We start from the raw sequence: 57,671 nt of genomic DNA on the forward strand, positions 1-57,671 counted from the left end.
GCTTAGCTTCGCCATCCATGGCTCAGATACCCGACTAATTTTCAATGGCCACTGCTGCTTGGTTTGTGGCTGGTTGAGTTTTAGATCGATGAGTATGTGGCTTGGTTCGCATCAGCGGCCACTAAAATTTTGTCGGGCGCGCTAGTACATCCATGTATGCTTAACTTCGCCATCCATGGCTCAGGTACCCGACTAATTTTCAATGGCCACTGCTGCTTGATTGGTAGCTGTTTGAGGTTATGAAGACTAAAAATGATTCTAGCTAGTGCAGATGACTTAAAGGATATTATTGATTTCTTGGCGGTTACTTTGCCGTTTTCGGCTATGCCGGATTCGGTGCTGCTTGATGTTGCTCGTCAGTTAGAAATTGAATATATTCCTAAGCGCGAAGCGAAGGCGGTTCCGATTAATGAGTGTGTTTACCTGATTAGATCAGGTGCTTTCGATATTTTGGACGAGCGTGATAATTTAGTTGATCGATTAGGTGAGGGAGAGTTTTTTGGAGTGACTACGTTGCTTCAAGATAACTCTGAGAATCTTGGCGTATTCTCGATTGAAGATTCACTTGTTTATCGCTTGCCGCATGAGTTTTTTACACGCTTGTTAAAAAGCCAGGCTAAAGTACGTTATTTCTTTGAAAAGCTGGTGAGTTATCGTGCGTCTTCAAGTTTGGAGGTTACTCAATCTGATAGAATTGAAGTTCAGCATACTCAGCCGGTAGAATCACTTCTTCAAAATAAATTAATTGCTTGCAGTGAGTTCGATACCATTCAACAAGCTGCTTCGATCATGCGTGATAACAAAGTCAGTTGCTTGTTGTTGATGGAATCAGATCAGCTTGTGGGTATTGTGACCGATAGAGACTTACGCAATCGTGTTGTTGCTAAAGGAGTTGATATAAGCCTTTCCGTTAACCAAATTGCAACAATGAGCCCGACAACAATTTCTTTCGAATCGGCTGTGCTCGAAGCTCAGTTACTGATGAGTAATACGGGTATTCACCACTTGCCAGTTATGAAAAATGGTCGGCCTATTGGTGTGATTACGGCGTCGGATATTGTTCGGGCGCATAGTGTGAGTATTGTGCATTTTGTTGATCGCATATTCCGTGAAAAAACAGTTGAAGCCGTGGCGAAGCTACAACAGGAAGTTCCGCACTTACTGGGACATTGGATCAAAGCAGATGTTTCACCTCACGAGATTGGTGAGTCTTTAGCGGTGATTGGTGATGGTTTTGTGCGCAAGGCTATTGCGATGGCGTTAATTGATCACGGTGAGGCGCCTATGCAATTTGCTTGGTTGTCGTTTGGCTCGCAGGCGCGCAAGGAGCAGTCTTTCGCTTCTGATCAAGATAATGGTTTGATTCTTGAACGCACGCCAAGCGCTGAGGAAGATGTTTATTTTTCTGCTTTTACCAAAACAGTTTGCGGCTATCTAGATGCATTCGGTTATGTTTTATGCCCGGGTGATATTATGGCGTCTAATCCAAATTGGCGTAAAACGGTAGAGGGCTGGCAACGAAGTTTCCAGCAGTGGATTAGTACCCCGGAGCCGGAAGCGCTGCTGAATGCTAGTATCTTTTTTGATTTACGTGTTATCTATGGGCCTAGCCATTGGTTAGATAATTTGGAAGCTAGGCTTGCCGCCATGCTTAAAAATTCTGATTTGTTTTTCATGCACATGACTAAAAATGCCTTGCGCAGTAAACCGCCTTTAGGATTTTTCCGCGCTTTCATAGTTAAAAGCAGTGGTGAACACGAGAATGAACTTGATATTAAGCATCAAGGTATTGCATTAATTAATGACTTAGCACGTATTGTGGCGCTATCTGAACAAAACTTAATTGCGGGTACGATTGAACGCTTTAATGCTACCGGAGAATCGTTATTGCAGCTGCCATTAAAAACCAGCTTGATTGAAGCCTGGCTCTTACTCAATGACCTTAAGCTTGAGAACCAAGTAACTCAAATTAAGCGAGGTGAGAGTGGCAGCAATTATATTAACCCAGAACAACTGTCGCCGTTAAGGCGTGCACATTTAAAGAATGCCTTTAAATCTATTGAACAAGCGCAAAAAGCGCTGGCGATGCATTACTTAAGGTCTGCGGGTGTTTAGCTTTTTAAAAGGCCAAAAGAAGGCGTTTCTAGATACGCACTATTTAGTTATTGATCTCGAAATGACGGGCTTAAACCCTGAAGAAGATTCAATAATAAGTGCCGGCTATGTGTCTATTAAACAAGGTCGTATTCAGCTTGGTAGCGCCGCGCACCAGTATTTTAAGCCAATGACTTTGATGGCGGATGATGTTCTAAATTCTGCCCATATACACATGATCACCGATGCACAGCGTGAGCAAAATGGTATTGACCTAATTGAGTGGCTGCAGGCGCTTTCTGGGCGGCTAAAGGCCGATGCTTGGGTGTTTCATCATGCTCCGTTAGATTATGCTTTTTTAATAGCCTACAGCGAACGCCTGAAGCAGCCACTACCTAAAGTAGCAGTGGTTGATACGTTAACCGTTGAGCGCGATAAGCACCCTGATAAACACCTTGATAGCCAAGCACAATTAAGTTTAAACGCTTGTCGCAGCCGATACGGATTGCCCATTTATCGGCAGCACCATGCGCTCAGTGATGCAATCGCGACCGCTGAATTGTGGTTGGCGCAAAACAGTGTTCGTTGAACTTGAACGGCGTTATTGAAATAGTTGCATAATTTTCATTCAACTATTTGACAACCGACTATACTTCTTTGCTATGGATGCACGAAACCGTAGGAGAAGGATATGTTGGAACTTGCTCAATTAGATGCTGGTCAGCTTAAAGAGCAGCAGCGCCTCAAAGCAGTTAACTCTCTAAAATTCGGCAACGCTGAGGTACAAGAGCGGCTTGATCGAATTACGCGTATTGCCAAACGAATGTTTGCAGTGGCCATGGCCGATTTTTCATTGATAACAGAAACCGATCAGCAAGTTGTTTCTGTATCAGGCTCCATTCAGACTAAAACCCCCAGAGATATTTCATTTTCGGAATTTGCGCTTTATAAGCATGAAGTATTCTATGTCGCTGATACGCAGAAAGATGATCGGTTTGCTGATTTTCCTCAAGTCATCAGTCAACCTAAGATTCGATTTTTTGCAACCTGTCCTGTCCATACAAAAAATGGTCAACGCGTGGGCGCGCTAACTATTGCAGATAGCTCGCCACGCACCTTTAGTGCGCATGATCAATCGGTACTAAAAGATTTGGCCGAAATGTTTGAAAATGAATTATCTTTTGCAAGTTTAGCAACCATCGATCGCTCAACTAAAATGGTGATGAATCAGGGTTTTTTTGCACTGGCGGAGCAAAGCTTAAAAGTATGTGAACGTAATAAAACCCCAGCTGTGGCGATTGTGTTTGATATTATTAGTAAGCCGATGGGTAGTGAAGCTGACTTTAACCGAGTCAAAGAAAAGAATATAAAAGTGTTTGCTGATCAATTGCGACGTCTGTTCCGAAAGTCTGACGTTGTTGGCCGACTTGGCGGTGATGAATTCACCGCCTTGCTGCTAAATGCGCGTACCGAGCAAGTCTCTGGGATGGTGAGAACCTTGCAAACATCAATAGACTTGTATAATCAAGAAAATGACAGTCAATCGCCAATACAATTTACCCACGCGATAGCGGAGTTTGACCCTGAAAACCCGACTCGGTCCGATGCCCTGGTCGAACGGGCCTATCAATCTAGTAAAAAAGTAGTTGGCTTCTAATGCAAGTATAATTGGCTCTTTGTTGACTAAAAGTTAACATTACTTTGCAATTTCTTTTGAGGTGATTAGAGTTAGCACTCTTTATTACTTCATTAGATTCCTATGACAACTATCGATTCGCTTTTAATTCAGGCTAAACACGGCGCACAGATGAGTGTGCCAAGCACTTGGGGTCAAGGCCGTACTGTATTTGGTGGTTTGAGCGCGGCGCTACTGAACAGTGCTATGGTAAATGAATTAAACGACGCTCGGCTTATGCGTGTTCAAAACATTCAATTTATTGGCCCATTATTGCTTGATGAGCCTTTTGAAATACAGGTGACGCACTTACGTGATGGCAAAAATGTTACTCAAATGCTAGCTCAGCTAATTCAAGACGGCAAGATAGCCGTGCAGGCAATGGCAGCATTCGGCACCGATCGCGAGTCAAAAGCTACCTATCAGCCTGAGCCGGCGGTACTTTCTGCTGAACCCGTTAAGCCTAATTGGATTCCACAAATTCCCAAGGTGACACCCAAATTTCATCGCTATATAGACCTGCGAATTGACGAGGGCGGTTATCCATTTACAGGTAAATCGAACCCCTACTATCGAGGCTGGATGCGCTTCACTGATGCATCCGAGCAAATTACGGACGCACATATTATTGCTTTACTGGACGTATGGCCGCCGACTACGCTGCAACTTTTAAAGTGGCCTGCCCCGGCGAGTACGTTGAGCTGGAATGTCGAGTTTACACACCCACACCCAGAGCTAAGCGCTTCTGATTGGCTCGCTTATGAATGTAAAACACGCCAAGCAGGTAATGGCTATGCGCACACAGAGGCAACTATTCACGCCCCGAATGGCCAATTAATAGCACTCAGTCGACAGACCATCACGGTTTTTGATTAAAGGTAGATACAATATTATGAGCTTTAAGAGTACTGAAAATTATATAGCTTCCAGTGAGCTGAGTTCAGCAGTTAATGCCGCAGTCATACTCGAACGCCCTTTATTGATCAAAGGCGAGCCAGGAACCGGTAAAACACGTTTAGCTGAAGAAGTGGCGAAGTCACTTGGTTTAGAGCTTATTCAATGGCACGTTAAATCGACAACGAAAGCCCAGCAAGGCTTGTATGAATATGATGCAGTCACACGTCTGCGTGACAGCCAGCTCGGCGTTGAAGGCGTTGACGATGTCAGTAATTACATCCGTAAAGGCAAACTGTGGCAGGCGTTTAGTAGCGACAAACGCAGCGTGTTATTGATTGACGAAGTTGATAAAGCAGATATTGAATTTCCGAATGATTTACTAGTTGAATTAGACCGCATGGAGTTTCATGTTTATGAAACCGGAGAGACGATCAAAGCCATTCACCGCCCAATTGTCATTATCACCTCAAACAATGAAAAAGAACTGCCTGATGCTTTTTTGCGTCGCTGTTTTTTCCACTACATTAACTTTCCCGATGCGCAAACCTTAAAATCTATTGTTGATGTACATTACCCAAATGCCCAAGGAATTTTGATTAAACGCGCTTTAGATACATTTTTTGATGTTCGTGAAGTGCCCGGCCTTAAAAAGCGACCTTCAACATCAGAATTAATTGATTGGTTGAAGTTATTAATAAGCGATGAATTGAGCGCCGATCAATTAAAAACGGGTGAATTTAAATCGGCGCTACCGCCACTCTTTGGCGCCTTATTGAAAAACGAACAAGATGTTCAGCTACTAGAACGCCTCGCCTTCATGTCACGAAGAGAAAGCTAATATGCTGGTTCAGTTTTTATTGCATATGAAACATTCTGGGCTAAAAATCAGCACCACAGAATGGCTTGATTTAATTGCGGCGCTGCAAGTTGGCGACAGCGTAACCACGATAGAAGATTTCTATTTATTAGCTCGTACTTGTACGGTGAAAGACGAAAGCCTTTATGATAAATACGATAAAGCATTCAGTTCATTCTTTGATGGGGTTCGGGCTTTACCCGACCCATTCGAATTCAACCTGCCTGAAGATTGGTTAAATAATCCGACACTTAATAATCTAACCGACGCAGAAAAAGCAGCCATTGAAGCCCTTGGTGGCATAGAAAAGTTAATGGAGATGCTTAACGAGCGGCTTCAAGAACAAAAAGAACGCCATCAAGGCGGCTCTAAATGGGTGGGTACTGGCGGCACTAGCCCGTTTGGCCATTCGGGGTACAATCCGGAAGGAGTTAGAATTGGCGGTCCAGGCAGGCATGGTAAAGCCGTCAAAGTTTGGGAGCAGCGGCATTACAAAAACTTAGATAACAGTGTTGAGCTTGGTACACGCAATATTAAAGTAGCGTTGCGCGCGTTAAGAAATTTTGCTCGAACCGGCTCCTCAGAAGAATTAGATTTAGATGACACCATTCGGTCGACGGCAAAAAATGCGGGCTTACTGGATGTCAAAATGCGTCCAGAGCGCCATAACGCGGTAAAAATACTCTTGCTTTTAGATGTCGGTGGTTCAATGGACTATCACGTCAAAGAAAGTGAAGAGCTATTTTCTGCCTGCCAAAGTGAATTTAAACATTTAAAACACTTTTATTTTCATAATTTTACTTATGATCACTTATGGCTCGACAACCGTATGCATCGTCATAATCTTACCGCGCTCAGTGATATCATTCACACCTACGGACGAGACTATAAACTTATTTTTGTCGGCGATGCCGCAATGTCACCTTATGAAATTGTCTCGCCATTTGGCAGCATAGATTTTATGAATGAACGACCCGGTGCGTTTTACTTTAAACAGTTGAGCGAACATTTTGATAAGGCAGTTTGGCTAAACCCAACACCGCAAGATCAATGGGGCTATGTTCAAAGTATCGGCATCATTCAAAAACTGTTGGAGGATAGAATGTATCCACTCACCCTTGAGGGGATATCGCAAAGCATCAAGGCATTAGCTTAATTAGTGCTTATACTCAACTAGCCACCGTATGAGGATTGACCAAAGGGTTTCTTTTGACAAGCCTCAGCGAGAGGGATCTCGCTGTGGAGTGACACATGGATGTGCTTGAACGACTTGTTAAAAGAAACCCTTTGGTTGATCCGTAACCATCCGCAGTCTCAGGAACAGCACTAGCTAACTGCGTCGCAGCCTTCGTGTTTGAGTAGCCACATTTTGCGATCAAGCCCGCCTGCGTAGCCGGTTAACTTGCCGGTGGCGCCTATCACTCGATGACACGGAACAATTATGGATATCGGATTTTTGCCATTAGCTGCTCCAACAGCGCGAACGGCTTTAGGGTTGTGGATTGATTTCGCGAGTTCTAAGTAGCTTGCAGACTTTCCAAATGGAATTTCTCTAAGCTCTTGCCAGACTGATTGTTGAAAAGGGGTGCCAGTTGCAGCCAGTGGTAAGTCGAAAACGTGACGTTGGCCAGAAAAATACTCTGTTAATTGGGCCATAGTATCTTTCAGGATAGGATGCTCATTTGAATAGGTGCCTAGGTCTTCTGCTAGTGTTGTATGCGTTTCGAACCAAACCCCAAACAGGCCTTTTTCGTTTGCCAATAATGTGATTTTACCGATGGGTGATTCCATAAAACAATGAGTTCGTTGCATTTTATTATTCGCTCTGTGATTGCCATAAATGGAATGTTGCATAACTACCCCAAGGGGAAAGCTGAGCACTGTCGACTGCATTAGGCAGTAAAGCCAGTGCTTTTTTTATCACCAGATCTGAGTCTAAAAAACAGTCTGGTTCGTTTATCCCGCGTAATTTTACATAGCCTACTGTCCATGGGCCAACTCCCTTAATGCTTAACCAGCTGTCAACGTCGTCATAGCCATGCTCTGCGACATACTGGCCAAAACTATTTAGCGCCTGTTTGCGGCTAGCAGGCATTTTTAGAAATGACAGGTCAGCATTTGCCAGTGTTGCAGGTGACGGAAACAGTAGGCTAGTTTGTGCGAAAGTTTCATTTACGTCGGCTAGCGGCTGGCCAAGGTTAGCAACAAGTAAGTTCAAATTATTAATGGCCGCCTTAACGGAAACTTGCTGGCCTAAAATCGCACGAACGCCCGCTTCAAACGAAGAGCCAATACCGGGTATTCTGATTCCGGTTTTCTTAATTGGGATGCCACAGGCTTTTAGGTGATGTTCAATAGTGTAGGTATCTGCATCTAAGTCAAATTGTCTGCGTATGTGGCTAATTACCTTTCTTAAATTGCCTAGTTTGCTCAGCTGGAGCTCCAATTTTAATGTTGACAGATTAGAACTCGACTTTGAAATTCTAAAGACGCCGATTTGATCTTCAAAACTAAAACTACGTTGATAACTAGTCTCTGAAATTAGCTCAACATTACTGACGGCTCGTAAACGATAGAAACTTAACAAGTGATCAAAATCTAAATCACCACGTATCGGCAGTTCAAGTTCTAGATGGTGGTCACTAGGTTTTTTACGTTTTAGTTCACTGGGTGTTAATTGTAGGTGCTTTTTAAACGCATCGTTAAAGCGTCTCACGCTGTTAAAGCCGCTGCTAATGGCTATATCTTGTATTGGTAAGTGGCTGCCGTGGAGCAATTGCTTTGCTAACATCAATTGTTGGTACTGACTGTAGGTTTTAGGTGACATTCCTAAATAATTGGCAAAGAGCTTGCGTAAATAACGATCCGTTATCCCCAAGCGCGTGGCTAGGTCTGGCAGGTTGGCCTCTTGTAATGCACCCTCGTCTATTAAAGTTAGGGCGCGCATAAAGGTTGTTTCTACACCTTGCCAGGCCCAAGAGCCTGGTGCGCTTTCTGGGCGGCATCGCAGGCAAGGGCGGTATTTCGCCTTTAGAGCCTGGGTGCTATGGGCAAAGTATTCAACATTACTTTCTTTGGGCAGGTTAGCTGGGCAAATGGGGCGACAAAAGATACCCGTGCTTTTGACTGCAACTACAAACTGCCCGTCATACCTTGAATCACGAGACTTTCGAGCAATTTCGCATTGTGCCGAAGTGAGCATTAATTGTTTTCCAAAGAAGAAGTATTGTGGAGAGTTTATGTGATTTTTTTTGTTAAAGTAGCCATTTTCGGAACTCAATACCACACAAAATAGCATTAGGCATTAGGTAAGTGTTGGTATTAAAGACAAGAAAACGAAGCAATTGGCTAAGCAGTTTATAAAGTGGGCTTGTAGGTTGTCAAAAAGGAACGCTGTTCAGGCCTTTCTTTTTTTTCAGTCAAGTCTACTATCTAATGAAAGAATCTGAATTAGGTCGAACGATGATAGTTGGTTTTAGTCGGCTGTTGTTATTAATGGCATTTATAATGCCAATTGTGTCGTGCGGTGGAGATACTACAAATAGCATTTCCATCCGCATAGCAGTATCTAAAACGCCTCTATCTAGCACTATCTATATAGCTGCGGCTCAAGACTATTTTGCACAGTGCGGTTTGGATGTCACATTAACGGAATACGCGGGTGGGCTTCGTAGCATGAATGCATTGTTAGATGGAGCCGCTGACTTTGCAACGGGGTCAGATACGCTTTTTGCTTTCAATGCACAAAACCATAAAGATTTGGCGATTATTGCAGGCTTAGCTACCTCCGATCACGATACGAAAATTCTAAGTCGAGATCTATCCGCAGCTCGGGGTAGTTTTCGGCTAGGGTATTATCCTGATACCGCTTCAGAGTATCTCATGCGTATGTACTTGGCTTTGGTGCCAACTATTGCCAATCTAGAACTGGTTCCCTTGACGCCCGAAGAAATGGTAGAGGCATGGCAGCGAGGTGAACTTGATAAAGCCGTTATATGGGAGCCTCACGCCTTTGAAATGTATAAAAATAGCCCTAATAGTACCCAAATTGTAGATACCAAAGGCTTATATAAACTCAATTTTCAACTGCTGTCTCGCACATCTATTTTGACGCAAACCCCAGAAGTGACCGAGAGAATGATTCACGCGCTCAACTTGGCTGCCTATTTTATTATTCAAAACCAACAGGAGGCCAAAAATATTGTGAAGCAACAGCTGGGGCTTGATGATGATTTTATTGAATGGGATTGGCCAAACAGTCAATACAAGGTCAATATTGGTAGGCAGTTATTATTAACGGCGCAAGAAGATGCCCGTTGGTTAAAGAAGGTATCAAATCACAAAAAAAGCTTAACTGTGGACGCGAATCAAATAAGTGCCATTACCTTAAACATGGCAAACCCAAGCTTCGAAGCATCAAACCAATTTTGTGATCGACTATGAAGTTAGTGACGCGACTCAAAATTCTCAGTTTATTGTCACTTGTTTCGTTGCTGATGGTGCTTGGCTACCTAGTCGTCACTAACTTTATATTTCTAGAGCTTCAAAATAAGCAACAAACCATGCATCGAGTGAACTTATTACTCAGTGAGTTATCTGTGAATGCAGATTTATATCTTGAAATACGTGATACGAGTTTATTGAAAGCGCAGGATGATCTTAACGATCAAATCAAAATGGAGTTAGCCTCCTTGTCTGAACTGTCACCATATTTTAGTTTAAACTTGCAAAGCATTGTGCACATGCTCGACAGCAACTACAGCTTATTACAGCAACTGAGCCGTAGTTTTAAAGCTATGCCAGATGTAAACAATAGCGCTGACATAGTGAGCCATTTAAAAACGAGATTGTCCGGAACTTATATTTTGGCACAAAACGACGCCAATATATTAAGTGATGAGCTTTGGAACTCTCAGCTGGGCATGATCCAGCGTTGGGGTGGAACGCTTGCATTACTGGTTATGCTCACAATCGCGATCGTAGTATTTAGTCATCTCAACTTTGCAAATAGATTTAGAGCCTCTGTTTCTCTAGTGCTTAATGGTCTATCAGCCATTAAAGATGGTAATTTAAAAACCATAATCTCAATGAACCAAAAAAATGAGTTGTCGGATATCGCGGAAGGTGTGAATGATATGGCGAGAAACTTAAACTCGTTGACCATCTCTAAATCGGAATTAGAAGCGCAAATATCCGCAAGAACTATTGAATTGCAAGTACAAACGCGAACAGATGCCTTAACAGGCATTCATAACCGGCGCTCGCTAAATCGAGTGGGTGAGCGAGAGCTGAACATGGCTAGGCGTTACGATCAAAACCTTAGTGTGTTAATGATCGACTTGGACCACTTCAAAATGGTGAATGATACTTATGGTCATACCTTTGGAGATAGGGTGCTTATTCAGGCAACAGAACTGATATCTACGCAATTAAGAGATTCGGATTTTTTGGCTAGGTACGGTGGAGAGGAGTTTACCGTATTATTGCCGCACACAGATGAAACGGCCGCCCTCGAAATTGCTGAGCGAATAAGACTAGCATTTGAGCAAAAAATGTTTGGCGATGGTGAACAGGAAGTACGACAAACTATCAGTGTAGGCATATCTGATCTCACTGATACTTGCTTTACGCTAGGTGATTTAATTGTACAAGCAGATAAACAATTGTATGAAGCCAAACGCTTAGGGCGAAACCGTTGCTACTCGACCAGTCTATAAATCTGGTCAAAGATTAGCTTGGTTGTTAACCATCAACGCGCCATAATGATACAACTTTAAAACATCTATAGGGTTACCCTTGTTAAGTTATCGACACTCGTTCCACGCAGGCAACTACGCAGACATTTTAAAACATATCGTTTTGATAGAATGCCTCGAACATCTTTTAAAGAAAGATAAGCCATTTGACTACATAGATACGCACTCGGGTGCAGGCTTATTTGACCTTAAATCTGAGCATGCCTTAAAACTAGAGGAGCATGTTGCGGGTATCTCTAAATTAAAACGTAAAAATTATCCTGAGTTGTCCAGCTATTTTTCAGCGATAGACGCGGTAAACCCAAGTGGTGGTATTCAGTATTACCCGGGCTCGCCTGCAATTGCTAAGCACTTTTTACGTAAGATCGACCGTGCTTGGTTATATGAACTTCACCCAGCCGATGTAAAAACGCTGACTCGTAATATGTCTGGGCACCGGAAAACTCGTATTGAGTGTAGCGATGGCCTTAAAGGCCTGATCGCTAACACACCACCGGTCAGTCGTCGTGGTCTGGTGTTAATAGACCCTTCTTATGAACTTAAAAATGAATATGAAAAGGTGTTTTCGGCGCTCAAACAAGCTTACCAAAAATTTCCCAGCGGTACCTACGCACTTTGGTACCCTGTCGTCGAACGTCGAAAGATTGAAACCTTATGTAAGAAGTTCGCGAGTAATGGCATCAAAAATGCGCAAAGATTCGAATTTGGTATCACACCCGATTCAAATGAGCATGGTATGACCTCAGCTGGAATGATTGTGGTAAACCCACCTTGGACGTTGTTTGATAAAATGTCTAAGTTATTACCAAAACTGTCGAAGCAACTTTCTGAAGGGCAAAAAGAACTTTATCGCTGTGATGTACTCACGAAAGAGTGAGGTCACTTTTATCAGGTAGGTAAGCGATTTACAAATCGCCTACCTAATTTCGAAAAGAGTTTTAACTAGTGGCTCATACTCATGCTGGCACCATCCATACCATCTTGAGCTAACAGCTCCAGTGTAATATCTTCAAATTTAACCATTTCACCACCAAACTCAGCCTTAAACTCATGCGCTGAATCCATAGAGCTAAATGAGGCTAATGCGATGCCCATCGCGGCCTTACGATTTGAACCATAAACGTAAAAGGCATTTTCTGCGGCAATAAAATGGTCATTAGTTGGAGATTCCCAAGGTGTTTTACTCATATCATGTACAAAAATAGCTTGTTTACGGTGCTGGTTTTCTGGTTGTAAATAGTAGGTGAATGCATCGCGATTTGAACAGAACTTACGGGTCGTTTCGTCGCCCTTGAGTGCTAACTGACCCTTAGGGCCAGGGAAGTTTTGAATAACCATGCCACAAAGATGGCATTGGTCGCTCGATTCAATAGCGGCTGCTTGAATTGCGCTGTTTGTGGTTTCTTTATTGCCACTGCACGCGGCCAAAAACACACTAAATAAAACGATGAGTGGTAGTAAGGCTGTTCGATTCATAAGACGTCCTATATTTTTTTGTTAATAAAAAGTAATTTTGTCAGAGTTAGGCACAAGCCAATCCACACCAGTAAAAGCGCGTAAAGGACGTAACTGTTTAAGTTCAATTGGGCGACAGATGCCAACGGCCCAGAGCCTTGAGCATCTAAATGAATTAGGTTAATTAGCCTAAATACATCAGTTGGATTAGCCAGTAAGGCGGCTTTTAGTGCGCTTTGGCTCATCCAACCTTCGGTGCTGACCAAAACAGATAGCAAACCTAGGTCATAAAGCAATGTAAAAAAGAACCATATAAACAAAGCTAAACCAGCAGCACGGGTTTTTTCCGAAACACTAAGACTTACCAAGTGTGACATGGCCAAAAAAACGCCGCCCAGTAAGGTGGCAGAAAAAACAAAAACTGCAAAGGCCAGCACCAGTTCAACGCTGAATGCGTTATAAGAAAGCATTAAGGCAGCCACCCCAAAACCCACAGTTGTCGACGCGGCCAAAATAGCTATTTGCCCTAAAAACTTCCCCAGGACCAGCTGCAATTTTGTAATAGGGTAGGCCATGAGTAGCAATAAAGTGCCGGCTTCTTGTTCACCCACATAGGCGTCGTAACCGAGTAGCAAAGCGATAAGCGGAATTACCAATACCGCTAGGCTGACTAAGCTGGCGATGGTGGAATCGAGCGGTGATGGACCAGACTGGCCGTAAGTCACCGAACCAAACCAAGACAACCCCAATGCCATAATGGCGAAAATTAAGGTGATGGCAATGAGCCACCGATTGCGCCAGCCATCTCGCCATTCTTTGGCCGCAACGATCAAAATTTTATTCGACATGGGCGTTTCCTGCTTGAGCAAAGTGTTGATAAATTTCAGGGAGCATCGGGGCATTTACTTGTATGTCCGTAACATTCGGATGGTTCAATAATGTTTTTAGAACCTCTAGTTTTTTGTTAATTGGTACCCTTAATGTATTTTCGGCACTTTGGTAGGGTGCAAGGTCGTCGTTGAATTCTAACGCTCCGCCAGTTGTACTGGCGACTAAGGTAACGGGCAATTCTGCGATGCTTTGCAATTCGGACATTGTGCCGCTGGCTATGGCTTTGCCGTGGTCCAAAATCAAAGCAGTATCTATATACGCTTCGATACCTGGCAGAACATGTGTGCAGATAATAACGCCACAGCCTTTGAGTTGTAAGTTAGCCAATAATTCATAAAATTCTGCTGTTGCAATTGGGTCTAAGCCAACGGTGGGTTCGTCTAATATTAACAGGGACGGATCAACGTAGTTTTTACCATCAGCGGTGGCCGGTAACAGCGCCTGAGCTAAGCCAAGCCGTTGCTTCATTCCTTTTGAATATTGTTTTACGGCTCGGTCTTTTGCATCATCTAAGCGAACGTCGATAAGAAGTTTTTCTGCAATTGTGTTGGCTTCTTTCTTCGATAGACCGTTTAACTGTGCAAAATAAAGTAAAGTCTCTTTGCCCGTTAAGGTTGGGTAAAAATTTACATTTTCGGGGACATAACCAATGGCGTGGTTATGAACGCCGGGTTGGTCGCCCAAAATGAGAGCGTCGCCTGTATCAGCCGGAAACATACCTAAAATTATTTTCATCAAGGTCGTTTTACCAGCGCCATTATGGCCAAGTAAGGCCATCATTTGGCCGGCTTTTAGCTCTAGGCTTACGCCATTGAGGGCTTGAATATTTTGGTAACTCTTTTGAATGTTGTTCAAACGCAATAGTATTGTATCGGTCATTGAACCTGCGCTCCAATTGGGTGAAATACCGGGTAACTGTCTTTAACACCGGGAGATTTTAAAACAGGGAAGCTGCGTTGGACCCAGCGTAAAAGTAAAACCGCAGGACTATCCATTAACACCTTGGCTTCTGGATACTTCCAAATAAGTTTATCGACACCGTCGTTCGGTTCAAAGCTGGTGTCGCCTATGCCATTTTGGTCGAGATCCCAGCCGATGTAGTTGCTCCAATAGTTACCCTGCTGTTCGAAACTCCACTCTTGCTCGCGTGAAGAGACGTACTTGACTTGAATTTCATTATTAATGAAGTTGTTTCGATAAAGTTCATTGCCTTCTGAACCTGCGGTTAAATGAATGCCAAGCTGACTATTTGAAAACTGGTTACCAATTATTTTGTTGTTTGTGGAGTTGTAAACAAACAGAGCTTTACCTTCATCACCCATGGTGTCGGTGCCTGTTGTGGCATTAACTTGATCAATCATATTACTAGTGAAAGTTGAATAGTTTACAAAATTTAGAAGTAAGCCATAGTCTTCACATCGACTGGCCCTATTGCTATTTATGGTTAAGTACTTTGAACTCATAAGCGCATAACCCACATCAACATCTTCAGCAATATTGTTACTGACTTCGTTGTTATATGAGTACATATAGTGAACACCGAAGCGAAGGTCGGTCATTTTATTATTTAGCAATTTACTGTTTTGACTGTTAATAATGTAAAGACCATCACGCGTATAAATAATTTCATTGTGTTCGACTATGGCACTTTGAGCACTGGTTAGATGAATGCCATTACCTCGATCGGAGGAGCGCATGTTTGGGTTGCCCGTTACGCTATTGTGACTTATAAGAGCATTGTTTGTAGTATCAATATAAATACCAAAGCCATCACCGATAAGTTGATTTTTAGTAATCGTAATGTTTTCTGTTTTGGTGACTTTAATGCCCGAATCTGACTCGGTTAAATCATCACCGTAATTTTTGATAATTAGATTTGAAATAGTAACATCGTTACTAGTGACGGTAATGGCATTGCCAGTACCTTGTGCATCTATCGTGGCATCGCCAGCACTGGTCAATGTGATGGGTTTATCAATTAAAATATGAGTTGGATAAATACCAGTGTCTAAAAAGATAGTGTCGTAGTCAGCGCTGCTGGCTAAAACTGATTGAAGCTGATCGACGGTGCTAACCTTAAAGGCTTGGCTAAATACAACGCTCGGCAAGATAGATATCAACAACAGAACTATAGATATCTTAATGTGTTGGATCATTCAATTATCTCTTTAAACAAATAGAATTAACGGGGGGCTAAGCAAGCCTAGCACCCCCTAAACTCACTAGGCTTTTTCTACTAACATACGGCCGCGCATTTCCATGTGTAAAGCGTGGCAGAACCAATGGCAATAGAACCAATGAACACCAGGTTTGTCGGCAGTAAAGGTAATAGACGAGGTTGCCTGTGGTCCAACTTCCATACTGACACCGTGGTTCACAAGTGCAAAGCCATGGGTTACGTCTTCAACCATATCTAGGTTGGTGACTACAACGGTTACTTCGTCACCTTGCTTGACGGTGAATTTCTCCATGCCAAACATTGGCGCGACAGAAGTCATGTAAACACGAACTTTCTTGCCGTCACGTATAACTTTGTTGTCGCCTTCAAGCACAACGCCATCGCGCTTGGCCATTGCAACGGTTTCAGCGAACATAGGATCATCGCGAGTCCAAACTTTCTTCGTCTTGATCTTGTTACGGTGAACAATGATACAGTCATGTGGCTCGGCAAATGTCGGACCATCGTGGATGAGCTTCATTTCATCACCAGAAATATCAATCAATTGATCGTTTTCAGGGTGAAGCGGTCCAACGGGTAGGAATCTATCTTTCGAGAACTTACACAGCGCAACAAGGTACTTACCATCGGCATCACGGGTTTCACCCATGCTGGTGTGGTTGTGACCAGGTTGGTACTGAACATCAAGTTTTTGCGCAATGTAGTTAACTTTCTCACCATTGAAGTGGCGAACTGCGTCTGCAACATTCCATTTAACAATTTGACTATCAATAAATACAGTGGTGTAAGCGTAGCCACGACCATCAAATGCTGTATGCAATGGTCCTAAGCCTAACTCTGGCTCACCAACAACAGCGTCACGTGGCTTGATTTTGTCATCGAACACGGCATCAAGTTTTTCAATGTCGATAATTGAAACGGTTGGAGACAATTTACCATTCGCGACGAAGTATTTGCCATCTGGTGAAGTGTTCAAACCATGAGGGCTCTTAGGCACAGGAACGTAACGAGTTAAAGGCGAGCCTTTACGGCCGTCAACAACTTTTACGCCATTGAAGGTTTGGTATTTGCCTTCTTTAATAGCCGCTTCAATACGTGGAATGTTAAATACCACAACGTGGTCACGTTCTGCGCCAATCATACCACCGAGGTTCATTGACATTTCAGAGTTGTAACAGGTAGACGCTGCATATTTACCCGTAAAATCAGCATCGGTGTTATCTAAGTTACCGTCGACAATAACTTGGAACGCAACTTCCATTGCTTCAGCATCAACTGCGTTAAAGAGTGACGTGTACTGACTTGGATCATCTAGTACAGAACCGTCGTTAGGCATAGGTACTTCGTATTCGCCGTTGCAGAAAACATACTTAGTATAAGGCGCTTTCTGAACACGCAGGCCGTGAATGGCATGTGCGTTTGGAATGGTTAAAATTTTGTCTGTTTTCATGACATCACAACGAATACGCGCAACACGAGTGTTTAGCTTATCGTTAATAAAAACATACTTACCGTCGTAGCGGCCGTCTTGCATACTCATGTGAGGATGGTGAGCGTCGCCGTTGGTGAATTGATTGTCTTCGCCTAGAATACGTTTAGATTCGTTAGTGGTTCCCCAACCTGTTGCGCTTTCATAAGCGAACACAGGAATACGCATAAGTTCACGCATAGATGGAATACCCAAAATACGTACTTCACCAGAGTGACCACCACTCCAGAATCCGTAGTATTCATCTAGCTCGCCAGGTTCAACACTGTGATGCGCCATTTTTTCTGCAGTGGCGGCATTCGCCATTTGTGAAAACATAGCTGCAGTCATTGCTGGTGCTGCTACACCCGCTGCGCCAATCATTGCTGATTTTTTGAAAAAATTACGGCGCGTAGGACTATCGCTTTCGGTCTTCTCGACGTAGTTAGTTTTATTTTCTTCTGTCATTGTCTGTTGCTCCTAACCTTTATTAGTTTTAACTTCGTATTTCGAATTGACTTAAGCGGTCGCATCGATAATTTCAATTTGTTCGCCTGCGGCTATCGCACGCTTACGTTCTTTCTTTGCTTTCAGTACCAGTGGAGGGCACTTCTCTTCATCAAAATAGGTCATCTGGCAATCTAGGCAGTAGTGGCACTCGCGTTGATTAATTACACCGTCGGGCGCGATCGCTTGAATTTCACATTCGTTTGCACACACACGGCAAGGGCTGCCACATTCTGGGCGACGCTTTAGCCAATCGAATAGTTTGATGTTCGTGGGTACAGAAAGTGCGGCACCTAACGGGCACAAGTAACGGCAAAAGGTTTTACGTGAAAATATATTACTAACTAAAATCAACCCAGCCCAAAGAACGTAGCCCCATTCACGTGAAAACTTCAATAAGAATGTGGTCTTAAAGGGTTCAATTTCAGCAAACTGCTCAGCAAGTGCTAGCGATTGCAAAGACAATCCAAATAGAGCCAACAAAATCAAATACTTGATTGCCCACAATCGTTCATGGACCGACCAAGGTAATTCAAATTGAGGGATTTTTACCATGCGAGAGACATGGTTTATTAGTTCTTGAAGCGCACCAAACGGACATAACCAGCCGCAGAACACACCGCGCCCCCACATTAATCCTGTCACGGCGACGGCGATCCACATGATAAAGATGATCGGGTCGAGTAAGAAAATGTCCCAGCTAAAGTCTTTCATCATGGCTTGTAAAAATGTAAAGACGTTAACGATGGATATTTGCCCGGCACAGTACCAGCCAATAAATACCACGGTATAGATTAAGAACCCGTTGCGTATGCTGTGCAGTAGGCGCGGGTAGCGTACTAAAACATCTTGGAAGAATAAGACACCGAGTAAAACCACTAAGCCAAATATCAATACGCCAATTTCGATTTTCTTTTCTAACCATATCTGCTGCCAGAGTTCGAGCTCTGGTTCTGCAACTGGTTGAACCGGACGAATTAGGTAGTCATCGAGTGTGGCATAGTCTGCTTTGAAACTGGTAAATACGCTGTCGATGGCGCCTATTTGACGGCGTACTAAAAATTCGAACTGCCACGGTTGGCCAGGGTCAAAGCCGTGATGTTCACGAATGGTAAACAGTGACATTTCACTAAAGCGCGGCGCGTCAGGTAGGTAAATATCTTGCAGCCGTGTGTGGTCTAAATCTCGGAAGCTAATCGCCAATTCATTTTGTAATAACTGGATGCGGTCAAAAATACCGCCGCGCACATAGCCTGAACCTTTATAAGAATAGCCATTACCGAGCACCATTAAGACATGCTCATCTGGCTCGAGAGAATCCATTAACCATTGATATTCGCTTTCACCTAAGACGTTTTTACCAATTGCCGGTACATCGGCTAGGGCGTAGTAAACATCGGTAAATTGGTCGTCTAACTCAGAATCTGCAACCTGATCGATGCCTTCGCCTTTTGTGCCTTTAAAAGCTTCATCAACTTGGCGGTTGCGCAGCAATAAACGTCTTATAGAGCCTTCGCCGGTTAACTCGGTCCAAGTTTTAGTAGGCGCAACTTCTAAGTTAACAGTGGAAGGTAAAATAATAGTGCTGGTTGTTTCAATAATACCTAAAGCGCGGGCTAATAAAGTAGCGCCTCGAGTAATGCCGACATTCATCACCATGACCGTCACTGTCGCGCCTGAAATTCCGTCTATTTGGGTTTGACCTTCGGCACTGTTGCCACCCACCTTGATGCGCTGTTCGATGGATAAATTTTGGTATTGATCAGTAAAGTCATCAAGTTTGGATTCTGGAATGCCTACGAGTAGTATGGGTTCGTGGTGTTCGAGCGTGTGAGCGTTAATGTACTCACCTTCGGGAGTAATCAAAACCAACATATTAACCGGCTCTCCAGAATAAGCCGGAATTTGATGTACTAAATTTGTTTCAAAAGCGTAAGCGATGGTTTCATCTGCTTCGGTCACGCGCCAATAAGTGAGGGTATCGTCCGCGGCGCTTTGAATCGTTTCAATTACCCAAGAGCCATTTGGAAAGTGTTGTTTTAAAAATACCTCAGGGTCTTTAGCAGCGCTTATAAAAAGTGCCGAGGCAAACGATGCACTGAACATTAGGGCAAAAAGCAACAATAGTTTTTTGGCTAAAGTGGATCTTAAAAACATGATCGGCCTACTTATTGAGTTAGTTACGATTGTAATCACCACGCAAGATAGGGGATTAAACTAAATAATTAAATGACTATACTCATTAATCTACGCTACTCTGACTTGAGTCATCGGGAGTACCCTTAAAGAGGTATTTCTTAGCCATATAGAAGTATAGGTATAGACTTTATAGGTATTTATCTGGCTTACCCTTGATAACGGTCAAATTGGATTCTAAATATTAGCCTGCGATAAAACTTTCTAAATTCAAAAAAGCAAAGTGGCTTTGCATAACATTGAAAGGAACAAGAATTGAAAACAGTGAGTGTCATCGTCGATGTTCAAAATATTTACTACACCACGCGGCAAGCGTTTAAGAAAAATTTTGATTACAACGCATTTTGGGCTGAAGTTACTGCCAACCGCGAGCTGGTCAGCGCAAGCGCCTTCGCCATAGATCGTGGTGATGAAAAACAAAGGCAATTTCAAAATATTTTGCGCGCCATAGGTTTTGATGTTCGACTTAAACCCTATATACAAAGGGCCGACGGCTCATCGAAAGGCGATTGGGATGTTGGCATAGCGGTTGAAGCACTTGAGCAAGCGCCGAAAAGCGATGTAATTATTTTAGCTTCTGGAGATGGTGACTTTGATATTTTGGCGAAAACGATAATTGAAAAGCACGGTTGCGAAGTCATCGTTTATGGTGTGAAGGCTCTGACGGCTAACTCACTGATTGCAGCAGCGTCGCTCTATCGGGAAATTGATAGCGCGCTACTGCTTTAGGTTTTTCTAAATTAGAAACATCTCTTTATTGCCAGCTGGTAATTCATCGAATTCATAATCGGATTCTGACATGCCAGTTTTACCCAAACACTGCTGTACCAAGTGTCGGTGGAACCGGCTACTGGATTCATCGGCAATGAATTTTTCTGGATTGATCCAACAGGCAAATTCAATTTCGTCGGTATCTCGAACATGAATCTCTTCGGTAATAGGATTTAAGCGGCATACAATAAATAAATTCCCTTTTGCGTACTGATGCGGGAACTTAGTCACTAAACCGACGATATCTTTAAAGGTAGCGGTAATGCCTGTTTCTTCCAACACTTCACGTTGTGAAGCGACTAATAGCTTTTCACCGAGATCGATATAGCCACCAGGCAGCTTTAACCCCTTGCCGTTCATGATGCGTTCTCTTACCAAGAGAACATCGCCATTGTCACGCTGAACTAACGCGCCAACGCCAGCAGTATGTGTTGGTGCAAACGGCGCGTAAGCACCTTTTTGTAGGCGACAAATCAACGTCAATTTTTGTTCATTACATAAATGGAAAACAAAGCCCAACTCGGTCAAAATAGGGATTAAATGTGAATGCTGTATCGGGATGGTTACCCAAACTAATGCCTTATTTTGGCTGCGCAGTAAATCGAGCAATTCGGTTAACTTTGATTCTGTGATGTATTCGTTTTCTAAGGTAACTTCAGCACCATTGAATGGGTTGTATTTTATCGTAAAGGTGTCCATGAACCGCTCTCTCCTGCTAGTAAAACCATTGTGCCATGACTAGCTTAGATTAAGAATGCAAAGCAGGGTAAATCCTCTAGAAAGTATATTGAATAAGTGAAAATAGGTTGAAATGAACGGGCTTTAAGCCATCGACCAAATTCAACTGCTGTTCGTCAGCAAAAGTGAAGGTGCCAGAGTTTATCCAAGTGACGGACTCGCCTATTTTCTTGATGGCAAAGAGGTTCGCGCTTACATTCTCATATGTGCCTGAAGGTAAATCTGAAGTTAACCGAAGATCTTGGGCTTTAAACTCTGCGTTGTTAACAGCATAACTAAGTTTGCCAATCACAGTTAAGGCGTATTTTTTGCTGATAAAAACAGGTGCAGCCAAAGAAAGCACCTGCTTTTGCTCGGCTTTGCGGCTCGCTAAACCTTGAAACTGCTCATAACTCATGGGCCCGAGGTTTATGCCACCATTGAGCATAGTGCCGTTGGTAAATTGAGCGGCACCATAAACGCCGTACCTAAACCAGCCTTGTTGCCCGCCAATACGGATATCGCTTCTTGGGAAGCCAAGTGTAAAGGCGCTTTTAAGCTCTGACTCTTGCTTAGACTTCCAGCTAAGGCCGGTGGCTCCGATAGACCATTGATCCCAGTGGTAGGACACATCAGGAATAAACATGGCCTGTTTCGAGTCGATATCAAGCGTTGGGAAAATGGGTTGATCGTCCGTGCTGTTTTGATAAATATCAGAAGTGACCACTCCCAAACCAACAGACCAGCCCGCATCAGCAAGCTCTGAGGCAGTCAAAAGGCAACTAGCCAGTGCGCAGCCGATATATTTAGAGTTCATTTTTTGCCTGTATTAGTGGTAGTGTTTAAGCATAAAGTATACGTTACAAAATTTATACTAGATGACTCTCATCTAATAAAAAGGGTGCCGAGCGATGAAAAAGCTGAAAAATGAGAAAGAGCTCGTAAAAAAAGCCATAGCCGAAGGCGTAAAATACGGAGAAGAACGGGGCGTAGTGGAGTTTGAGCCCACCGATTCAGCCGCAGAGAAAATTGAATACATTTATCGTTTGTTAGTGCATGACAAAGTGATAACGCCGCTAGCAAATGAGCAGGTTTCCCAGCAGTCCATGCGGCATCGATTAGCAATTTGGGCCTCTAAAATGAAATAGGGGCGCGATGTTTCGCTCGACAATGAGAATTACCTAGACTTGACACAGACCAAGAAAACCAACGCCTTTTATTTGCTATGATGGCTGAGTAATTAAAAGGCGTCTTAATGAAACCGAACCGCTTAACGACAAAGCATTTAATCGCAGCCACGCTAATGTGTGTCATTGCGGTTTATAGTGTCGTTTTTGCGCAAACGGCGGTTAAAGCGCCCACAGCTAAGGTTGAATATGGCGCTATAAGTATGGGCCATGAGGCAATGCCTCTCGATCATTGCCAACAGTCAGTGAACCCACAAGATTGCGAAAGCTGTAACGATATTCACTGCCCCTGCGGTCACATTGCGTTGCCCTTGCTCATTGATATCGCGATTTTTAGCGGTAATGAGCACTCCACGGCCGAGCCACCTAAGTTAAAGCCCATTGCCTATTCCATGACCTTAGATCGACCTCCAAGAGTCTAGAGCTTAGCCAAATTTTAAAAAATTTACGCGAACTCTTTACTCATTTGGATATTACTATGAAAAAAATTAATCGTTTACTCGTCATGTTAATTGCGCTCTCATCTTTCGTCTGGGCTGAGTCAATGACAGTCTATAAATCACCCACCTGTGGCTGTTGTACGGAGTGGATAGCCATCATGGAAAAGGCTGGCCATGATGTCACTGTTATTCACCCTTACGATTTACAAAAAGTGAAAGATGAACTCGGCCTTCCTCGTCAATTAGGTTCCTGCCACACCGCGGTCATTCAAGATTACATTTTTGAAGGCCATATACCCGAAGCCGATATTCTGAGCTTTTTAGCCAACCCACCGGAAAACGCCAAAGGCTTAGCGGTACCGGGAATGCCTGGTAAATCACCGGGTATGGCGCGTCCTGGGGAAAAGTATGAGAACTTTAATGTCGTTCAGTTCAGTGATGAAAATAAACTGTCACTGTATAGGCGCTATTAAATGGTTAACTGGTTAATCGTCGTTGCACTGCTGGTAGGGCTTAACCTCGTACAAGCAGATGTGACGGCGGGTGAACAGTTATATAAAACTGCCGGTGGATACGGCTGCGCCGTGTGCCATGGTCAACTCGGAGAAGGCGCGGGTCAAGCCGGTGGTTATATTCGGGGAGCGTCATTGCAAGCCCTAAATGACAGTCTACTGACTAACCCGCCTATGCAGCCGTTAAGTGGCGTATTATCGGATGCCGATAGAGCAACGTTGGCCGAGTTTTTAAAGGACCTCGTACAGAGACCGTTATTGAGTGCTAAATATCAAGACGGTCAGTGGCAAGGTGAGATGGAGCCTTGGGAGAGGGGCGACACCATTGATCTTGTTCTGTACAACACGACCTTCGATACGGTTGAGTTACAGCTGCCTAAGGTCAGTAACAACGCGATTGTCATCGCTCCTTTGGCTACCTTCACCTGGCGCGGTCAAATAACAGATCTGCAACAAGATTTTCCGGGTTTTACCTGGTAAAGGTAAGCCCGCTAAATCGCTGCGCATTTCTGACTTGATTCTCACTCTCTGATCTGGTTAATATATGACCAGTACAAGGATCTTTGCGATGGAGTGATTAAAATGAAAGGATTTCAAATTCGCCTACTTTTAGCTGTCCCAGTGGCGGCTGTTTTTTTATCTGGTTGTGGGCCGCAAGGTAGTGACGGCGGCTCAACAGGCGGCGGTCTTGGCGGCGGTGGTTCATCGAGCAAAGAATATTGTAGCGAAAACTACCCTGATCTTAGTTCTAGCGAAGGCAACGTGTATGTGTTTGATGTTGCGCCGATGTCTTGTTTAGGGCTCGTTGAAAGTCCTGCTCTCAAGAAAGAAGTGCCGTTCACAATTACTGCTGTCGATGATAGTGATCTTGACTCGATAGACCCCAAGTTCCAAATAGACTCGACGATCAAGCTATTACTGCGCAAATCCGGAGTAAATTTCTCAGGTTATGATTTATATGCGTCGATAAAAATGACCAATCAATCAGAGACCGACTATTGTTATGACCCGGAAGATATTGTTTTTAAGGATTCCGCAGGGGCCTTGCTACCCAAAGACACGAGTGATAGCTCCAATGCAGGTGGCGCTTTGTTCCATACTAAAAGCAGAACCACGTTTCGGTGCCTACCCAGTCAACAAACTCACTACTTCATCACCAACGGGTTTTTAGTGACAGAAGACATGTTTAACGATATTCACACGGCTTCCATGGCAAGCTTAGAGCTTGAACGACCAAAGCTTGGTTACTTAGATGCAACTAAAGCCCCAGTCTTAAGCATGCCCGCCATGCAATGGTTAAACCCAGGAAAACGCGGTAGTTCTTATCCGACTTTATCGGTTACTTGGACCAACAATACTGGCAGCGTTGTAAAATTAGATGACAATTCTCACAAGGTTTGGTTAATGGATGATGACGGCTACGCCGTTTCTTGGATGTTTGTATATTTAGAAGATGCGCTAGGTAAAGATAGAGAAGACCTCGTCCCAGAAGACTATTTAATCTTACCTGGCGCGACGGTAACGCTAGAAGATGATGCGGCAGATAATGCAGCGGTAATGCCTTCATCGGCCACGCAAGCGCGGGTTTATTTAGACTGGCTAGCACCTGACTAAGGGTGTAGGCTTTATAAAACCAGCTAGACAATAATAAGAAGGGTTACATGGCGTTAGTTGAGTTTTCAATGTTAAATTTTCCAGTCAAAGATCGCATACAAGCGGCGCAAGAGGTCTATGCGGCCATGGCGAAAATAGAGATTCAAGCACTGAATAAAACAACAAACTACTCAATCACCCACGGCCTTCAGCTTGCCACCATGAACTTGCATTTGCAGTTCATGCGCTAAGCGCCTAATTTCTATCAGCTGTTCGAATAACGCTTGCAGTTGTGACTGCACAAAATAATGACGATCATCATGTTCAGACGTACAGTCTTCGACTTTTTTTTGCCATCGTTCAAGTTCGGCTAAATTGAAAGCCACCTTTTCTTTTTTCTCTAGGCTCTGCGCCACTTCTTGCAAGCTTGTAACAATATAGTTAGCGGCATCAGCCAATACCTGGTTACCAGTTTGCTCGATAAGCTTGCCTCGATGGGCACTAAAGGCGGCGATGTAATTAAACAAGGTATGGTTACGAATCACTAAGCGCTGCCACAGTTCGGTATCGGTTCGATAGTGGCCAGGTTCTTGGCGCATCTCAGCTAGCGTAGAGGTTAACAGCGCATCGGCATTGTAAGCACGGCGACGACTGTGCCGATAGACTTGCAGATCGACATTTTCTTCTTGATAAAAGCGCATCAACTCTTGTAAATATTCAGCACTGCGGCGCATGCCTTCAGCAAAGGTAATCGGTAGCTGTCGATAGGACCAGTCAGGCAAAATAAAGAAAACGGCGAGCCAGGAAATAGTGCCGCCAATTAACGTATCAAAGAGTCGCGGCCAAATAACGTCATAAGCGTCCGATATCTGATTAAAGCAAAACACGACTAAGAGCGTAATAGCCGCCGTCGCCAACATATATCGGTGCGTACGGGTGACAAAGAACACCACACCAGCCACTACGGCTAATGACAGTTGAACTATTTCAATAGGAAATAAAGTGATTAGAGACCATGCCGCTATCAAGCCTACTATAGTGCCTGAAATTCGCTCATAGAGGCGTTTACGAGTGGAGCCAAAGGTAGGTAAGCAAACAAATAAAGTTGTTAGCAACACCCAATAACCAGCTGATAAATTCATAGTTTGGATGATGATATAACCAGACGTCAGTGCAATAGCCATACGTACTGCATGGCGAAAAACCTGAGATTTGGGCGTTAGTTGGTCGGTCATTTGGTTAACAATGGAACGTAAAGTTACCTTAGGTTGAGGAATCTGCGCAGAGGCATCGGCTAAGGATTCATCTTCTAATTGAGGGGTGTTATCGAGTTCTTGTTGCAAGGCAAGCACATTATCGGTCAATTGGCGTAATGACCTATACAAGCGCCATTTTCCCGGTAGCGTATCTGCTTTTAAATAGGCCATTGATTTTATGACACCGGCTACCGCTTCTTCGCTATCGCGTAAATCTATCGCATGCTTTCCGCGTATAGCTTCACCTATTTTTCGACAGCTCGTTCCCGACTCAGAAAGCTGGCGCTGTAAACGAAATAGGATGTCACTGTGGAAAAATGTTTCTGCTAAAGCGGAATAATTATCGTGAGAGGAGCTTGCTCGTTCATGAATACTTTGGGCAGTGAAATATAAGCGGATATAACGCCCTAATTGCGGATTGTTCGGACTGCTACTGATTCGGCTCACTAATATTTCACGCACTACATTTAGGGCAGCAACGACTTGACTGTGTTGCTGTGCCAACTTCAAACGCAAAGTATCAACAGCGGTGCTCGAAGGTGGAGGGAAAAATTTAGACTTAAGCTTTAAGTACAAACCCACTTCTATATAGAGCGATGAAAGCGCCTGACGCAAGGTAATATTGGCAAAAAAAACGGCCCAAATAATGGACAATATTCCATACCATAAAGCGCCGAGTGTTAAAAAAAGTGGCTCATGCCATATTGGGACTTCGTGTGTGGTTTGGCTAACGCCTATCATGGTGTAAACCGCCAACGTTAAAGTCGCTCGAGAAATAGCGCCGTAACGCCGTCCCAAAGCTCCAGTCATTGACAAGGTAAAAGCCATTACCGCTATGCTAATGCCAAAAACCCAAGGGTAAGGCATTAACAACTGAACACCAAAAGCCGTGAGCATAAACAAAACTAGAGTCACAGATAAGGTTTGAATTCGGCCTTGCCAACCCTCTTCGGTTTCGGCGAGCGCACTGGCGATAATGCCCAAGAAAATGGGAATGACCCAATCGATATGATCAATACTCCAACTCAACGCCATGGCACCGCACAAAGCGATAAATACCCGTATGCCGTAAGACAGCTTGCTGATTCCGCCTTCACTGCGCAGTGCTTGTTGAAAAAGCTTAACAGGGTTCAGCGTCAAATCGCGCCTCCTAGCGGATGGTTATTAATCGTATTTATGTTCAAGCATATTAAACCAGCCCGCGCACGTTAGAATGATAACAAATAGCACTCACAGTGTATTAACTAATGTCACGATTGTGCGCGGCTTCAATTCCAATTATCGAGAGGGCGTGTGACCAACAAAAGACTGAGCATTATTTTGTTAGCTCTGCATCCCAATAAGGTGTTTCAAACCGATCAACTAAAAAGTCGATGAACATTCGAGCCCGCGCCGGCAAAAATCGATTTTTAGGGTACAAGCAATAGCCGTTGAGGCTGGGTATTTGATAATTGGGTAGAACCTTCTCAAGCTCACCTTGTTTCAAGGCTTGCCAAGCAATAAAGGTGGGCAGCATGACGATTCCAAGCCCCGATTTCGCCATCTGTAGCAAAAAGTCTCCATTATTGGCGGATATTTTCGACTGGAGCGTTATTTTATGTTCACGGCCTTCACTGTCGGTAAGGGCCCAATGGGCGCTGCTGCCAACACCATAGCGAAGAAAGTCATGATGTTCTAAGTCTCCAATGAGCTTAGGCCGCCCCCTTTTTGTTAAATAAGCTGGGCTAGCGAGCAGAGTATGGTGCGATTGAAAGACTTTCCTAGCTTGTATACTGGAATCTTTGAGATCGGCAATGCGAAAGGCCACATCAAAACCTTCTTCAATAATATCAACTTGGCGATCTGAAAAATCGATATGAATATTCAAATCGGGGTGTATGGAGCTAAACTCTTCAATAGCGGGTCCTAAATGCAATAGACCAAACGAAAGTGGCGCTGCAAAGCGGATAGTGCCTGTTAGGTTGGTGGCACTTGCAGTAATGTCGCCGTTCATTTCGTTGACTTGATCGAGCACTTTTAACGCTTGCTGATAATAAGAGCGGCCAGCATCGGTCAAGCTAGATCGGCGAGTGGTTCGGTTTATTAGCTTAGTGCCTAAGCGTTCTTCCAAATCGCTAAGGCGACGGCTGACGGCCGACTTGGCAATATTGAGCTGATCCGCAGCTCGGCCAATGCCCGCCGCTTCGACAATGCGTACAAAGACTTGAATATCCTCTAATTGTCCCATTTGTTACCTGTTTGATTACGGCAAATCGTTATTTGTCCTCTTTGTGAGAACTATGAGTTGTCATTGTAGCTGTTTGTTCTTTAATAGTCACAGTGTAGTCTATATGTAATTCGATTCAAGATGCGAATCTAAATAGCAGAAAGTACGCTTAAGGCGACTTAGGAGTCAGTGATGAATAACCAAACACAAAGGCAGATTAAACTTATCAGCCAAGGCATGCCGGCAACAGACGGCGACGGGGTTAAGTTGACGCGCATAATCGGCACGCCACAATTAGATATGCTTGACCCATTTTTATTGCTTGATGTTTTTGAATCGGATCAACCACAAGACTATATTGGTGGTTTTCCTAAGCATCCGCACCGAGGTTTCGAAACCGTCAGTTATTTATTAGCCGGTAATATGCGTCACAAAGACAGCGCAGGCAATGAAGGGGTCATTACACCCGGTGGCGTGCAATGGATGACCGCGGGCAAGGGTATTGAGCATTCAGAGATGCCAGAGCAGGTTGAAGGCCTGTTAAAAGGCTTCCAACTATGGGTGAACTTACCGAGCCACGCAAAAATGGTTGAGCCTGGTTATCAAGAGTTTCCACCTGAACAGGTAGCCGTTGAGACTTGGCCGAGCGGTACTTCTATTCGGGTCATTTCCGGCACTACTGCACAAGGTACGGTCGGTCCTGTTAAAAATCATTACGTGAGCCCAACCTATATGGATGTTCAGCTCAAGGCAGGAGATGTTTTTGAGCAATCGCTGCCAAACACAGATAACGCCTTTATTTATGTGATATCGGGCACCGCCGCAATAGACCAAAGTGGTGAGGAAGTAGCAACGGCTGAGTTAGCAATTTTGACGGCCGGCGACTATGTACGTATACGTGCGCAAGTCGATAGTCGGTTTTTGTTGGTGTCGGGTAAGCCAATTAACGAGCCGGTGGCGAGGGGTGGTCCTTTCGTCATGAATACCAAAGCGGAAGTACTGCAAGCATTTGCAGATTACCAAAGCGGACAATTTTAACGTATTAAGGAGGCAGAGATGGGTTTATTAGTAGAAGGTCAATGGCACACAGATTGGTATGACACCAAAGCAACCGATGGTCGATTTGTGCGTAAAGCCCCTAGCTTTAGAAACTGGGTGACCAAAGATGGCTCGGCAGGACCCAGCGGCAAAGCTGGCTTTAAAGCCGAAGCTGGGCGCTACCATTTGTATGTGTCGCTGGCGTGTCCGTGGGCACATCGAACCTTAATCTTCCGTAGCTTAAAAGGCTTAGAAGAGATGATCACGGTTTCTGTTGTGAATGCCTATATGGCCGATGAAGGCTGGACATTCCATGCCGGCAACGATGTTGTAGAAGACTTCGTCAACAAAAAGCAGCGCATGCATGAGGTATACACCTTAGCGGAGCCAAACTATACCGGCCGCGTGACCGTGCCTGTTTTGTGGGACAAAAAGTTAAACACCATTGTCAGTAACGAATCGCCAGAAATTATTCGCATGCTCAACAGCGCTTTCGATGACATAGGTGCAAAAGAAGGTGACTTCTACCCAGAAGCATTGCGTACAGAGATCGATGAGTTAAACGAATTTATTTATCCAAACGTTAACAACGGTGTGTATCGTGCAGGTTTTGCGACCACAGCAGAAGCCTATGAAGAAGCGGTAACTGATGTGTTTAATGCGCTAGATAAACTTGAAGCTAGACTTGAAAAGAACCGCTATTTGACGGGCACTAGTATCACCGAAGCCGATTGGCGTTTGTTTACAACCTTGGTGCGCTTCGATGCGGTTTACGTTGGCCACTTTAAGTGTAATATCCGCCGCATTGTCGATTACCCAAACCTTTGGGGCTACTTGCGTGAGCTATACCAAGTTGAAGGCGTTGCCTCAACGGTTAACATTGCGAACATTAAAGAGCATTACTACGCGAGCCACGACATGATTAACCCAACGCGAATTATTCCGGTTGGGCCAGTGCTAGACTTCATGTCTGCGCATGGACGTGATCGTTTAAAATAAATCGTGCAGTTATCGAATATTATTTTACTTAGACGCCTGAACATTGCTGAAGGCGTCTAAGAATAAATCGACTTTTTGATCGGGCCTGCCGGTATTTCGCGTCACAATAACGTGATCAACGTTGTAGTAGCGTTGATCCGGTTGCAGCAACCTCACTTCACCTCGATCCAAAAAACCTTGAATATAACTTAGCGGAAAAAAACCTAAATACTTGCCGGAGAGTATCAGCGGCGTTCGGGTATCAAACTGATAGGCTCGTGCAGATAAGTTCATTTTTTGAAATTGTTCTATACCGCTGAGGTTTACATCCACCCCTGGGTGAACGGTTTGGCAATTAAACACATCTTCGTCGGTTATTTCCGCATCATCGCACGTAAAAAGTGGATGGGCGCGACCAAGGCATAAATAATAGGGCTCGGTGTAAAACTGTTGGTAGGTGAGGCCGTCTATGCGGCGATATTCTGGGATAATGCCTATTTGTGCATCACCGTTTAAAATCGCTTGTTCGATGTTGGGAATAGTCTCGGCGTTTATGGCTGGCTGTACAATGGGTGCTTGCTCTTGAATGTAAGCAATCACTTCGGGTAATTTTAGCTGTTGGGTAAGGGCGACTTGATCAGAGCACAGAATTGAAATTTCGCCATTGAGTTCATTATCAAGATTCTGGACCAGCAAAGCGAAGTCATTGAGGGCACTAAACAGCACCAAAGAGGCTTCATAAACTGTCTTGCCTTCTTCGGTCAGGGAAAACCCACCACGACCACGGCTGGCCAGGCGAACCTTCATTCGCGCTTCAAGGTTAGACATGTGTACACTGATAGTAGAACGAGTAATATTTAACACGGATTCTGCCGCTGAGAAACCACCGCAATCGACCACGACCTTAAAGATGCGTAATAACCGCAAATCGTATTCTGAGACAGGCCGTGGAATTAGAGCATGTTTTACAGACATAGCTGAGTCTTTAGTAAGTTTTAATTACTCCAAACAATAGTTTGAATGTTTTATATTTACCAGCGGTTTCTTTTGCATTCCAATAGCAGTATAAGTCTGCTCAATTACGATAGAGGGAAGTTTGTTGTGACGATTAATCCAATTTTGTTCGGCCAAGGCTCATATGTTGATGGACAGTGGTTCGAATCCGATACGCAATTTAGTGTGACCAACCCTTCAAGTGGCACGCAAATAGCCCAAGTAGCCGATGCTGATATCGCTTTAACTGAAAAAGCAGTCGCGGCCGCGAAAAAAGCGCTCCCAGCCTGGCGGGCAAAATCGGCCAATGAGCGAGCTGCCATATTGCGCAAGTGGTTCGATTTAATGAACGAATACCAGCACGACCTTGGCGTTATTATGACCTTAGAGCAAGGGAAGCCACTGGCCGAAGCCAAAGGTGAAGTTGCTTATGGCGCTGCCTATGTTGAGTGGTTTGCTGAAGAAGGCAAACGAGTTTACGGCGAAACAATTCCTTCTCATGCCAGCGATAAGCGGTTGATGGTGATTAAGCAGCCAGTCGGCGTAGTTGCCTCTATTACCCCTTGGAACTTTCCAAGCTCAATGATTACTCGTAAAGCGGCTCCTGCCTTAGCTGCGGGTTGTACCTTCATTATTCGCCCGTCGGAGTTAACGCCATTATCTGCATTGGCTTTAGCAAAACTAGCCGAACTGGCCGGTATTCCAGCCGGTGTGTTTAACGTACTGGTCGGTACCGATGCTAAAGGCATTGGTAAAGTATTAACGGAGCATCCAGATATTGCCAAATTCTCATTCACGGGCTCAACCGCCGTGGGCAAGCTGCTCATTGCGCAATCGGCCAGTACGGTTAAAAAGGTATCAATGGAGCTTGGCGGTAATGCGCCCTTTATTGTCTTTGATGATGCCGATTTAGATGCCGCGGTCAAAGGTGCTCTTGCGTCAAAGTATCGCAATGCCGGTCAAACCTGTGTTTGTGCAAACCGTATTTTAGTTCAAGACAATGTTCATGATGCCTTTGTCGCCAAGCTAACAGCGGCGGTTTCTGCCATGACCGTAGGCGATGGCATGGAAGAAGGCGTTACCATTGGGCCGTTAATTCATGAGCAAGCATTAGCCAATATTCATCAGCGCGTTGAGGCTTCCGTTGCAATGGGTGCCAAGGTTGCGTTAGGCGGTGAGCCGCACAGTTTAGGTGGTGCTTATTATACGCCAACTATTTTAACCCATGTGACTAACGATATGCCGATTGCAGCGCTGGAAATTTTTGGCCCTGTTGCGCCAATTATTAAATTCAGCACGGAAGAAGAAGCCATTGCGATTGCCAACGATACAGAGTTTGGCTTAGCCGCTTATTTTTATGCCCGTGATATTGGCCGAGTTTGGCGTGTTTCTGAAGGGCTAGAATACGGCATGGTCGGAATCAACGAAGGTATACTTTCGAATGTTGCCGCACCCTTTGGTGGTATGAAATCTTCAGGTTTAGGTCGTGAAGGTTCAAGACACGGCATTGAAGAATATATTGAAATGAAATATTTATGCATGGGCGGCTTAGACGCTTAATTAGAACTGTGGAGAATGAGTGTGAGTAAAAATCAACAAATTCAACAGCGTAAAGACGCTGCGATCGCTCGCGGAATGGGCAACCTGTATTCGGCCTTTGTAACCAAAGCAAAAAATGCAGAGCTATGGGATGCCGAAGGTAATCGTTATATAGATTTCGGAACGGGCATCGCCGTGTGTAACACCGGGCACAGTCACCCGAAAATTGTAGCAGCGGTTCAGAAGCAAGTTAAAAATTTTTCTCACACTTGTTTTATGGTCAACCCTTATGAGCAAGGCGTTGAGTTAGCTGAAAAGCTAAACGCCTTAATGCCTGGCGACACACCCAAAAAATCTATCTTTGTGAGTACCGGTGCCGAAGCCGTAGAAAATGCCGTGAAAATTGCGCGTGCTCATACGGGCCGAAGAGGTACCATTGCTTTTACCGGTGGTTTTCATGGTCGTACCAGTTTAACGATGGCACTGACTGGTAAAACGGCGCCTTACAAGCATTTGTTTGGTCCTTTTCCGGGCGATATTTATCACGCTCCCTTTCCAATGGCTATTCACGGAGTCAGCGTAGAAGACTCTATTCATGGCATACAAACCATTTTTAAAACGGCCATTGAAGCGCGAGATGTAGCGGCCATTATAATCGAGCCCGTGCAGGGCGAAGGCGGTTTTTATGCGGCCCCGGTAGAGTTACTTCAATACTTGCGCGAGCTATGTGACAAAGAAGGGATTGTGCTTATTATTGATGAAGTGCAATCGGGCTTTGGCCGAACAGGAACATTTTTTAATTCAGAACGCGCCGGCATTGAAGCCGACATTATGACTATGGCTAAAGGCATTGCCGGTGGCTATCCATTGTCGGCCGTTGTGGGTAAAGCTGACATCATGGATGCACCCTTACCCGGCGGTTTAGGTGGAACTTATGGCGGATCTCCGGTTGCTTGTGCCGCAGCGCTGGCTGTTTTAGATGTGATCGAAGAAGAAAAATTGGTACAGCGCGCTAATGAAATTGGCGCACAATTTGAGCAACGTATCCAAGCAGTTGCCAAAACTTATCCTAGCATTGTAAGTGATATCCGTATTCATGGTGCCATGATCGCCATGGAGTTAGTTCATGACGGAGATGCCCATAAACCGAATACCGAATTAACACAAAAAATAATTGCCGGAGCACAGGAGGCAGGACTAATCCTATTATCTTGCGGTTACTACGCAAACGTTATTCGTTTCTTGCCTGCGTTGACGATAACCGATGAACTCATAGCTGAAGGCTTTGATAAGTTTGATTCTATGTTAGCTAAGCTTCTAGGCTAATACCTTTGACCCACTAAATGAGTGCCGTTCTTGGCACTTATTTGATGGTCTATGTATCGACGAAAGCAGCCCATAAAGGCATAAACTGGCAATGAAACATTATCTTAACGGTCTTTATCGTGGCAAAGTCGAAACCCGTTACGGCTTACAAACCGCGATAAATAAGCAGCCCGCAGAAGGGCTTCTTTATCTTTCCGCTACAGGGTTGGAAGATGATGAGTGTGCCGACCTACGACACCATGGCGGTTTAGATCGAGCCTTGCATCACTACCCAATAGAGCACTATGCATTTTGGCAAAAAAAATATGGTCAGGAATTTAAGTGGTGTGCCCCTGGTATGGGCGAAAATATAAGCACCGTCGGTATGACCGAAACTACCGTTTGTTTGGGAGATCGTTATCAATGGGGAGAAACCATCATTGAAGTGAGTCAGCCCCGTTCACCTTGCTATAGGCTCAACAAACGCTGGGGCATAAATAACTTATCAACACACATGCAGGCCGTCAGCCGATGCGGTTGGTTGTATCGTGTTATTCAGCCCGGCTTGGTCAGTATCCACGACCCATTGGTACTGATAGCGCAAGAAGATAACGCCATAACACTGCATGAAGTGTGTGAGCTCTTCTTCGACACCCCGCTAAACCAAGAAGGTTTATTGAAACTCAAACAGCAACCTAAGTTGTCAGCCAGTTGGATGTCTAAAGTGAATGCCCGCATAACAACCAATGAGGTTGAACCTTGGGGTTTAAGGTTGCTCGGGGTTGAGTAGTTGATGAATAGCCCATTAAAAGTGATAAACAACTTTTTAATGCCTAAAACACTGAGTAGATCATGTTTGTCGAGGGTTTTTAATAATATACTTTAGCAATAACAACCCGTGAAATTACTCAAAGGCAGCTATGTACTCTATTCTAAAACCACACTGGATCTTCTTTTTATTGCCTTTTCTATCTGCTTGCGATGTGATGGTAGCGTCACCTAATAACCCCCTCAGCCTGTCAAATCAGTTATTTTCTACTCCTTCGTTCTCTAACAAAATCGGAGGAACGATAGTCTATGCAACTGGCGACTCATCAATTGCCAGTCTCCGTATAATAACTGGCCCTCGTTACGGCAAAGCCAGAATTGTGAGCCAATTTGATGGCACTTTTGAATATGAATTGACAAGCCTAGAAGGGTTGCAGGGTGACAGCTTTATTGTTGAACTAAATAGTGGTGGCTCGTCAGCCAGTGCTGTCATGAGCATTGTATTTTCAGATGACAGTTCACCTATAGTGAGCATGAAGCCATTAGAGGGTGCTAATCAAGTTAACATTAGTACAGATCTATGGATCGAAAGTGAAACTCCGCTACTCTCATCTACGCTGTCAGTTCAGAGCAGTAACGGTGCGTGTAGTGGAACAATTCAGCTTTCATCGGATAACTTTGCGAGCTGTGTTGGCCTGTCGGACTTAACCTCAACAAGACTCGCTAGAACCTTCAAAGTAACGCCGATTGTTAACCTTGAACGCAATACAGTTTATAAATTAAAAGTGACCCGTGAAATAACCAGCTACTTTGAATTGCCTATTGCTGAAACGATCCAAAGTTTTACAACTTATCAGTCAGGGCTGGTAATCAACGAAATTGGTTCATCCTATTATTCAAATACACTTAGATGGTTTGAATTATTCAACGGTACTGCAAGCACGCTTAATTTGTCAGATTTTGAGCTGAAAAGTTTTACCATCAATAGTGACACGCAATTAACTAGTCAAGGCTCGTTTACCTTTCCAGCTACTAATATAGCTCCAAACCAATATTTGATTGTGAGAGCACAAAGTTGGACGAAAGACTATACAGATACCGATAGTATTATTTATCTAAAAAGTGGTAATGAATATCCCTACTGGAGCGCCCAGGGGTATTTAGAGCTTATCGAGAAGGTAACAGGAGATACAGTAGATTTTGTAGCCTTTGGGGGAAGCTATTTGCCTTCTGGTAATGGTGCATCTTGGTTGGGCGCAGAGGCGACATTAGTATCTAACGCTGATTCGTTTGGTCAATCTATTGGACGCGATGCCAATCAAAGCGATAGTAATTCAGCAGCTGACTGGACCCACTACAATCCAGGTACCTTTGGTTCGGTGAATGATGTTGAATGCGCTATCGATGATGACAATGACATGGTCCCTGACTGTAATGAGGCTGAAAATAAAACCTATGCTGGGATGCCACTATACGAATGGGGAGCACGATCTGGGATAACAGACATCTTCATTGAAGTTGATTATATGGATACAACAGATGAGGGAGTTATTCCGCGTAAAGAAGCTCTCGATATGGTAGTCGCAGCCTTTGCCAATAAAAATATAAATATTCATTTTGATGTCGGTGATTTGTTTGATCAATCGCCAGGCCTTAACCCTAGCATGTATGATTTGGGCGGCGGCAACCAAGTGCCATTTTCAAACGGTATAACGTTTAATTCTGAAAACTTGCTCATTGCTGATTTTCATGATTATAAAGATGCATATTTTAACAGTGACCGATTGCAGTTTTTCCACTATATGATAATGGCTAACTCCCAAAAAGAGGATGGCTCCTCTGGATCATCTGGCTTAGCCGAACTATTTGCAAATGACATTATTATTACGCTTGGTGGGTGGGGGTTAAACGCCACTGCTGACTTAAATAAGCTTATTAACTATCAAGCTAGTACAATCATGCATGAGTTGGGCCATAACTTGGGGCTTTATCATGGTGGTCATGAGAGTGTTAACGATAAACCGAATTACCACAGTGTCATGAACTACACATATCAGTTAGGTGGCCTGTCTGAAATTGGTAATAATGAAGGCGATCGCATGCATCAGGCATTAGGGAATGCTTGTAGTGGTGTGCTAGTCAATGGACCCTCTGATAGCTATTTGAATTTTCAAATCGGCTATTCTGATGGATCTTCGATAGGCTTAAACGAAACCAGCTTAAATGAAACTTTAGGTTTAGGAAGGCTAGGTTCGGCCCCTGTTGACTTTAACTGCAACGGAAATAACACAGAATCGGCAGTGGTAACCGATGTAAATCAAGATGGGAGTACAGACACTCTTACCGACCATGATGATTGGTCAAACTTAGTTACTGATTTCGGCGGGATAGCATCTCAGTCAAATCATGGAACGCGCGATTTTCAAGCTCCAATAGCTGAATTTATTGCATGGCCAGCAAAAATAATTCACGATCGGTCCTCTAACTATATTAAAGAAACATTGACAAAGCCAAAGGACCAAGTTTTAAATGAAAAAAATTAATTGCATTACTGCTAAGTTGTTCTTTGCGTTCTTGTGTATAACTGTCGTTGGCTGTAGCACATTGAATTCGCCAAGAGGACCAGTCAGTATTTTTCACAATACTGAGAACATTCAAGGCGTTGAAAAAGTAGAAAATAACTTATTCCTTTCAAATTTACGATTATCCCCTTGGTTAGGTAAAACCCCTAAATGTAATCACTGTGAGGTATTAGTAGCACAGATTGACCGTCCAAGTGGTCCTTCAAGAGTTATTTCTATTGAAGAGAAGGGTAAAGTTCAATGGTTGTTCTTAGACAGTAGAATACGAAATATTTCGTCATCTATAGGGAAATTCTCATTCGATCAAAGTCAACAGCTTATTTTTTCAACCACCGAACAAGAGGTAACTATTGCATTGAATGACACCGTGAAAATCAACGACTGTCAAATCACATTTGATTGGTATAATAGCCAGTTTAAAACAGTTGAGGGTATTAGTAATGAACAACCAGACGTTCATTTCCAAGTGTTGTATAGCTGCGCCTAAATTCAGACTTAACCCAATTTGTTATCATTACTCCAGCGAGCAGAGTTTTTAATTAGTATCCAACATAAAACAGGTGCTCCCTTAAGTTTTCATTTTAAAACTGGCAACTTGCATAAAAAAACGATTACAGGATAATCACCGGTCTACTGCAATGTTAGCTTGTAGGTACTCATCAACTTGTACTTTCTCAACGGGCGACTAAGTGAAATCTGGAGATTTTCAATGAGTTGGATCCTATACGCACTATTGGCTGCTCTGTTCTTTGGTCTTCGTGGCGTCTTATATCAATGGACTTCGCAAAAAACCATGAACCGCAACCTAATGTTGTGTGGCGTATTTTTTATGGGTTTTCTAGTCAGTATTGTTTTTATCCTATTTCAAAAAACATCTCTTAATGCATCGACTGGCCATATTTTGGTTGGTGGCAGTATGGGTGTTTTGTCCTTTATGGCCAATGCTGCTTTATATAAGGGTTATGCCGTCGGCAAAGCCTCATTGGTGAGTGTACTCGCTGGCTTACCTCCGCTTATTGTCGTAATTTTGGCTTTCTTATTGTGGAATGAAACTCTTACCGCCATCCAAATTTGGTCGTTTGTGATTATATTTGTAGGTATTTACCTTATTCGCTATTCAAATGATCTTAGCTTAAAAGATTTGAAAGGCGCCCAATGGGGTTTACTAGCGGCGTTGTTCTTTGGTTTAAACGATATCATGGGCAAACAATCGACCCGCGTAGAATCGGATATGTTTATTACTTTAGTCTTAATGTTCGGTGTTGGCAGTCTATTGTTTTTTCTAGGTTGGTTAACAAATAGGGGTTCTCGGAATCAAGGCAATTCAGAAATGTCGTGGTCTACTGCCCGAACTTTTAATGTGGGTATGTTGGTTGGTTTAACGAACGTTGGCGGTATGGTCGGTATTTTAACGGCTTTTGAGACCGGACCTACGGGCATGGTGTCAGCAATTGCAGCACTCAACTTGCTGGTGGTCTTGTTTTATACCCGCTTCTTCTTGAAAGTTCCATTTCGATTGTTGGAGTTAATCGGTATCGGGTTTGCCTTAGGCGGATTGCTATTGCTGAGGCTATTTTAGTAGCCTCCGTAGAAAATGTATTTTTACTTTATAAATTCAAATACCAGGTCGCTATAGAAAAATATAGAACCACGCCCGCAACGTCGGCAATAGAGGTGATTAGCGGGCCGCTGGCCGTTGCTGGGTCAAGTTTAAAACGACTTAATAAAAAAGGTAGCGATAGCCCTATTAAACTGCCTGCTAAGACAACCAGCATCATCGTCATCGCGACAATAACAGCGATATCGTAACCGCCACGCCACCATCCTAAGCCGACAACCGCAGCGGCCATAGTGAGCCCTAAAAGACCAGCGACTAAGCACTCTTTCGCCAACAGAGCGCCCCAGTCACGCAATTTAATATCGCCCGTTGCTAAGGCTCGCACCATCAGCGTGCCCGATTGAGCACCGGCGTTGCCACTGCTGCCGATCAGCAGCGGGAGAAAGAATAATAAAGCGATGTGGTCCGCAATGGTGTTTTCGTAAAACGCGATGCCCGCCCCCGAGAAGATATTTCCAAATACCAAAATCACCAGCCAAAATACACGCTTTCGAAACAGTAAAAAAATACTGGCGTCTTTGACACTAATATCAAGTTTACCAATGGTGGCTGTTTTATGAATATCTTCAGTGGCTTCGGCTGCTACTACATCGAGTGCGTCATCGTAGGTAACAATACCGACCATGCGTTTCTCGTTATCGACAATGGGCAGCGCGAGTAAATCATATTTTGCAATAAGCGTGGCAATGTCTTCTTGGCTGTCTTCCACGCTGCCTGAAATGGGCTCATGAGTCATGAGCTCTTTAATACGCATGGTGACTGGGGCAAGTATTAAATCTTTTAGCGACACTACTCCGACTAACAATCGTTCTTTATCGACCACATAAGCCGAATAAATAGTTTCTTTATCGGGCGCTTCGCGACGTAAGACATCGAGCGCTTGAGTAACGTTATGCTCTGCTGAGAGCATAACGTAGTCGGAGGTCATTATTGCGCCCGCTGTGCCTTCTTCATGTGAGGATAAAAGTAACAAATCTTCACGTTCGGCAATTGCCAATGCAGGGAGCAATGCCTCACGCTGCTCTTCGCTTAAACGATTAAATAAATCGGCACGCTCATCTGGAGACACCTGGCGAATAATAGGCGCAAGTTTGTTGCGACTTATTTGCGTAGACAAGGCAACTTGAATATCAACGGGCAAATAACTAAAAACCTTAGCTTGTTCAGGGTGAGGCAAGGCGCTGAGAAAAACCCAAAGGTTGTTTATCGGAAATTCGCTAATGGCATGGGCATAATCTACTGGGTGAATATCATTAAGTTGCTCATACACTAAATGGGCAGTATTTGATTCTAATGAATCTCGCAATGTTGCAATTAAAATTGAAGCTTCCATAGGTACTCTTTAGCGTAGCGGGTGTTAGTTGCAGATTTTAGGGCTGACTCAGTACATGTGGACACCCAGATCGCTATTGTAGCTCTATTGAAGGGCATTGCGAATGCCGCTGACCTTTAAGTAAAAAAACGAAGTAGAATTGATGCTAAAATAGTCGAACGATGTTTAGTGAAGCAAGTACCCCTAGAGTGATATTTACAACCTCATGTCAAACCACTAAAGTGCGACTTTCAGCCAAGACTCAGTTCGATACCATCTGCCGGCTTTAGCGCTGAGTCATAGGAGATCCAATGACCGATCATATGCCAGATGATTTATCCGCCGCTGGAAAAGACATGCGTGAGTTTACCGATGAACTGCGAGCAAAGTTTTCTGTCGTAAAAAACATATCCGATGAATGGGTCTTTCTAAAGCATGCAGATGTTGTTGCCGCGGCGTTAGATCATGACCGCTTCTCAAGTAAAGTCTCCCGATATTTGCAGATTCCCAATGGCCTTGATGGCCTCGAACACTCAGAGTATCGCAAAGTTATTGAGCGCTACTTGACGCCTGAAGCGTTGGTACCTTTTACTGAGAGTTTTGAACGGATTGCATTGCAGCTAGTGTCTGAGCTTCCAGTTGGTTCCGTATTTGACGCAGTGACCGATGTTGGCGCAATCTTCGCGGTACGCGCACAATGTGAATGGTTAGGGTGGCCGGCAACGCTTGAACCACTATTACTAGATTGGATGAAAGATAATCATGCAGCTACACGTTCAGGTGATGCCGCATGGACGGCAGATGTTGCTGCAAAGTTTGATGACATTGTGCGCAGTGTCATTCAGCCAAGACGTGGCGCAGTAAACTCTGAAACAGTTGATGTGACCAGTCGTTTGTGCCGAGAAAAAGTAAAGGGTCGTTTGCTTAGCGAAGCAGAACTGGTTTCTATTCTACGCAACTGGACCGGAGGTGACTTAGGCTCAATTGCACTCTGTGTTGGCGTTATAATCGCTTATTTGGCAAAGCATCCAGAATTGGCAATGCAACTAAAAACGGCAGCCGATGACGAAGTGGATGCCGCGATTGATGAAATATTACGTATTGATAACCCATTTGTATCAAACCGGCGCATTACAACTTGCCCGGTACAAATTGGCGATAAAACAATCCCCGCCGGCGCTCGAGTTAAATTGAATTGGACATCTGCAAACCGTGATGAAGCGGTGTTTAAAAAAGATGCCTTTGATCCGGCGGGTCATAGAGAGGCCAATCTAGTTTACGGAATCGGCAAGCATGTTTGCCCAGGCAGGTTGTTGGCGACGATAGAGCTACGCGTTGCGGTCAAAACGCTGCTGAACTCAATTAACACCATTGAATTGGCAACCGACCAGCCATTGGTGCGTGAGATCGCACCCTTAGGCGGCTATCATCGAGTGCCTGTTATCATTACTTAATGGCATCTGTTACTGCGGCACTCATTGAAGCAGGGAAAGCGACCAAAATTATGCGCTTAATAGCCAATAAATTATCCACGCCCCAAGGACATTGCTGAATAAGCGTCATCAGCAAACCAACTACGATGAGCGAAATAAAATAGGTTGCCAATACACGTTTAATATATTCGGAGACAAAGCCTTTTAGGAAATAATGATAAAAGTTTGCGTAGACAAATATCGCAATAAAAAATAATGAACAAAGAGAAATAATAAAAATGTTTAACGTCGGCAGCGTTTGGCTAAGCTGCCAAGTTTCTTCGGTAAAGGCCATGGGTATAGCCAAAAGAGTTGCCCCGACCACTATCTGAATAACATCACGAAAGGCAAGTTCTACTTTAAGTGGCTTCACCACCCGATGAATGATTTTCCCCGCATTGTCAAAAATAGGCACAATGGTGTGCAAGCGGCCTGCCCGGCCAAGGCGTTTTATTTCTACTTTTGAACTATCGATCGTGTCAATGGCGTCGGTGATTTCGTTGCTCATGTTATTTCTCTAAAGTAAAAGGCTACTGTCGTAATTGATTCACTGGTGTAGTGGAGTCTCCCATAAATATTCACACGACAATAGCCCAAGAGCGGTTTATAGTGTTTTTCTATGAATCTAGGATAGCGGCTAAAATGGATATCTATATTGCTTTGTTACGAGGTATTAATGTGGGTGGGAATAACAGCCTGCCGATGAAAGGTCTCAGTGCTTTACTGACCGATCTAGGGTGTACGCATATTCAAACCTATATACAAAGCGGCAATGTGGTTTTTAAGCACAATCCAGTTGCTCTAGCATCATTAGCCACTAAAATCACAGAGGCAATATCGAAGACATATGGTTTTGAACCTCAGGTCATGTTGTTAAAGGCTACAGACTTACATGCTGCGATTAGAGCTAATCCATACCCTACCGATGAAGGAAAGTTTCTGCATTTCTATTTTTTAGCGAATCGTTCAAAGCAAGCTGATATAGAAAAACTGAATGCGTTAAAGGCAGAATCCGAAGAGTATTCGCTCATTAATCAAGTATTTTACCTTTATGCTCCCAATGGGGTGGGTCGTTCAAAGTTAGCCGCAGGCGCAGAGAAAGCGTTAAAGGTTCCGGTGACAGCACGCAATTGGAATACGGTTAAAAAGCTACAAGAGATGATTTTAAATTAATTGAAAAATCAACGTTTTCATGGTCAAAAATGGCTAGCCAGACTGTAAGTTAGAGTGCTACCTTTAACACAATAACAACAAATAGAGAGGTCAGTATGGCTAAGCTTTTATCAGACAAAAATATAGCAGTCGCGTTAATGATCATTGGTGTGGGTTTGGCTATATGGGGCTATCAAGAGTCGAACAATCTTGGTAATCAGCTGGCGAATTCATTAACAGGCAGTTTTACCGATAAAGTCATGTTTATCCTCATTGGCGCAGCCGCTAGCTTTGGCGTTGGGCTGTTCATGTTTCGTAAGTAGTTCGTTAAAGTTCGTAAGCGACTAAGGTTAAGCCATTAACTTAGCCAGTAAGTGATGGCTTACTTTCTCTAGCAGCTCTGCTTTGAGTTCCCCGTTATTATCGGCCCAATGTTCGGCACAGTTTCGCCAAACGGCATCATATTGCAGTTTAAACAGCTGTGCTGCTTCAGGGGCTCGGTAGCCTTCACCAATGATTAACGCATAAAGCTTAAGGGCTTCATCATTTAGCCAAGTTTGTTCTAGGTGATCTAACAGGGTCATATCGGAAGGTGGCGAAATACCAGCGGTAGGTTGACTGTTTAGCCATGTTTGAATCACGTGTAAAAACAACGCACCTTTATCTGGAAAGTGGTTGTAAACGGTCGGTTTAGATACTTTCGATATTTTCACGACCATATCGACCGAAGTGCCTTTAATGCCATGCTCAAAAAACAAGGGTAAGGCGCTGGCGGCAATGTGATCTTTTTTTGAGGGCTGAGCCATAAAATGCTTGATTCTGAACAATGATTGCAGCAAACTTTACTAAACCGTTTAGTTAATGTCTAGTTGAAGTTGCAACGGCGGTTAATTTAATAGCTTCAGTTAAAAGAGGAATCATCATGATACGCAGTGACAACGGATATTTCGGCGAATTTGGCGGCCGTTACGTACCAGAAATTCTCCTACCGGCATTGACCGAGCTGGAAGACATGTTCTTTGCATTGCGAGATGACCCTTCTTTTTGGCAAGAGTATTTAACACTGACGCAAGAGTTCAGTGGTCGCCCAACGCCTTTAACGCCGTTACGTCGGCTCTCTAAAGAACTCGGAGGTGCGCAAATTTGGTTGAAACGTGAAGACTTAAACCACTCAGGCGCACATAAGGTAAACAACGTGCTAGGCCAAGGCTTATTGGTTCAGCGTATGGGCAAAAAGCGAGTTATTGCGGAAACTGGCGCGGGCCAACATGGCTTGGCAACCGCTATCATGGCGGCTAGGCTCGGCTTAGATGCCACCATTTATATGGGCGCGGATGACATAGAGCGACAGTATTCCAATGTGTTTTGGATGCGCCAGTTGGGTTCAAAAGTCGTTGGCGTTGAAACGGGTGCCCGTACGTTAAAAGAAGCACTCGACGAAGCCTTACGAGATTGGGCGGGCAGTGTCGAGAATACCCATTACGTTCTAGGAACAGCTTGCGGCCCAGCACCGTTCCCTGAATTAGTCAGCTATTTCCAAAGTGTGATTTCGCAAGAAATTAAACAGCAAGCTATGACTCAAATAGGGCGCTTACCCGATGAAATAGTCGCTTGTGTGGGTGGCGGTTCAAATGCCATGGGCGCATTTGCGGCGTTTTTAGAGGACGAGCAAGTAGGTTTGGTTGGCGTTGAAGCCGGCGGTTTGAGCTTTAAAGAAGGTGAGCACTCAGTGCGATTGTTGCCAGACACCGCAAAGCCAGGCATTGCCCAAGGCTATAAAACGTTATTTTTACAAAATGACGATGGCCAATTGGGTGATACCCACTCAATTGCAGCCGGCTTAGATTATGTCGGCGTATCGCCAATTTTGGCGCATCTGACCCAAACAGGCCGAGTAACGCCTGAGTCAGCGCAAGACCATGAAGTGACTGACGCGTTCAAAATGCTAATGAAAACAGAAGGCATTATCCCCGCTTTAGAATCGTCACATGCGTTGGCTGGTGGTTTTAAGCGTGCAAAATCTATGCGACCAGATCAACACATCGTCATAAATTTAAGTGGTCGGGGTGATAAAGATATTTTCAATATTGCTCGTGCCTTCCCGCAACCAGAATGGTCAGACTTTTTGGAGCGAGAAGCCGTTCGCGCTAAAGAGTTATTTGCTGCGACACAAGGAGAGAAATAATGTTTCCTAAATTAAATGACAAGCTACAAGTGATGTCGCATGCCGTGGTGGGTTTTCCTAACCTTGAAGAAAATGAAAAAGCCATTGCTGGCCTAGTTGAATCGGGCGTTAAGTTAATTGAGTTGCAAGTACCCTTTAGTGATCCAGTCGCCGATGGTCACACCCTAGTGAACGCTTGTTACGATGCATTAAAACAAGGCGGCTCGGTAAAAACCACTTTAGAGTTGGCCAAAAAAGTTTCAAAGAACCACCCTGAGGCGACATTCATTTTAATGAGCTACCTAAACCCATTGTATCGTTACGGTTTAGAGCAATTGTTTGTAGATGCCGCTGCGGCAGGCATCAAAGGCCTGATTATTCCAGATATGCCGGTAGAACAATTTGAACCCCTGATGCCTAAGCTTGATGAGTTGGGTCTAGCGCCAATTTTGATGGTGACTCCTAACACGCCAGATGAACGTGTAAAACGCATCGCGAAATCGGCACGTGGCATGATCTACGTTGTTTCTAGAATGGGCGTAACCGGTTCACAAACTATGTGGGGCGAAGAATTTCATGCCTACATTAAGCGTATTCGTAGCCATACCAACTTACCATTATCGGTCGGCTTTGGTATTCGTGGCGCAGAAGATTTAAAAGCCCTAACAGGTACAGCAGAAGTGGCTGCATTTTGCTCCAAGTATATTGAGTGGCAGCGTCACGAGGGCAGTGAAGCTGCAGCAGCGCATATGAAAACGCTATTGGCCGACGCGCAATTAGTTTAGCCGATATGACAGCCCATTGAGCTATATAGTTAAATGGGTTGTCGATCCAAATAGGCCATCGTTGCGTATAAGCCGGCTTACATCGTTAAGAAGGAAGCCATAATATTAACGCAACAACCTTAGTCTGGTTTCGCCAAGACTTGCGCCTAAATGATAACCCCGCACTCGCCCATGCTGCGCAACTAGGCACTGTGTTGCCTGTATATATTTTCGATACTAACTGCCCTGAGCATTTTAAGATGGGTAGCGCCAGTAAATGGTGGTTGCATCATTCTTTGGAAGCACTCAACGATTCGTTATCAGAGCAACTGCATTGCGTCAGTGGTGTAGCCAGCGAAGTGCTGTTCAATATCGTACAGCAACATAATATTAAACATGTCGTTTGGAATCGCTGCTACGAACCTTGGCAAATTAAGCGCGACACTGAACTTAAAAAACTATTACAAGCTGCCGGGGTTAAGGTACAAAGCTTTAATAGTCATCTTTTATGGGAGCCATGGCAGGTATTAAAAAAAGACAAAACGCCTTATAAGGTCTTCACACCTTATTATCGACGAGGTTGCCTTTCAACTGCTGGACCGAGGATGCCAATCGCGGCACCAAAGAAAATTGATATAGTTTATGATTCAGGGTTGGATGACGGTGTCGACTCGCTTGACCTTTTACCCGCTATTCCGTGGTTCGAAACGATGGAGCAAATGTGGACGCCGGGAGAACAGGGCGCTGCCCAACGCTTAAGTGAATTCTTACCTGAAGGCGTTAAAAATTACAAAAACCAAAGAGACTTTCCCGCACTGCAAGCCACCTCACAACTGTCGCCGCATTTACATTTTGGCGAAATATCGCCAAATCAAATATGGCATGCCGCAATTGCTTCGTTACATGGCAATACTGAAGATGCCGGCTTAGATGGTTATTTAACAGAGCTCGGTTGGCGTGAGTTTTCATACTACTTGTTGTTTCACTTCCCGCACATAGCGCAAGAAAACTTCAGTCCAAACTTCGAACACTTTCCTTGGCGAACAGACACCAAAGCCCTGCGAGCGTGGCAGCAAGGACAAACCGGCATACCCATAGTAGATGCCGGAATGAGAGAGTTATGGCAAACGGGCACCCTGCATAATCGAGTGCGCATGGTGGTGGCTTCGTTTTTGGTGAAGAATCTTTTGATAGATTGGCGTGAAGGTGAACGTTGGTTTTGGGATTGTTTAGTCGATGCAGATCTAGCCGCCAACAGTGCAAGTTGGCAATGGGTCGCAGGAACCGGTGCCGACGCCGCTCCCTATTTCAGAATATTCAACCCAGTCACCCAAGGACAGCGTTTTGATGCAAACGGCGAATATGTTAAACGCTATTGCCCAGAGCTGAGTAAGATACCCGCTAAATATATACATAATCCGTGGGAGGCTCCTAACAATATTCTCGAATATGCTGGCGTAAAACTAGGTGAAAACTACCCAGAACCCATGGTCGATCTAAAAGCTACCCGCCAGCGCGCGCTGGAAGCGTTAGCACAGTCTAAGAAGTTACGAGGTGAGCTTTAAGCTTGAAAGTTAAAAGTTAAGAGTAAAAAGTAGGTGGTGGCCGATTAACTATATGGTGAGTCAAGCATGGAGTGGTGACTTTAATATTGCAGTCTGTATATTAGGGTGCTGTTTTTAGACCACACACAACTATAAGGGGTTGCTAGCACAATGATTATTCGGGTCTGTTGCACCCTATTTTTTGTCGCTTTTTCGCTCAATAGTTATAGTCAAAGCTTTGAACAAGAATTTGTTAGTGCCGCAATAGAACGTACAACTTTTAATGTACGATACGATGGTTCCTATGTTTCGATCCCTTACCCAAATGGCGATGTGCCTGCAAATATCGGCGTTTGTACCGATGTCGTGATCAGGGCGTATCGTCGTATTGGTGCAGATCTACAACAACTAGTGCATGAGGATATGGCTGACAATTTTAGCCAATATCCTTCTAACCGAATATGGGGGCTGACTAGCACCGATCGCAATATTGACCATCGTAGAGTGCCGAATTTGCAGGCTTTCTTTACCAGACATGGTGAAGTGTTGACGATAACCGACAATAAAAATGATTACCAAGGTGGTGATATTGTTACCTGGATGTTACCGGGCAATAAACCTCATATTGGTATTGTGACTGATGACATCTCTAACGTTACCGGAAATCCACTTATTGCGCACAATATCGGCGCAGGCCCTCGGTTAGATGATATGCTTTTCACTTTTAAAATAACGGGCCATTACAAGTATGTGCCTAACACCCACGAATAGAGAGTATTAAATGTTAAAGTTTTTTCGCATAGTCAGTTTTATAGAAGGCTTGTCGTATTTGGTTATTCTAAGTGTGACTTTTGGCATTATCGGCAGAGAGTGGGTTTCCCCATTGGGCATGACGCATGGTGTGTTGTTTGCTCTCTATTTTGTTTTATCTCTAATGGTCACCAACAAACAAGGCTGGCCAGTTTGGGGTTGGGTCTTGTTACTGCTCGCCTCGGTTGTTCCATTTGCATTCATTTTACTTGAAGCTTATTTGCGTAAGACTGAACTAAAACAGTCAAGCAAAATGAGTCAATTATCTTAGAAAGGTGGGGTGCGTCATGAGTATGAGAGAGAAAATGCATAATGAAGAAGTGTATTTTTGTGATGACGATACGGTAGCCGACGAACAGCTACAGTGCTTAGATATCCTCTATGATTTTAACCATTCGCGCCCCAGTGAAATGACACGTCGCAATGAAATATTGAAAACGTTACTCGCTGAAGTCGGCGATAATTGTTATATCGAGCCGCCTTTACATGCCAACTGGGGTAAACACACACATTTAGGTAATAATGTTTACGCTAACTTCAATTTAACGCTGGTAGATGATACTCACATTTATATTGGCAACTATGTGATGATTGGCCCAAATGTTACCATCGCCACCGCCGGTCACCCAATAGAGCCCGAGCTCCGAAAAAAAGTTGCGCAATTCAATATCCCTGTGCACATTGGCGATAACGTTTGGATTGGTGCTAATTCAGTGGTTTTACCGGGTGTGACGATTGGTGAAAACTCTGTGATTGGTGCAGGCAGCATCGTAACCAAAGATATTCCGAGCAACGTTGTTGCGGTGGGTAACCCGTGTCGAGTGTTACGAGAGATCGGTGAGCACGATAAAGAGTACTATTTTAAAGACTATAAGCTCGGTGTGTTAGCGGCACAGTAAAAAATGCTAGTTGAGCAGGCTACTGAGTATATTGGTAGCCTACTTTGTTTAATCACACTGGGCCGCTGTTTGCATTACTTAGATGGACCTACCCTATGAAAGATGACTTAGCCCGCATTAAACTTGCCAAATACCCAGCTCAAAACGTTAACGATGCCCAATTGCAATGGGCCGTTGTCGTGTCTCGGTATCAACAGCAGTGGCTGTTAGTGAAGCATAAGCAAAGAGATACGCTTGAATCACCCGGCGGTAAGCGCGAACACGGCGAATCTATTTTAGCTTGCGCCAAACGTGAATTGTTTGAAGAAACAGGAGCATTAGAGTTCGACATTACCCCCTTAGCGAGCTATGCCATCGAACGGGTTGATGGTTCTCTATCGTATGGGCAGCTTTTCTTTGCAGAAATAGCTAAGCTAGGGGTATTGCCTGAGAGTGAAATTGAAGGTGTTCATCTGTTTAGTGATATTCCGAATAACCATACTTACCCTAACGTTCACCCCTTATTAATAGAATTCGTGAAACAAAGGTTTTCTATTAGGTAAGCCATACAATACCGCTATATAGGTATAGTCAGTTAATCTTAGGTACTGCTCAACTGTTGGTTGAACCATTCACATTTCGCACTTTTTATAATTTAAGCAATGCCTCCAAAATGAGCTATTCTGAATTTAGCAAAAGGGGACAGAGTTTGAGAATAAATTGGTGAAAAATAAGTTATTGATGCAATTCATGTTTCTAGGGCTTTGGCTTATTTCTACATTCGCCTACTCATTGGACGTGTCTGTTAACTTTAGCCGGATGAATTTAAAGCAAGTGTGCTCTGTCATAACTGATAGCGAGCAAACTCAAGGGACTCCAGAGGCTGCTAGCATCTTACTAAGCTCAAATACTTGGAAACCATGTACTGAAGTTGATCTGGCGCGGGGCTATAGTACCGATCAACTTTGGTTAAAGTTCGACTTTAACAATTTAGATGAGCAAGACATTCTTATTTTTCTAAATACATTTCCCAGCTGGACTAGCCGATTAAGTGTTTATTCATTTCAAGGCAATCAACTAGTCGATACCCAAGAGTTTGGTGTGCAGTTTCCTTATGAAGCCAGAGCGATTCCATCGTCTAATTTTATAATTCCCATCTCACTTGCTGGCAAGCAGCAGAAAATCGTCTTAATACATGCCGTAAGTAATTTCTCATTTTTACTTGGTGGTGAAGTTGTGGGTGAAACCGAAATGCTGAGGTCGGTGGCAACGCTCAATTTTTTAAATGGCCTAATTATTGGTTCAATTGCAATTATAAGCTTCTACAACTTATTCATATTTTTAAGTATTAGGGATACAAATTACTTCTTCTATTTTTTATATAGCTCATCAATGTTTTTTATGTTGAGTATTATTTATGGCTTTGGTTATCAATATCTCTGGCCGGAGAGTATCAAATTTAATTCCTTTATGACTACTGCCGCACCTCCCTTTAACGCCATATTCATGACATTGTTTGTTCGTAAGTTTCTTAACTTATACCGTGTATCGTCCCTGATGGATTCCATATTAAAGTTTTTCATGTATGCCTCCCTTGTTACAATTGTGGTGTCTGCTTTCCCTAAATTTCAGAATGTTGCAACAATTTGGTCGGGTGTTTTGGCTGTTTTAGGTGCACCAACCGTACTGGTTTCGGGTATTTTAGCTTTGTTAAAAGGAGAGAAATCGGCAAAATACTTTTTGATTGCTTGGGTGCTTTCAATCTTATCTATGATGCTAATGGGTCTAATGATTACCGGAATTATTGAGTTTAACTTTTACCTTTTTTATAGCTTTAGCCTTGGAATATTCCTAGAGATGACCTTGTTGTCATTGGCACTTGCCAACAAAATACACTTTTTGCAATTAGATAAGGCAGAAGCCACAGCTGCAGTTTTAAAATCTGAAATGGAGTTAACCAAAAATTTGGCGACGGCAGCAGCACAGCTTGAGTATAAAGTTTCCATAAGAACTCATGATTTAGCTCAAGAGAAAAGACGGGCCGAAGTGCAGGCAAGAACAGATGCGTTAACTGGGCTAAATAATCGTCGAGCTTTTTTTGAAAAAGGTGAAAAGCTTTTTCAATCTGTACGAGAGCAAAATGATTCGAACTTACTCACGGTGATCATGGTCGATATTGATTTCTTCAAAAAAGTGAATGATCGCTATGGGCACAGTGCCGGAGATTTAGTGATAACCAGTGTTGCATTAAGTCTATTGCCGCATTTTATGGGTAGCTCGGTTGTGGGGCGAATTGGTGGCGAGGAGTTTGCGGTAGTAATAAAAGGGATAAACTCTTCGCTTGCTGAGCAATTAGCCGAACAAGCCAGAGTCGCTACCGAAAGCAGGGAAATCACTTCAGAAGATGGTCAGAGAATGAAGGTTACGATTAGTTTAGGTGTAGCAGCCTACCGAGCTACTGATCAATCGGTTGATGAAACATTAGCACGTGCCGATATAGCACTTTACCAGGCGAAAGAGTCGGGACGTAACAAAGTGGTCTTACTGGTTTAAACAGCTAAAAATTCGAACACTGGAAATATAATCTGTTTGGTTAATTTGTAGGTGCATTTATAGGTAAGTTTGTTATATATTTGACTGAGGGTCAGTTAAGTTCACTTAAAGCCTTTGGTTTGTCGTACGGAAGTATCTAGATGTATAAAATAATAATAACAATCGTGGTTCTTGTATTTAATTTCCCAATTCATGCACAAACACTGCAGTTGTCTGGGCAATGCCCTCCGAGCTTTGAAATAAATAATGAAAATGAATGTCATTTAATTTCGCTATACCAGCAATATGACTCGCTACAAGATGGCGGAGTAGGTGGTCTAAAAACCGCATTACCAGAGAACAGAGATGGTTTTAGCCCGCAACAAATTGATTTAGGCCGCTATCTGTTTTTTGACCCTTTCTTATCGGTAGATAACAGCATTTCTTGTGCGTCTTGCCATCAACCCGATAAAGGCTTTGCCGATGGCATGGCGGTGAGTACGGGCGTCTTCGGTAAACAAGGCACTCGATCAGCGCCTGGGCTTTGGAATGTAGGCTTCTTGAAGCGCCTATTTTGGGATGCTCGTGCAGAATCTTTGGAGGTTCAAGTAGAAGGCCCGCTTTACCATGAGGCTGAAATGGGTCTGACCCGGGTTGAGCTATTTAACAAAATGAATAACTCTTCAGGCTACAGACCATTGTTCAAGCAAGCGTTTGATTTAGCAGATGACCAACCGATTAGCTTAGATAATATATACACGGCCATTATTGCGTTTGAAACCTCACTTGTTTCGCTCAACAGTCGCTACGATTGGTACGCACATGGTTACGCAGACGCGCTAAATCAGCAAGAACTGGAAGGACTAAATTTATTCAGATCATTTGTTGCACGGTGTGCCGAATGTCATACCCCACCACTGTTTACTAACCAGCAGTACGCGGTTATTGGCGTCCCCGAATCTGATGGACTCGCTTTTGATATTGGCGCACAAAGTCACTTAGATTTACCCGATTTACGAGCAGGCTTTAGAGTACCCAGTATACGCAACATTGAACTCACCGCGCCCTACATGCACAACGGCAAGTTTAAAACGTTGCGTGAAACAGTCTCCTTTTACACACAAGGGCGGGGCCATGCGGTACCTGAAAATGAAGATTTAAAGTTACATTGGCATATTTGGGAGCCCAACCTAACCGAAGTAGAAATAGATCGACTTGTTGATTTCTTATTAACGCTGACCGATGAGAGTTTGAAACCTATTAAACCCATTGAATTACCGTCAGGTTTGACGGTGCAATAATACAACTAAAAAGAGAGGAACGTTATGCGACTAAAAAAACAAATAATAATCGCATTAGTCTTATGTGTGTTCGGGTTATCCGCCCACGCAGAGGTTATAAAAGTTAAGAAAGGTAAGTCTATCCAGTTAGCGGTTCATGAAGCTCAACCAGGCGATATTATTGAAATTCAGCCAGGGGTGTATCATGAGACTGTTTTTATAGATAAAGACGATATAACCATTCGGGGGATTGTTAAAAAGGGAGAATGGCCTGTATTGGATGGCGAAAAAGTGCTCAACGATGCCATATTATATTCTGGCAACGGCATCACCATCGAAAGCTTAAAAATTATTAACTATAAAGGCAACGGTATTATGGGCCAGGCGGGCAATAACTTCCTGATTCGTAATAATTTTATCCATGACGCTGGGGTATACGGAATTTTTCCACAGTTTGGCCAAAACGGGCTTATTGAGCACAATGTATTAAGTGGCATAGAAGACGCTGCGATATACGTAGGCATGAGTGACAATATTGATGTACGGCACAACGAAGTTTATGAATCGGTTGCGGGGATTGAGATAGAAAACTCACGTTTTGCCCTGGTTGAAAACAACTATGTTCATGATAATGCTGGCGGCATATTGGCATTTGCCTTACCTGGCCTGCCGATTAAAACCGCCTCCGATATTATTATTCGTGACAATTTTGTTGTGAACAATAACCATGTCAACTTTGCACCGGAAGGCTCCATTGTTGCCACCGTACCCACAGGGACGGGCATAATGCTGATCTCAGCCGATAACGTGACGATTGAAAATAATATAATTACCAATAACGGCAACGCCGGCATCACTATCTTAGATGCAAAAATTGCCGATATAGGCAGCGATCCAGATCACGACCCAGACCCTGATGGCATTAAAATTTATCACAATTTAATGGCCAATAATGGTCACTCTGTCGCCGGCGATATGAAAACCTTAATGAAATTAAAGTTTACAAGTACCGGCCCCGATGTGTTTCAATTTGGCGGCTCTAAAGGCAGCTGTATTCTAGAGGAGAGTCGTTATCGCGTCTTTGGCTTAAATAAATTTGACGATTGCGAGGCCGGTAGCAATACCGCCGATATTACGACCATGATGTTAGATGAGCCAGTGCCACCGCGCGATACCTCAGGACAAGAACTAGGCAAGCGCACTTTTTATGCCGTTTGCTCAGGTTGCCATACCTATGAAAATAGAATTATTGGCCCTCCTATCAAGCAAATTCAAGAGCGCTGGGGCAATAGCGCAGAAGCGGTTGCCGCCTATATATTAATGCCAGCTCGAATCAATGAAGGCTACCCAGAAATGCCCCCTCAGTATTATTTATCTGAAGAGGTTAGATTGGCGGTCTCTGAGTACATGCTTAATTTAAAGAAGTAGTGGAGCCAAACAGCTAAGTTAGAAACGGCATCTTATCTAGGCACCCAATGTTGGTGCTTAGATATTTGGCTAGTTCGGAACATGCATTTCTATCGTGGTGAAGTAATGCTCCATCACTGCCTCAAGCGCCAATCCAAAAACCAACACACCCAAAAACTCGCCAGTATCGGGGTCACTAATACGTAGGCTAACTTGAGATTGAAAAGAGCGAGTCGATTCATCGAAATAGATATTGCTTACCGATTGCACGGCGTCGGAACCTTGCGCAACACTGATAAAGTTTTGCTCATCACCCTGCCAGTAATCGGTTGTTGGTCTGCTCATCCCAACCACAAACCCTAATTGATCGGTTAAGAAAACCTCTTGCACAATATGGCGGTTCTTACTCGCCAATGCGTTTAAACTGGTGGATACGGAGCTGTTTAAAATTCTGCTCACAAGCCTGCTGTTAGGGAGTTGCCAGGTCGCTTCTTGTCTAACAATGCGGTCTGTTGACAAGCTTGGCTGGTTTTTTTTAGCTTGAATTAAAGCAGAGCGCAATTGTGCCTGGTTGATTTCGGCGTTCAGATGGTTTGCCGATTTCTTAAGGGCGGCTTCTGTGTGGAGGTCCACTGCTTGGATAGCAGGGTTGCATTCACCAATGTGGCGATCAAAGTTTTCGACGATACTGTCGGTGCGCTCAATCAATAGGGGTGAGAAATAGGCATATTGCGGTGAAAACCTTGAAAATGACTTGGCAATGGGCCGGCTTGAAGGGTTTTGGCTAAGCAGGAGATGGTCAACATAGGTTTCATCGGCTAGCATAAAATTGACTCGACCTGCACGCAGCATCTTTACCGCTGATTCTAAGTTAGGCGGATAAAACAGGTTTGAATAGCCATGTTGTTGTAGCCAACTGTCTTGATTAGAACCCGCAATAGTGGCAATAGAACTGGTTAAAGCGGGCTTATGGCTGCTCGTCGCTGAATACCAAAACCACTTTTCTAAATCTAGGGGCGCAGATGAGACCGTATTGGATGGCCAACCGGTCACCACATTTGCACCAAATACCATTTCTAAATTGGCATTAGAGAATAGGTTCAGGGCTCGTCGCCATGGGTAAACTTGAATGTTGTAAGGTAAAGCCTGTTTGTCTAAAACGCACCGCATTACATCGACAGTTTTGCCGGTTATTTTGCCTTGCTCCAAAAATTGGTACGGGGGTGAGATGCCCGTACCAATTTGGATTATCGAGCGCGGACTCTTAGCTTGGGCTGTTATGGAGACAGCGATGATAATAACAAAGCCAAGGTTACGCATGCAGTTAGATGTCAAAGGGTTCCTACTTACTCTACTATTATTGTCAATATAGCGAATATATTTGCAGTTGCCAATGTCGCATAGGCTCACAAGGTGAGCCACTTATCGCGAGGTTAAGCAGAAATGTGGATCACCTGATCAACAAATTCTTGCAAACCGTTGCTGCGAATGAGCTCAGCTGCTTTTTCAATGTCAGGGGAGAAGTAACGGTCCTTGTCATAAAATGGGACTCTTGCTCGCAAAACCGCCTTGGCCTGTTCAATGGCTGAAGATGAGGTGAGCGGCGCCCTAAAGTCTAGACCCTGGCAAGCGGCTAATATTTCGACGGCTAAAATACCCACCGTATTTTCATGCATATCGCCTAAACGACGGGCCGCAAAGGTGGCCATTGAAACGTGATCTTCTTGGTTGGCTGAAGTGGGTAGGCTGTCAATTGATGCAGGGTGCGCGTAGGTCTTGTTTTCGCTAGCTAAGGCTGCGGCCGTAACTTGGGCTATCATAAACCCAGAGTTTACACCGCCGTTGTTCACCAAAAATGGCGGTAAGCCGCTTAGCTGGCTGTCGATCATTAACGCCATGCGACGCTCCGAGAGCGCGCCAATTTCAGCAATGGCCAGAGCTAAATTGTCGGCCGCCATGGCGATTGGTTCAGCGTGGAAGTTACCGCCTGATAAAATGTCATCGTCTTCTGCAAACACGAGTGGATTATCAGACACCGCATTAGCCTCGGTTAAAATAACTGCCGACGCGTTGCGTATTTGCGTTAAACAAGCGCCCATTACCTGTGGTTGGCAGCGCAGCGAATAGGGGTCTTGCACTTTTTCGCAACCTTCATGCGATTGCTCAATGGGCGAGTGACCGAGCAGTTGACGGTAAGCATAAGCCATGTCTATTTGAGATTGGTGGCCGCGTGCCTGATGGATACGATCATCAAAAGGCGAGCGCGAACCTTGCGCTGCATCGACAGTCATTGCACCTATAACCGTGGCGGCGAGCAAAACATTCTCTGCAGCCAATAGACCTTGAATGGCTAATGCCGTAGAAGCTTGCGTGCCATTTAGCAACGCTAAGCCTTCTTTTGGTGCAAGTACAATGGGTTCAATGCCCAAAATTTCTAGCGCTTGTTTTGCCGGAATAATATTACCTTGATAAAAGGCTTCACCTTCACCGAGTAAAATGGCACTCATGTGCGCGAGCGGCGCTAAATCACCCGATGCACCCACGGAACCTTTTACTGGGATGCACGGATAAATTTCTTTATTGACCAGCGCTATCAGTGCTTCAATAACTTCTAAACGAATACCTGAATAGCCACGTGCTAAAGAATTAATTTTAAGCACCATGAGTAAACGAACCGTGGCAGGTTCCATAAAGCTGCCAATGCCAGCGGCATGGCTTAACACAATGCTGCGCTGTAAGGTTTCCAGTTCTGCTGGTTCAATACGAGTGTTGGCGAGTAAACCAAAACCGGTGTTAATACCGTAAACCACTCGGTTTTCATCAATTACTTTTTTAACGGTCGCGGCGGAGCGGTGTATGCCTTCAATACATGAGTCATC

At 44.0% G+C, this 57,671-nt stretch carries 54 protein-coding genes (1 of these 54 running past the window's edge); 36 read left to right on the plus strand and 18 right to left on the minus strand.

Annotated features, from left to right (window positions below; genetic code table 11):
- Positions 1-252 precede the first annotated feature (252 nt).
- The 6 genes from ACI882_RS13975 (at position 253) to ACI882_RS14000 (ending at position 6,678) form a co-directional block, all read left to right on the plus strand.
- Positions 253-2,115 carry a DUF294 nucleotidyltransferase-like domain-containing protein gene (locus ACI882_RS13975; RefSeq protein ID WP_411744564.1) on the plus strand — a complete coding sequence of 621 codons (1,863 nt, stop codon included), beginning with the start codon at positions 253-255 and terminating at the stop codon, positions 2,113-2,115.
- Complete coding sequence (locus tag ACI882_RS13980; protein WP_411744565.1) at positions 2,108-2,683, plus strand: exonuclease domain-containing protein; 576 nt, start codon at positions 2,108-2,110, stop codon at positions 2,681-2,683. The genes ACI882_RS13975 and ACI882_RS13980 overlap by 8 nt, the downstream gene beginning before the upstream one ends.
- A gap of 102 nt (positions 2,684-2,785) precedes the next feature.
- On the plus strand, positions 2,786-3,751 hold the full coding sequence (locus tag ACI882_RS13985) for a diguanylate cyclase (protein ID WP_411744566.1): 966 nt from the start codon (positions 2,786-2,788) through the stop codon (positions 3,749-3,751).
- A 102-nt stretch (positions 3,752-3,853) separates the two neighbouring features.
- Positions 3,854-4,645, plus strand: coding sequence for an acyl-CoA thioesterase (locus ACI882_RS13990; RefSeq protein WP_411744567.1), 792 nt, complete (start codon positions 3,854-3,856; stop codon positions 4,643-4,645).
- 16 nt (positions 4,646-4,661) lie between these two features.
- Entirely contained in the window at positions 4,662-5,504 is an 843-nt protein-coding gene (locus ACI882_RS13995; RefSeq protein ID WP_411744568.1) for an AAA family ATPase, read from the plus strand.
- Position 5,505: 1 nt separating this feature from the next.
- Positions 5,506-6,678, plus strand: a complete 1,173-nt coding sequence (locus ACI882_RS14000) for a vWA domain-containing protein (protein ID WP_411744569.1) — start codon at positions 5,506-5,508, stop codon at positions 6,676-6,678.
- 170 nt (positions 6,679-6,848) lie between these two features.
- On the opposite strand, the gene ACI882_RS14005 is transcribed toward ACI882_RS14000, so the two are convergent.
- The gene (locus ACI882_RS14005; protein ID WP_411744570.1) at positions 6,849-7,376 is read right to left on the minus strand and encodes a methylated-DNA--[protein]-cysteine S-methyltransferase; all 528 of its coding nucleotides are present in this window, start codon (positions 7,374-7,376) and stop codon (positions 6,849-6,851) included.
- On the minus strand, positions 7,339-8,724 hold the full coding sequence (locus ACI882_RS14010) for a DNA-3-methyladenine glycosylase 2 family protein (protein ID WP_411744571.1): 1,386 nt from the start codon (positions 8,722-8,724) through the stop codon (positions 7,339-7,341). The genes ACI882_RS14005 and ACI882_RS14010 overlap by 38 nt, the downstream gene beginning before the upstream one ends.
- Positions 8,725-8,957: 233 nt before the next feature.
- Here ACI882_RS14010 and ACI882_RS14015 point away from each other — a divergent pair, with 233 nt between their 5' ends.
- The 3 genes from ACI882_RS14015 to ACI882_RS14025 all read left to right on the plus strand — a co-directional run bounded on the left by ACI882_RS14015 (position 8,958) and on the right by ACI882_RS14025 (position 12,155).
- Positions 8,958-9,965 carry an ABC transporter substrate-binding protein gene (locus tag ACI882_RS14015; protein WP_411744572.1) on the plus strand — a complete coding sequence of 336 codons (1,008 nt, stop codon included), beginning with the start codon at positions 8,958-8,960 and terminating at the stop codon, positions 9,963-9,965.
- Positions 9,962-11,239: a diguanylate cyclase gene (locus ACI882_RS14020; protein ID WP_411744573.1), complete on the plus strand. Its 1,278-nt coding sequence runs from the start codon at positions 9,962-9,964 to the stop codon at positions 11,237-11,239. Before ACI882_RS14015 ends, ACI882_RS14020 begins: the two co-directional genes overlap by 4 nt.
- 79 nt (positions 11,240-11,318) lie before the next feature.
- A complete protein-coding gene (locus ACI882_RS14025) occupies positions 11,319-12,155 on the plus strand; it encodes a 23S rRNA (adenine(2030)-N(6))-methyltransferase RlmJ (protein ID WP_411744574.1) in 837 nt (278 codons plus the stop codon).
- 65 nt (positions 12,156-12,220) lie between these two features.
- Here the strand turns inward: ACI882_RS14025 and ACI882_RS14030 are convergent, their stop codons facing one another.
- The 6 genes from ACI882_RS14030 to nosR all read right to left on the minus strand — a co-directional run bounded on the left by ACI882_RS14030 (position 12,221) and on the right by nosR (position 19,935).
- Positions 12,221-12,754 carry a nitrous oxide reductase accessory protein NosL gene (locus ACI882_RS14030; RefSeq protein ID WP_411744575.1) on the minus strand — a complete coding sequence of 178 codons (534 nt, stop codon included), beginning with the start codon at positions 12,752-12,754 and terminating at the stop codon, positions 12,221-12,223.
- 8 nt (positions 12,755-12,762) lie between these two features.
- Positions 12,763-13,581 carry an ABC transporter permease gene (locus tag ACI882_RS14035; protein WP_411744576.1) on the minus strand — a complete coding sequence of 273 codons (819 nt, stop codon included), beginning with the start codon at positions 13,579-13,581 and terminating at the stop codon, positions 12,763-12,765.
- Positions 13,571-14,503 carry an ABC transporter ATP-binding protein gene (locus tag ACI882_RS14040; protein ID WP_411744577.1) on the minus strand — a complete coding sequence of 311 codons (933 nt, stop codon included), beginning with the start codon at positions 14,501-14,503 and terminating at the stop codon, positions 13,571-13,573. Before ACI882_RS14040 ends, ACI882_RS14035 begins: the two co-directional genes overlap by 11 nt.
- Complete coding sequence (locus ACI882_RS14045) at positions 14,500-15,780, minus strand: nitrous oxide reductase family maturation protein NosD (protein ID WP_411748516.1); 1,281 nt, start codon at positions 15,778-15,780, stop codon at positions 14,500-14,502. Before ACI882_RS14045 ends, ACI882_RS14040 begins: the two co-directional genes overlap by 4 nt.
- 66 nt (positions 15,781-15,846) lie before the next feature.
- A complete protein-coding gene (nosZ, locus tag ACI882_RS14050) occupies positions 15,847-17,739 on the minus strand; it encodes a TAT-dependent nitrous-oxide reductase (RefSeq protein ID WP_411746030.1) in 1,893 nt (630 codons plus the stop codon).
- A gap of 51 nt (positions 17,740-17,790) precedes the next feature.
- A complete protein-coding gene (nosR, locus tag ACI882_RS14055; protein WP_411746411.1) occupies positions 17,791-19,935 on the minus strand; it encodes a transcriptional regulator NosR in 2,145 nt (714 codons plus the stop codon).
- 294 nt (positions 19,936-20,229) lie between these two features.
- Between nosR and ACI882_RS14060 the strand changes: the two genes are divergently transcribed.
- Positions 20,230-20,703, plus strand: coding sequence for an NYN domain-containing protein (locus ACI882_RS14060; RefSeq protein WP_411745752.1), 474 nt, complete (start codon positions 20,230-20,232; stop codon positions 20,701-20,703).
- 6 nt (positions 20,704-20,709) lie between these two features.
- On the opposite strand, the gene ACI882_RS14065 is transcribed toward ACI882_RS14060, so the two are convergent.
- Together ACI882_RS14065 and ACI882_RS14070 are read right to left on the minus strand one after the other, a co-directional pair.
- Positions 20,710-21,444, minus strand: coding sequence for an NUDIX domain-containing protein (locus tag ACI882_RS14065; protein ID WP_411746412.1), 735 nt, complete (start codon positions 21,442-21,444; stop codon positions 20,710-20,712).
- Between the two features lie 76 nt (positions 21,445-21,520).
- Positions 21,521-22,279 (minus strand): hypothetical protein, encoded by a 759-nt coding sequence (locus ACI882_RS14070; RefSeq protein ID WP_411745754.1) that lies wholly within the window; start codon positions 22,277-22,279, stop codon positions 21,521-21,523.
- 94 nt (positions 22,280-22,373) lie between these two features.
- On the opposite strand from ACI882_RS14070, the gene ACI882_RS14075 reads away from it, so the two are divergent.
- The 5 genes from ACI882_RS14075 (at position 22,374) to ACI882_RS14095 (ending at position 25,215) form a co-directional block, all read left to right on the plus strand.
- Positions 22,374-22,610 carry a DUF5062 family protein gene (locus ACI882_RS14075; RefSeq protein ID WP_411745755.1) on the plus strand — a complete coding sequence of 79 codons (237 nt, stop codon included), beginning with the start codon at positions 22,374-22,376 and terminating at the stop codon, positions 22,608-22,610.
- Between the two features lie 107 nt (positions 22,611-22,717).
- Positions 22,718-23,071: a hypothetical protein gene (locus ACI882_RS14080; protein ID WP_411745756.1), complete on the plus strand. Its 354-nt coding sequence runs from the start codon at positions 22,718-22,720 to the stop codon at positions 23,069-23,071.
- A gap of 56 nt (positions 23,072-23,127) precedes the next feature.
- Positions 23,128-23,562: a DUF411 domain-containing protein gene (locus tag ACI882_RS14085; RefSeq protein WP_411745757.1), complete on the plus strand. Its 435-nt coding sequence runs from the start codon at positions 23,128-23,130 to the stop codon at positions 23,560-23,562.
- Entirely contained in the window at positions 23,563-24,081 is a 519-nt protein-coding gene (locus ACI882_RS14090) for a c-type cytochrome (protein ID WP_411745758.1), read from the plus strand.
- A 102-nt stretch (positions 24,082-24,183) separates the two neighbouring features.
- Entirely contained in the window at positions 24,184-25,215 is a 1,032-nt protein-coding gene (locus tag ACI882_RS14095; protein WP_411745759.1) for a hypothetical protein, read from the plus strand.
- A 170-nt stretch (positions 25,216-25,385) separates the two neighbouring features.
- On the opposite strand, the gene yccS is transcribed toward ACI882_RS14095, so the two are convergent.
- Together yccS and ACI882_RS14105 are read right to left on the minus strand one after the other, a co-directional pair.
- Positions 25,386-27,590 (minus strand): YccS family putative transporter, encoded by a 2,205-nt coding sequence (yccS, locus tag ACI882_RS14100; RefSeq protein WP_411746413.1) that lies wholly within the window; start codon positions 27,588-27,590, stop codon positions 25,386-25,388.
- 175 nt (positions 27,591-27,765) lie between these two features.
- Positions 27,766-28,677: a LysR family transcriptional regulator gene (locus ACI882_RS14105; protein WP_411743746.1), complete on the minus strand. Its 912-nt coding sequence runs from the start codon at positions 28,675-28,677 to the stop codon at positions 27,766-27,768.
- A 171-nt stretch (positions 28,678-28,848) separates the two neighbouring features.
- On the opposite strand from ACI882_RS14105, the gene ACI882_RS14110 reads away from it, so the two are divergent.
- Together ACI882_RS14110 and ACI882_RS14115 are read left to right on the plus strand one after the other, a co-directional pair.
- A complete protein-coding gene (locus ACI882_RS14110; protein WP_411743745.1) occupies positions 28,849-29,694 on the plus strand; it encodes a pirin family protein in 846 nt (281 codons plus the stop codon).
- Positions 29,695-29,712: 18 nt separating this feature from the next.
- The gene (locus ACI882_RS14115; RefSeq protein WP_411743744.1) at positions 29,713-30,693 is read left to right on the plus strand and encodes a glutathione S-transferase family protein; all 981 of its coding nucleotides are present in this window, start codon (positions 29,713-29,715) and stop codon (positions 30,691-30,693) included.
- 24 nt (positions 30,694-30,717) lie between these two features.
- Here ACI882_RS14115 and ACI882_RS14120 read toward each other — a convergent pair whose 3' ends face one another.
- Entirely contained in the window at positions 30,718-31,647 is a 930-nt protein-coding gene (locus ACI882_RS14120; RefSeq protein ID WP_411743743.1) for a LysR family transcriptional regulator, read from the minus strand.
- 126 nt (positions 31,648-31,773) lie between these two features.
- On the opposite strand from ACI882_RS14120, the gene ACI882_RS14125 reads away from it, so the two are divergent.
- From ACI882_RS14125 to ACI882_RS14150, 6 genes are all read left to right on the plus strand, one after another.
- Positions 31,774-33,225, plus strand: a complete 1,452-nt coding sequence (locus ACI882_RS14125; protein ID WP_411743742.1) for an NAD-dependent succinate-semialdehyde dehydrogenase — start codon at positions 31,774-31,776, stop codon at positions 33,223-33,225.
- A gap of 15 nt (positions 33,226-33,240) precedes the next feature.
- The gene (gene gabT / locus ACI882_RS14130; RefSeq protein ID WP_411746414.1) at positions 33,241-34,530 is read left to right on the plus strand and encodes a 4-aminobutyrate--2-oxoglutarate transaminase; all 1,290 of its coding nucleotides are present in this window, start codon (positions 33,241-33,243) and stop codon (positions 34,528-34,530) included.
- A gap of 91 nt (positions 34,531-34,621) precedes the next feature.
- A complete protein-coding gene (locus ACI882_RS14135) occupies positions 34,622-35,299 on the plus strand; it encodes an MOSC domain-containing protein (RefSeq protein WP_411743740.1) in 678 nt (225 codons plus the stop codon).
- Positions 35,300-35,429: 130 nt separating this feature from the next.
- Entirely contained in the window at positions 35,430-37,820 is a 2,391-nt protein-coding gene (locus ACI882_RS14140; protein WP_411743739.1) for a hypothetical protein, read from the plus strand.
- Positions 37,807-38,346 carry a hypothetical protein gene (locus ACI882_RS14145; protein ID WP_411743738.1) on the plus strand — a complete coding sequence of 180 codons (540 nt, stop codon included), beginning with the start codon at positions 37,807-37,809 and terminating at the stop codon, positions 38,344-38,346. The genes ACI882_RS14140 and ACI882_RS14145 overlap by 14 nt, the downstream gene beginning before the upstream one ends.
- A gap of 222 nt (positions 38,347-38,568) precedes the next feature.
- Complete coding sequence (locus ACI882_RS14150; protein ID WP_411743737.1) at positions 38,569-39,438, plus strand: DMT family transporter; 870 nt, start codon at positions 38,569-38,571, stop codon at positions 39,436-39,438.
- 28 nt (positions 39,439-39,466) lie between these two features.
- Here the strand turns inward: ACI882_RS14150 and mgtE are convergent, their stop codons facing one another.
- The gene (gene mgtE, locus ACI882_RS14155) at positions 39,467-40,810 is read right to left on the minus strand and encodes a magnesium transporter (RefSeq protein WP_411743736.1); all 1,344 of its coding nucleotides are present in this window, start codon (positions 40,808-40,810) and stop codon (positions 39,467-39,469) included.
- 290 nt (positions 40,811-41,100) lie between these two features.
- Here mgtE and ACI882_RS14160 point away from each other — a divergent pair, with 290 nt between their 5' ends.
- Positions 41,101-42,243, plus strand: coding sequence for a cytochrome P450 (locus ACI882_RS14160; protein WP_411743735.1), 1,143 nt, complete (start codon positions 41,101-41,103; stop codon positions 42,241-42,243).
- On the opposite strand, the gene ACI882_RS14165 is transcribed toward ACI882_RS14160, so the two are convergent.
- Positions 42,236-42,769 (minus strand): DUF2391 family protein, encoded by a 534-nt coding sequence (locus tag ACI882_RS14165; protein WP_411743734.1) that lies wholly within the window; start codon positions 42,767-42,769, stop codon positions 42,236-42,238. The two genes, ACI882_RS14160 and ACI882_RS14165, sit on opposite strands and share 8 nt — an antisense overlap.
- 134 nt (positions 42,770-42,903) lie before the next feature.
- Between ACI882_RS14165 and ACI882_RS14170 the strand changes: the two genes are divergently transcribed.
- Entirely contained in the window at positions 42,904-43,434 is a 531-nt protein-coding gene (locus tag ACI882_RS14170) for a DUF1697 domain-containing protein (RefSeq protein WP_411743733.1), read from the plus strand.
- A 95-nt stretch (positions 43,435-43,529) separates the two neighbouring features.
- Positions 43,530-43,736, plus strand: a complete 207-nt coding sequence (locus ACI882_RS14175) for a DUF3185 family protein (RefSeq protein WP_411743732.1) — start codon at positions 43,530-43,532, stop codon at positions 43,734-43,736.
- A gap of 27 nt (positions 43,737-43,763) precedes the next feature.
- Here ACI882_RS14175 and ACI882_RS14180 read toward each other — a convergent pair whose 3' ends face one another.
- Positions 43,764-44,219 carry a TetR/AcrR family transcriptional regulator gene (locus ACI882_RS14180; RefSeq protein WP_411743731.1) on the minus strand — a complete coding sequence of 152 codons (456 nt, stop codon included), beginning with the start codon at positions 44,217-44,219 and terminating at the stop codon, positions 43,764-43,766.
- A gap of 116 nt (positions 44,220-44,335) precedes the next feature.
- Here ACI882_RS14180 and trpB point away from each other — a divergent pair, with 116 nt between their 5' ends.
- The 10 genes from trpB (at position 44,336) to ACI882_RS14230 (ending at position 54,813) form a co-directional block, all read left to right on the plus strand.
- A complete protein-coding gene (gene trpB, locus ACI882_RS14185) occupies positions 44,336-45,598 on the plus strand; it encodes a tryptophan synthase subunit beta (RefSeq protein WP_411743730.1) in 1,263 nt (420 codons plus the stop codon).
- Positions 45,598-46,362 carry a tryptophan synthase subunit alpha gene (gene trpA, locus ACI882_RS14190; protein WP_411743729.1) on the plus strand — a complete coding sequence of 255 codons (765 nt, stop codon included), beginning with the start codon at positions 45,598-45,600 and terminating at the stop codon, positions 46,360-46,362. Before trpB ends, trpA begins: the two co-directional genes overlap by 1 nt.
- A gap of 104 nt (positions 46,363-46,466) precedes the next feature.
- On the plus strand, positions 46,467-47,906 hold the full coding sequence (locus tag ACI882_RS14195) for a cryptochrome/photolyase family protein (protein ID WP_411743748.1): 1,440 nt from the start codon (positions 46,467-46,469) through the stop codon (positions 47,904-47,906).
- Between the two features lie 150 nt (positions 47,907-48,056).
- Complete coding sequence (locus ACI882_RS14200) at positions 48,057-48,656, plus strand: DUF1287 domain-containing protein (protein WP_411746415.1); 600 nt, start codon at positions 48,057-48,059, stop codon at positions 48,654-48,656.
- Positions 48,657-48,666: 10 nt separating this feature from the next.
- Complete coding sequence (locus ACI882_RS14205) at positions 48,667-48,966, plus strand: DUF3817 domain-containing protein (protein ID WP_411743727.1); 300 nt, start codon at positions 48,667-48,669, stop codon at positions 48,964-48,966.
- 16 nt (positions 48,967-48,982) lie between these two features.
- Entirely contained in the window at positions 48,983-49,594 is a 612-nt protein-coding gene (locus ACI882_RS14210; protein WP_411743726.1) for a sugar O-acetyltransferase, read from the plus strand.
- Between the two features lie 95 nt (positions 49,595-49,689).
- Positions 49,690-50,136, plus strand: coding sequence for an NUDIX hydrolase (locus ACI882_RS14215; RefSeq protein WP_411743725.1), 447 nt, complete (start codon positions 49,690-49,692; stop codon positions 50,134-50,136).
- A gap of 160 nt (positions 50,137-50,296) precedes the next feature.
- Complete coding sequence (locus ACI882_RS14220) at positions 50,297-52,126, plus strand: diguanylate cyclase (RefSeq protein WP_411746416.1); 1,830 nt, start codon at positions 50,297-50,299, stop codon at positions 52,124-52,126.
- Positions 52,127-52,266: 140 nt separating this feature from the next.
- Positions 52,267-53,406 carry a cytochrome-c peroxidase gene (locus ACI882_RS14225; protein ID WP_411744855.1) on the plus strand — a complete coding sequence of 380 codons (1,140 nt, stop codon included), beginning with the start codon at positions 52,267-52,269 and terminating at the stop codon, positions 53,404-53,406.
- A 24-nt stretch (positions 53,407-53,430) separates the two neighbouring features.
- Positions 53,431-54,813, plus strand: a complete 1,383-nt coding sequence (locus ACI882_RS14230) for a parallel beta-helix domain-containing protein (RefSeq protein ID WP_411744856.1) — start codon at positions 53,431-53,433, stop codon at positions 54,811-54,813.
- Positions 54,814-54,882: 69 nt separating this feature from the next.
- Here the strand turns inward: ACI882_RS14230 and ACI882_RS14235 are convergent, their stop codons facing one another.
- Together ACI882_RS14235 and hutH are read right to left on the minus strand one after the other, a co-directional pair.
- A complete protein-coding gene (locus ACI882_RS14235) occupies positions 54,883-56,127 on the minus strand; it encodes a substrate-binding periplasmic protein (protein WP_411744857.1) in 1,245 nt (414 codons plus the stop codon).
- Between the two features lie 98 nt (positions 56,128-56,225).
- Positions 56,226-57,671, minus strand: partial view of a histidine ammonia-lyase gene (gene hutH / locus ACI882_RS14240; protein ID WP_411744858.1) — the 3' portion only. 84 nt of this gene lie beyond the right edge of the window; 1,446 of the gene's 1,530 nt are visible here — the last part of the coding sequence; its start codon lies off the right edge, out of view — the gene reads right to left on this strand; the stop codon is at positions 56,226-56,228.

Origin of the sequence: Reinekea sp. (assembly GCF_046710285.1) — a bacterium.
GTDB lineage: Bacteria > Pseudomonadota > Gammaproteobacteria > Pseudomonadales > Natronospirillaceae > Reinekea.

Coding starts and splice junctions, on each gene's coding strand:
- ACI882_RS13975 (WP_411744564.1), top strand. CDS start 253: ATGATTCTAGCTAGTGCAGATGACTTAAAGGATATTATTGATTTCTTG.
- ACI882_RS13985 (WP_411744566.1), top strand. CDS start 2,786: ATGTTGGAACTTGCTCAATTAGATGCTGGTCAGCTTAAAGAGCAGCAG.
- ACI882_RS13990 (WP_411744567.1), top strand. CDS start 3,854: ATGACAACTATCGATTCGCTTTTAATTCAGGCTAAACACGGCGCACAG.
- ACI882_RS13995 (WP_411744568.1), top strand. CDS start 4,662: ATGAGCTTTAAGAGTACTGAAAATTATATAGCTTCCAGTGAGCTGAGT.
- ACI882_RS14000 (WP_411744569.1), top strand. CDS start 5,506: ATGCTGGTTCAGTTTTTATTGCATATGAAACATTCTGGGCTAAAAATC.
- ACI882_RS14005 (WP_411744570.1), bottom strand. CDS start 7,376: ATGCAACATTCCATTTATGGCAATCACAGAGCGAATAATAAAATGCAA.
- ACI882_RS14010 (WP_411744571.1), bottom strand. CDS start 8,724: ATGCTCACTTCGGCACAATGCGAAATTGCTCGAAAGTCTCGTGATTCA.
- ACI882_RS14015 (WP_411744572.1), top strand. CDS start 8,958: ATGAAAGAATCTGAATTAGGTCGAACGATGATAGTTGGTTTTAGTCGG.
- ACI882_RS14020 (WP_411744573.1), top strand. CDS start 9,962: ATGAAGTTAGTGACGCGACTCAAAATTCTCAGTTTATTGTCACTTGTT.
- ACI882_RS14030 (WP_411744575.1), bottom strand. CDS start 12,754: ATGAATCGAACAGCCTTACTACCACTCATCGTTTTATTTAGTGTGTTT.
- ACI882_RS14035 (WP_411744576.1), bottom strand. CDS start 13,581: ATGTCGAATAAAATTTTGATCGTTGCGGCCAAAGAATGGCGAGATGGC.
- ACI882_RS14040 (WP_411744577.1), bottom strand. CDS start 14,503: ATGACCGATACAATACTATTGCGTTTGAACAACATTCAAAAGAGTTAC.
- ACI882_RS14045 (WP_411748516.1), bottom strand. CDS start 15,780: ATGATCCAACACATTAAGATATCTATAGTTCTGTTGTTGATATCTATC.
- nosZ (WP_411746030.1), bottom strand. CDS start 17,739: ATGACAGAAGAAAATAAAACTAACTACGTCGAGAAGACCGAAAGCGAT.
- nosR (WP_411746411.1), bottom strand. CDS start 19,935: ATGTTTTTAAGATCCACTTTAGCCAAAAAACTATTGTTGCTTTTTGCC.
- ACI882_RS14065 (WP_411746412.1), bottom strand. CDS start 21,444: ATGGACACCTTTACGATAAAATACAACCCATTCAATGGTGCTGAAGTT.
- ACI882_RS14070 (WP_411745754.1), bottom strand. CDS start 22,279: ATGAACTCTAAATATATCGGCTGCGCACTGGCTAGTTGCCTTTTGACT.
- ACI882_RS14075 (WP_411745755.1), top strand. CDS start 22,374: ATGAAAAAGCTGAAAAATGAGAAAGAGCTCGTAAAAAAAGCCATAGCC.
- ACI882_RS14080 (WP_411745756.1), top strand. CDS start 22,718: ATGAAACCGAACCGCTTAACGACAAAGCATTTAATCGCAGCCACGCTA.
- ACI882_RS14085 (WP_411745757.1), top strand. CDS start 23,128: ATGAAAAAAATTAATCGTTTACTCGTCATGTTAATTGCGCTCTCATCT.
- ACI882_RS14090 (WP_411745758.1), top strand. CDS start 23,563: ATGGTTAACTGGTTAATCGTCGTTGCACTGCTGGTAGGGCTTAACCTC.
- ACI882_RS14095 (WP_411745759.1), top strand. CDS start 24,184: ATGAAAGGATTTCAAATTCGCCTACTTTTAGCTGTCCCAGTGGCGGCT.
- ACI882_RS14105 (WP_411743746.1), bottom strand. CDS start 28,677: ATGGGACAATTAGAGGATATTCAAGTCTTTGTACGCATTGTCGAAGCG.
- ACI882_RS14110 (WP_411743745.1), top strand. CDS start 28,849: ATGAATAACCAAACACAAAGGCAGATTAAACTTATCAGCCAAGGCATG.
- ACI882_RS14115 (WP_411743744.1), top strand. CDS start 29,713: ATGGGTTTATTAGTAGAAGGTCAATGGCACACAGATTGGTATGACACC.
- ACI882_RS14120 (WP_411743743.1), bottom strand. CDS start 31,647: ATGTCTGTAAAACATGCTCTAATTCCACGGCCTGTCTCAGAATACGAT.
- gabT (WP_411746414.1), top strand. CDS start 33,241: ATGAGTGTGAGTAAAAATCAACAAATTCAACAGCGTAAAGACGCTGCG.
- ACI882_RS14135 (WP_411743740.1), top strand. CDS start 34,622: ATGAAACATTATCTTAACGGTCTTTATCGTGGCAAAGTCGAAACCCGT.
- ACI882_RS14140 (WP_411743739.1), top strand. CDS start 35,430: ATGTACTCTATTCTAAAACCACACTGGATCTTCTTTTTATTGCCTTTT.
- ACI882_RS14145 (WP_411743738.1), top strand. CDS start 37,807: ATGAAAAAAATTAATTGCATTACTGCTAAGTTGTTCTTTGCGTTCTTG.
- ACI882_RS14150 (WP_411743737.1), top strand. CDS start 38,569: ATGAGTTGGATCCTATACGCACTATTGGCTGCTCTGTTCTTTGGTCTT.
- mgtE (WP_411743736.1), bottom strand. CDS start 40,810: ATGGAAGCTTCAATTTTAATTGCAACATTGCGAGATTCATTAGAATCA.
- ACI882_RS14160 (WP_411743735.1), top strand. CDS start 41,101: ATGACCGATCATATGCCAGATGATTTATCCGCCGCTGGAAAAGACATG.
- ACI882_RS14165 (WP_411743734.1), bottom strand. CDS start 42,769: ATGAGCAACGAAATCACCGACGCCATTGACACGATCGATAGTTCAAAA.
- ACI882_RS14170 (WP_411743733.1), top strand. CDS start 42,904: ATGGATATCTATATTGCTTTGTTACGAGGTATTAATGTGGGTGGGAAT.
- ACI882_RS14175 (WP_411743732.1), top strand. CDS start 43,530: ATGGCTAAGCTTTTATCAGACAAAAATATAGCAGTCGCGTTAATGATC.
- ACI882_RS14180 (WP_411743731.1), bottom strand. CDS start 44,219: ATGGCTCAGCCCTCAAAAAAAGATCACATTGCCGCCAGCGCCTTACCC.
- trpB (WP_411743730.1), top strand. CDS start 44,336: ATGATACGCAGTGACAACGGATATTTCGGCGAATTTGGCGGCCGTTAC.
- trpA (WP_411743729.1), top strand. CDS start 45,598: ATGTTTCCTAAATTAAATGACAAGCTACAAGTGATGTCGCATGCCGTG.
- ACI882_RS14200 (WP_411746415.1), top strand. CDS start 48,057: ATGATTATTCGGGTCTGTTGCACCCTATTTTTTGTCGCTTTTTCGCTC.
- ACI882_RS14205 (WP_411743727.1), top strand. CDS start 48,667: ATGTTAAAGTTTTTTCGCATAGTCAGTTTTATAGAAGGCTTGTCGTAT.
- ACI882_RS14210 (WP_411743726.1), top strand. CDS start 48,983: ATGAGTATGAGAGAGAAAATGCATAATGAAGAAGTGTATTTTTGTGAT.
- ACI882_RS14215 (WP_411743725.1), top strand. CDS start 49,690: ATGAAAGATGACTTAGCCCGCATTAAACTTGCCAAATACCCAGCTCAA.
- ACI882_RS14225 (WP_411744855.1), top strand. CDS start 52,267: ATGTATAAAATAATAATAACAATCGTGGTTCTTGTATTTAATTTCCCA.
- ACI882_RS14230 (WP_411744856.1), top strand. CDS start 53,431: ATGCGACTAAAAAAACAAATAATAATCGCATTAGTCTTATGTGTGTTC.